The sequence below is a fragment of the Streptomyces sp. NBC_00887 genome (genome assembly GCF_045207585.1).
On record NZ_CP108788.1, the window covers coordinates 1716584 to 1774062 of the forward strand.

A 57479-nucleotide genomic window follows, 5' to 3' on the forward strand; every position below is an offset into this window, starting at 1 on the left:
GCAGTGCGGGTGCGGCGGTGGCTTCGGTCACTTCACGGCCTGCTTCTCCCCGACGAGGGTGACGACGCACTCGATGACCTGCTGAAGGGTCAGCTCGGTGGTGTCCACCTCGACCGCGTCGGCGGCCTTGGCCAGCGGCGAGGTCTTGCGGCCGGAGTCGGCTGCGTCCCGCTTGATCAGCGCCTCCTTGGTGGTGGCGAGATCGGAACCCTTGACCTCACCACTGCGACGGGCGGCGCGCGCCTCCGGGGAAGCGGTCAGGAAGATCTTGATGTCGGCGTCGGGCAGGACGGTCGTGCCGATGTCCCGGCCCTCGACGACGATGCCGCGCTCGGCCTCCGCGGCGATGGAGCGCTGCAGCCCGGTGATCAGGGTGCGCACCTCCGGGACGGCGCTGACGGCGCTGACCTTGGAGGTGACCTCCTGGGTGCGGATCGGACCGGAGGCGTCCTCGCCGTCGACGGTGATCGTCGGGGCGGCCGGGTCCGTACCGGAGACGATGACCGGCTTGGCGGCGGCGGTGGCGATCTCGGACGGGTTCTGCACGTCGATGCCGTTGTTCAGCATCCACCACGTGATCGCCCGGTACTGGGCGCCGGTGTCCAGGTAGCTCAGGCCGAGCTGGGCGGCGACGGCCTTGGAGGTGCTCGACTTGCCGGTGCCGGAGGGTCCGTCGATGGCGACGATCACTGCAGCCGGTGCGGTCCGGGCGGCGGCGCTTACGGTTTCCACGGTGGTGGACACCTTCCTGGTACACGGGGTGGGCGGAGCGGGGCCACGGGACGGCCTCCCCCAAGGTTACCGAGTGCGGGGAGGGCCCTTGCGCACCCCTGTCCCGCCGTCCCGCTACGGGCGGATCGACCAGCCCCGCTCGCTGAGCGCCGCGCTCAGTGCGGGCGCCGCGCTCGGCTCGACCATGAGCTGGACCAGACCGGCCTGCTGCCCGGTGGCGTGCTCGATGCGTACGTCCTCGACGTTGACCCCGGCCCGCCCGGCGTCGGCGAAGATCGCGGCCAGTTCACCGGGCCGGTCGCTGATGAGCACGGCCACGATCTCGTACGAGGCCGGCCCTGCGCCGTGCTTGCCCGGCACCCTCACCCGGCCGGCGTTGCCGCGACGCAGGACGTCCTCGATGCCTTCGGTGCCCGCGCGGCGCTTGTCCTCGTCGGCGGACTGGAGGCCGCGCAGCGCCCGCACCGTCTCGTTCAGGTCGGTGGCGACGCCGGCCAGGACGTCGGCGACCGGGCCGGGATTGGCGGAGAGGATCTCCACCCACATCCGGGGGTCGGAGGCGGCGATCCGGGTGACGTCCCGTATTCCCTGGCCGCACAGGCGTACGGCGGTCTCGTCGGCCTCCTCCAGGCGGGCGGCGACCATCGAGGAGATCAGCTGCGGGGTGTGGGAGACCAGGGCGACGGCGCGGTCGTGCGCGTCGGCGTCCATGACGACGGGGACGGCGCGGCAGAGCGCGACCAGTTCCAGGGCGAGGTTGAGGACCTCGGTGTCGGTGTCCCTGGTCGGGGTGAGGACCCAGGGGCGGCCCTCGAAGAGGTCGGCGGTGGCCGCGAGGGGGCCTGAGCGCTCCTTGCCGGCCATGGGGTGCGTACCGATGTACGTGGTGAGATCGATGCCGCGCGCCTCCAGTTCGCGGCGCGGGCCGCCCTTGACGCTGGCGACGTCCAGGTAGCCGCGGGCGACACCGTCACGCATGGCGGTGGCGAGTACGGACGCGGTGTGAGCGGGCGGTACGGCGATGATCGCCAGGTCGACGGGGCCCTCGGGCGCCTCTTCCGTACCGGCCCCGAGAGCCGCCGCCGTCCCGGCCGACGTGGTGTCCCGGTCGACGAGGTGGACATGGACACCCCGCCCCGCGAGAGCGAGGGCCGCGGAGGTGCCGACCAGGCCGGTTCCGATGACGACGACTGTTCTCACTGGGCGATGTCCTTGCGGAGGGCGCCGGTGGCGCCGAGGTAGACGTGGCTGATCTCTGCTTTGGAGAGATACGTCTCGACGTGCGCGAGTATGCGGACCACCCGGGGCATGGCCCCCGTGATGTCGAGCTCCTGGGCGCAGATCAGCGGTACGTCGACGATGCCGAGGCCGCGTGCGGCGGCGGCCGGGAAGTCGCTGTGCAGATCGGGGGTGGCGGTGAACCAGACGCTGATCAGGTCGTCGGGGACGATCTGGTTGCGCTCCAGGATCGCGGTGAGCAGCGCACCCACCTGCTCGTCCATGTGCCCGGCTTCGTCCCGCTCCAGCTGGACGGCGCCTCGGATCGCTCGTACCGCCACGTCGTAACCCCCTGCTTCTTCGATCTGCGTGCTCTTTCAGCCTAGAGGTGCGGCGGGACCCGCGGTCGCCGTGCTCTGTCCGTGAGACGCCGCCGCGGCGTGCACGGCGAGGAGGTTGCGCCAGATCCGCCCGGCGAGCTGTTCCGGTGTGGCGTCGGTCCGGTCGTGGACCCAGTCGGCGAGCATTCCGGTGAACAGCCCGGCCACGGCGCTCGCGGTGAGGTCGTGGCCGCTGCCGCCGGGCCTGCGCCGCCGCAGCTCGTCGATGCTGCGCTGCCGCAGCTCCCGGTGCAGCAGGTCGCCGAGAGGGCCGCCGGGGCCGAGCAGGCTCCGGAAGACCGGGGCACGGTCGCGCACGTCCGCGAGCAGGGCGACCAGCTCATCCGGTGGTGCGTCGGGTCCGGGGGGTGTCCGGTCCCAGGCGTGGAGGGCGTCGACCGCCTCCCGTACGGGCCCGGCACAGGCGTCCAGGGCCAGGGCGCGCAGATCGTCGTAGTGCAGATAGAAGGTGGCGCGCCCGACGCCCGCCCCGCGCACCACGTCCGCGACGCTGACCCGGTCCAGCGACCGCTCGGCGCAGGCCGCCAGCAGCGCCTCGCGGAGCCTGCCGCGGGTGCGCGCGGTCCGCGGGTCGCCGCTGCCGTCCGTCACCGCCGGCGTCATGGTGCTCAGCCCGCCGACAGGACGAGGGCGAGTGCGAGGGCGGCGGGCGCCGCCTGGACGTACAGGATCTTGCGGCTGACGGTGACCGCCCCGTACACCCCGGCGACGATGAGGCAGCTCAGGAAGAAGATCTGCGCCTGGTACGCGACGGGATCGCCCGCGATCAGGCTCCACACCAGCCCGGCGGCCATGAATCCGTTGTAGAGCCCCTGGTTGGCGGCGAGCGCGGCGCTCCGGCCGGAGAACTCCTCGGTCGTGCCGAAGGCCTTCCGGCCGCGCGGGGTGTCCCAGAGGAACATCTCCAGGACGAGGAAGTAGGCGTGGATCAGCGCGACGAGCGCGACCAGCACCTGGGCGGCGGTCTGCATGGGGTTCGGCCTCCTGCGAAGGGATTTCCTGGACAATCGTACAGGAAGTTCCTCCACTGCCACCCGCCCGGGCGCACCCTCCGCGCGGTTGCTTCGTCCGTCCGGCCCGCGGCGCCACGATGCCTCTCATCGACCACCACGCGAGGAGAGCCATGAACGCACGGCGAAGGACGGTCCTGACGGCGGGCGCCGCCGCACTGGCGACCGGCTGCGGCTCGTCCGGTGACGGGGACAGTGACGGAAGCACGGCCCCGGCCTCCGCCTCGGGGACCGGGAGGACCCCGGAGGCCTCGGGGACCTCGGGGACCCCCACCGGGGAGCTGACCCGGACCTCCGACGTCCCGGTCGGCGGTGGCACGATCTTCAAGGACCGCAAGGTCGTGGTGACCCAGCCGGAGGCGGGCGAGTTCAAGGCCTTCTCCGCCGTCTGCACCCACGCGGGCTGCATCGTCGCGTCGGTGAGCGACGGCACGATCAACTGCGCCTGCCACGGCAGCAAGTTCAGCATCACGGACGCCGCCGTCGAAGCCGGCCCGGCCACGCGCCCGCTGCCGCCCGAGCAGATCACCGTCGAGGGCGACGGCATCCGGCTCGGGTAGGCCGGTAGCCTCGCGCGCATGATCACCCCTGAGGCCGAGGCCCTCGTACGCGACCACACGGTCTACTCGTGTGTGATGGGCTCCCGCGCCTTCGGGCTGGCCACGGACGACAGCGACACGGACCGGCGCGGGATCTTCCTGGCGCCGACCCCGCTGTTCTGGCGCTTCACCAAACCTCCGACGCATGTCGACGGACCCGATCGGGAGCAGTTCTCCTGGGAGCTGGAGCGCTTCTGCGAGCTGGCACTCCGGGCCAACCCCAATGTGCTGGAGTGCCTGCACTCGCCTCTCGTGGAGCGGATCGACGACACAGGCCGGGAACTGCTCGGCCTGCGCGAGGCGTTCCTGTCCCGCCGGGCCCACGAGACGTTCGTCCGCTATGCGATGGGCCAGCGCAGGAAGCTGGAGGCGGACGTCCGGCAGTTCGGCGCCCCGCGCTGGAAGCACGCCATGCACCTGCTGCGGCTGCTGGCGAGCAGCCGGGACCTGTTGCGGACGGGCCGGCTGACGATCGAGGTCGGCGACGCGCGGGAGGAGCTCCTCGCGGTGAAGCGGGGTGAGGTGCCGTGGTCCGAGGTGGAGCGCCGGATGGCACGCCTGTCCGAGGACAACGACGAGGCGGTCACTCGTTCGCCCCTGCCCCCGGAGCCGGACCTGGAGCGCGTGGAGGCGTTCCTGGTCCGGGCCCGGAGGGCGTCGGCGGCCGGCGGCTAGCCGAGCCGCGCGCGGACCACCAGGTCGTGCAGCGCGTCGAACCCCGACCCGGCGTCGGCCAGCCGTGATCGGGCCTGGGCCTCGTCCAGGACCGTGTGCAGTGCCTCGACGTCCCGCGCCGCCACCGCACCGTCCACGGTGTGGGCACCCCCGTGCTCGGCCTCCGCCTTGGCCTCGATCAGGGAGGGCAGACAGGCGGGTGCCGCCACCTCCCCCAGCAGCGTCGGCAGGTGCGCCACCAGTTCACCGCTGCGCATGAGGTGGATTCCGGTGAGCAGGGCCCGGAACGTGTAGAGCAGCGGTTTCAGTTCACCGGTCCTCTCGAAGAGCCGCCACTGGGTGCCGGCGAACCCGCGGTAGTGGTGGGCGTGGTTGCGGGTCAGCACGCTCGGCGCCAGTGCGGTCAGTTCCGCGTGGAGTGCGGTGGTGTGCACGACCAGCGGGGACAGCAGCTGCTCCAGTACGTAGCCGTTGGGCTTCAGCATGAGGCGGACGAACTTGCGGAGATCGTGGGTGACGAGATCCATCTCGACACCGTCGCGGTCCCACATGCGCGAGCGCGTCTCCTCGGGGTCGCGCAGCCCCACGAGGTCCTCCGCGGGAAGGACGTGGACCCCCCGCAGGTCCACGTCCGAGTCGCGGGAGGGGAAGCCGTACAGATGCGCGCCGGAGACCGTGGCGAACAGGAGCGGGCCGGGCTCCTCGGCGAGGACCGGGGCGAAGTCGGTGACCGGCAGCCCGGCCCGTAGGAGGGACGTCGTGTCGAGGTGCATGGATCAAGAGTCCCAGAGCGCGCCCAGCGACAGCAGGTCGCTCCGGTACTCGATGCGTTCCGACCATTCCTTGGGCCAGGCCGCCGCCCCCAGATGCGCCCCGGCCAGCGCTCCCGTCAGGCAGCCGAGTGAGTCCGAGTCGCCCCGGGTGCAGGCGGCCCTGCGCAGGGCGGTGGCCGGTTCCTCCGGGAAGAGCAGGAAGCAGTGCAGGGCCGTGGCGAGGGCCTCCTCGGCGATCCAGCCGTCGCCGGTGACCTCGCAGGGGTCGGTCTCCGGGGAGGGGTGGCGAATCGCGTCCTGGACCTTGGACAGGGCGGTCAGGCACTCGTCCCAGCCCCGGCCGATGTACTCCTCCGGCGAGGCGTCGCCCGCGTACCGCCAGAGGTCGCCGAGCCAGCGCTCCAGGTAGCGGCCCCTGTTCTCGAACGCGTAGCTGCGCAACTGCCCTACCAGGCCCATGGGTTCGGCCCCCTGCGCCAGCAGGAACACCGCGCGGGCCATCAGGTCGGAGGCGGCCAGGGCGGTGGGGTGGCCGTGGGTGAGGGCGGCCTGGAGCTGGGCCGCGCCGGAGCGCTGCTCCTCGCTGAGGCCGGGTACGAGCCCGACGGGTGCGACCCTCATGTTGGCGCCGCAGCCCTTGGAGCCTGTCTGGCTGGCCTCCTGCCAGGGCCGCTCACTGTCGAGCAGACGGCAGGCCGTCATGCAGGTGCGTCCGGGGGCGCGGTTGTTGTCCGGCGAGTGGTACCAGTCGACGAACTCCTCGCGGACGGGGCGCACCAGCCGCAGCGGGGTGAGCAGTCCGCGGTCCATGGCGGTGCGTATGCCACGTCCCAGGGCGAGTGTCATCTGGGTGTCGTCGCTGACGATCGCCGGCTTCGGGAGCCGCATCTGCCGCCACGGCCCGCACTTGGCGAGGATGGACGGCACGTTGTTGAACTCTGTGGGGAAGCCGAGCGCGTCACCGAGCGCGAGCCCGGTCAGCGCGCCCGAGGCCGCCTGTTTGGTGAGAATTCTCGTCGGGATCATGATGTCCGTCCTTCCGGGCGCAGGAGTGGAGGGTGCAGGGCGGTGGCGGCACCCGCCCGGTACAGGGCGGCCGGTTTCCCCCGTCCGCCGGTGCGGCGCGGCGGTCCGTCGACGGCCTCGACGAAGCCGGGCGTGGTCAGGACCTTGCGCCGGAAGTTGGGCCGGTCGAGTTCGACGCCCCAGACGGTCTCGTAGACCTGCTGGAGGTCCCCGAGCGTGAACTCGGCGGGACAGAAGGCCGTCGCCAGGCAGGAGTACTCGAGCTTGGCGCAGATCCGGTCGTGCGCGTCGGCCAGGACGCCGTCGTGGTCGAAGGCGAGCGGCCCGGTTCCGCCGGTGTCCCACCACTGCGCGCGTGCCGCGTCCCCGCCGCCCCGCGGTTCGGGCAGGTCGGGCACGAGAGCGGCGTAGGCGACGGAGACGACCCGCATCCTGGGGTCGCGGTCCGGGTCGCTGTAGGTGCGCAGCTGTTCCAGGTGGAAGGCGCTCACGGTGTTCTGGGTGAGGCCTGTCTCCTCGGCGAGTTCTCGGCGTGCCGCCTCCTCGGCCGACTCGCGGGGCAGGACGAATCCGCCCGGCAGCGCCCAGTGGCCTTTGTAGGGGTCCTCGCCCCGTTCCACGAGCAGCACGTGGAGCCTGCTTTCCCGGACGGTGAAGACGGCGAGGTCGACGGTGACGGCGAAGGGCGCGAAGGCATGGGGGTCGTATCCCTCGGGGACGGTGCTCATCGCTTCTCCGGGAGGGGTTCGGTGAAGTACGGGCCGGAGGCGAGGAGTTCGTCGACGGCGGCGACCGCCGTGTCCAGCCGTGTCCCGTGCGGGCCCGTGATCTCGATGAAGTCCCTTCCTGTACGGGTGAGTTCGGCACGGAAGCGGTCCGTCATCCAGGGCCGCAGCTCCTCGCCGTCGCGCAGTCCGTCGTCCTCGAAGGCGACGCCCTCGTGATCGGTGAGCAGCCAGAGGTGGTGGGTGATCCGGTCGGCGGTCTTCTCCACGAGCGGGTTGCGTCCGCCGATGTACCTCTCGTGCCAGACGGTGGTGGCGAAGGAGTCCGTGTCGCAGAGGAGCACCGGGGAGCCGATCCGGGCGGCAGCCTCCTCGCGGTCGTTCTGGGTCTCGGCGATGAGGGGGAAGTCGTCGGTGGTGAAGGCGACGTCCTCCCACTGCGCTCCGGGCCACCGGCTGCGCAGGTCCGACAGCTTCCGTTCGCTGAACTCCCGTCCGTACTCGGGGACGTACTGGGTGTGCGCCCAGGTGCCGCCCCGCTGCCGGTAGTGCTCGGTCAGTGCCCGGGCCAGGGTCGTGGTGCCGGTGGACTCGGCGCCGAGGACGACGATCCGGCGGGTGAGCGCGGCCCGTACGGGCGGTTCGAGGAAGTCCCAGCTGCCGGCCGGGTCCGCGCGGACCGCGGTGCCGGAGACGGGGAAGACGGTGCGGCCGGGGTCGACGAGGACGGACCGGGCGCCGAAGCGGCGGGCAAGTTCGTCGCCGTACGACTCCGAGGTGAAGACGGCGTCGACCTGTTCGGGTACGGCCCCGGTGAACACGGCCATGTGCGCGTCCCATATCGCGGGGTCGTTCAGGTCCATGGGGGTGTCGTCGACGGCGCCCACCACCCTTACGTCCGGGTGCACTTCGCGCATCCAGGCGACCCGGTCGGCCAGGGGCACCGACTCGACGGAGGCAGCGCAGACCAGGACGGTGAGCCGCTCGCACCGGTCCCGGGCGGTGCGGACGAGGTGGTGGTGGCCGGCGTGCGGCGGGTAGAACTTGCCGAGGACCAGACCGTGCCCGTAGCTCTTCATGCGGGCACCCGCTCCCGGCCCGGGGCCACAGCGAGGTCGCGGCTCCAGTTGCGCAGCCCGATGAGGCAGAGCGTGAGGAAGCCGGCGTACAGCAGGGAGGTCAGGTAGAGCTCCTTGTACGCGTACAGCGGGATGTAGACCACGTCGGCGGCGATCCACAGCCACCAGGACTCGACCCGCTTGCGGCACTGCCCGTACGTCGCCATGAGGGACAGCGAGGTCGTCAGGGCGTCCCAGAACGGCACGGTGGAGTCCGTGGCCCGGGACAGCAGCAGGGTGAGCCCGAGGGTCCCCGCCACCCCCGCCGCGAGCAGCCAGGTCCATTCGGCGCGCGTGGTTCTGCGCACCGGCAGGACGGTCGCACCTGGTCCACCCCCGTGGGTCCAGGTCCACCAGCCGTACGCGGCGAGGGTGATGAAGACGATCTGCAGGCCGGCGTCGGCGTACAGACCGGACTGGGCGAACAGCAGGATGAAGAACAGGTTGTTGGCGATGCCGATCGGCCAGTTGGCGAGGTGCTGGCGGGCCACGAGCCACACGCACAGCGCCCCGCTGCCGAAACCGAGCACCTCGGTCCAGCTGACCGGGGTGTCCAGGACCGTCACCAGGGGCTGTTGCAGGGGGTCGAGTATCTCCGCGAGCGTCACGCCGTTCCTTCTCTCTTCTTTATGGTCACTCTGACTATAAAGAAGAAACGGCGCCAGCAAAAGGGCCCGCGGCCGGTTCCTGTTCGAAAAACGAACCAGGAACCGGCCGCGGGCCGTTCGGTGCGGGCGCGGTTACAGACCGACCTCGCGCATCAGCATGCCGACCTCGGTGTTGGTCAGGCGGCGCAGCCAGCCGGACTTCTGGTCGCCGAGCGGGATCGGCCCGAAGGACGTACGCACGAGCCGCTCGACCGGGAAGCCGGCCTCGGCCAGCATCCGGCGGACGATGTGCTTGCGGCCCTCGTGGAGGGTCACCTCGACCAGGTAGTTCTTGCCGGTGTTCTCGACGACCCGGAAGTGGTCGGCGCGGGCGTACCCGTCCTCCAGCTGGATGCCGTCCTTGAGCCGCTTGCCGAGGTCGCGCGGGAGCGGGCCCTGGATGGCGGCCAGGTAGATCTTCTTCACCCCGTACCCGGGGTGCGTGAGGCGGTGGGCCAGCTCACCGTGGTTGGTGAGCAGGATGATGCCCTCGGTCTCGGTGTCGAGCCGGCCGACGTGGAACAGCCGCGTCTCGCGGTTGTTGACGTAGTCGCCGAGGTTCTGGCGGCCGTCCGGGTCCCCCATCGTGGAGACCACACCTGCGGGCTTGTTCAGCGCGAAGAAGAGGTGCGACTGGGTGGCGACGGTCAGGCCGTCGACCTTGATCTCGTCCTTCTGCGGGTCGACACGCTTGCCCTGCTCGAGGACGATCTCGCCGTTGACCTCGACCCTGGCCTGCTCGATGAGCTCTTCGCACGCCCGGCGCGAGCCCATGCCGGCCCGGGCGAGGATCTTCTGCAGCCGCTCGCCCTCCTGCTCGGCGCCCGGGTGCGTCTTGGGCGTCTTGACGTCGGGCTTGTCCGCGTACCTGTCACGGTTGCGCTGCTCGATCTTGGCGTCGAGCTCGCGGGGGCGGGACGGAGCACCCACGCGGCGTCCGCCCTTGGTCACGTTCTGTGCGGACTTGGGGCCGCCCTTGGCCCCGCCGCGGGCCGCCGCGCCGCGGCCCTTGCGGGCGCCGCCGTCGCCGCCCGGCTTGTCGGAGCCCACGTCGTAGCGGCGCTCCTCGGGGCGGGGCCGGCGGGGGCGCTGCTCCTGCTTGTCGTCGCGCGCGCCGTCCCGCCCGCCGTCGGCCTTCGGTCCCCCGGCCTTGGGCCGGAAGGAACCGCCCGAGCCGCCCCGGGGATTCCGGTTGCCGCCGCTCTTGCCGCTGCCGCTTCCGTTGCTGCTGCCACTGCTTCGCATCAAAATTCCGTCTTGTCGTCTGCGTGAGTTTCCGGGGTGTCCGGTGCGTCCGGATCGAACGACGGCACACCCTCTAGCGTCTCAGCCTCGATCGCGTCCGCCTCCGGGAGGAAGGGCGCGAGCTCCGGGAGCTCGTCCAGGCCTCGCAGGCCCATGCGCTCCAGAAAGTAGTTCGTCGTCCTGTACAGGATCGCACCTGTTTCGGGTTCCGCGCCCGCCTCCTCGACCAGACCCCTCTGGAGGAGGGTCCGCATGACGCCGTCGCAGTTGACTCCGCGCACCGCCGAGACCCTCGACCGGCTCACCGGCTGGCGGTAGGCGACCACCGCGAGCGTCTCCAGGGCCGCCTGGGTGAGCCGGGCGTGCTGTCCGTCAAGGACGAAGCCCTCGACCGCCTCCGCGTACTCCGGGCGGGTGTAGAAGCGCCAGCCCCCGGCGACGAGCCTCAGGTCGAAGCCGCGGCGCTGGACGGTGTACTCGTCCGCCAGCTCCCGCAGGGCGTCCGCGACGGCCCGGCGGGGCCGCTGGAGCACCTTGGCGAGGTGTTCCTCGGTGGCGGGCTCGTCGACGACCATCAGGACCGCCTCCAGGGCGGGCTTGAGGTCGAGACCGGCGACCGTACCGCCGTGTCCGTCGTCTTCTGCGCTCATTCCCGTTCGCCCTCCAGTACCTCGCGCGCCTCTTGGTCGAACTCGTCCGTCACAAGGGCTTCGGCCCCTTCCACGCCCGCCCAGCGCACGATGAGATCACCGAGTGCCTCCTCCTGGTCCAGGACGACCGCCTTCTCCCGGTAGAGCTCCAGGAGCGCCAGGAACCGGGCGACCACGGTGAGGGTGTCCGGGGCGTCCTCGGTGAGCGTCCGGAAGCTGAGCTCGCCCTCCGCGCGCAGCCGCGCCACCACGATCTCTCCCTGTTCACGGACGCTGACCAGAGGTGCGTGGATGTGGTCGACGTAGACCTGTGGCTTGGGCTTCGGCTGCATCGCCTTCACCGCGAGCCTGGCGAAGCCGTCCGGGCCGATGCTGATGACGACCTCGGGCAGCAGCGCCGCGTGGTGGGGTTCGAGCCCGACGGTACGGGGGTAGCGGCGGGATTCGGACTCCAGCCGCTCGCTGAAGATCTCGGCGATCCGCTTGTACGCCCGGTACTGCAGGAGCCGCGCGAAGAGCAGGTCCCGCGCCTCCAGGAGTGCGAGGTCCGCCTCGTCCTCCACTTCGGCGGTGGGCAGCAGCCGGGCGGCCTTCAGGTCGAGCAGGGTCGCGGCGACGACGAGGAATTCGGTGGTCTGGTCGAGATCCCAGTCCGGGCCCATGGCCCGGATGTGTCCCATGAACTCGTCGGTGACCTTGGACAGCGCGACCTCGGTCACGTCGAGCTTGTGCTTGGAGATCAGCTGGAGCAGCAGGTCGAAGGGGCCCTCGAAATTGACCAGCCGCACGGTGAACCGCTTGTCGTCGGCCGCCTCGGGCGCCGGATCCCCCTCGGGCGTCCGCGGGTCCGAGGCAGGACACGGGGCGGGATCCGGAGCCGGAGAGGGCTCCGTGTCCGCCCGGGCGGCCTGCGGCACGTCTGTGGCGCCCTCAGGGGGGCCACCGGCGCCCGGACCCTCCTCCGGGGCTCCTGGGGCCTCTCCGGCCTCCTGCGGCGCGTCCACCGGCCCCACGGGTGCGGCCGGCGGGTCCGCGGGCCGGACACCCGGTCCGCGGCCGAGAGCACGGCGGGGCGGGCGGGCGGGGTCGTCGGCAGTCGGCATTGCGGTCCAGGGGTGCGGCGGAGGGACGGACGGGCGCTGGCCCGTACACACGGGCCGGGCCGCCCGTGGGGCGGCCCGCTCCCCGGCAGGCTACCGGCGCCGCACCGGTCAGCGGCCCCGCAGCCTTCGTACGAGGATGCTCGCGTCGCCCCGCGACTCCAGGTCGGCGAGCACCACCGCGACCGCCTCGCGGACGATGCGCCCGCGGTCGACCGCCAGCCCGTGCTCACCGCGCAGCACGAGGCGTGCGTGCTCGAGGTCCATCAGTTCCTCGGCGGACACGTAGACGGTGATCTTCTCGTCGTGGCGCTCACGACCGCTGGGCCGGCGGTTCGCGCCGCGACCGCCGCCGCGACCGCGCTGCGGCTGGACGACCGGAGGAGCCTCCTGCGGTGCGTTACCGCCCGGTCTGCCCGCGGCAGACCCGGTCCCGGCCCGTTCGCCCCCGTCGGCGCGGCTGCGGGAGCCGCCCCCGTCGGAGTCCGCCGCGGAGTGCTCCTCCCGGGACGGAGCGGCGGAGGTACCGCCCGCTCCCCCGGCGGATCCGCTCTGCCCGGCCGTGTCCGCGGCTGCCGAGGTGTCGCTCTCCCCGGCCGGCGCGGGCACGCGTGCCTCACCGTTCGCCTTGCGTCGCCGTTCGGCCGGGGACGAGGCCTGAAGGCCCATGCCCCCGGTGGTGCGGAACAGCTCGTCGGCCCCCGGCAGACTCACTCGGCGTGACACCGGGCGAGCACCTCCCTGGCGAGCTGGCGATAGGCGGCGGCACCGACCGAGTTGGAGGCGTACGTGGTGATGGGCTCGCCGGCGACCGTGGTCTCCGGGAAGCGCACCGTGCGCCCGATGACGGTGTGGTAGACGTGCTCGTCGAAGGCCTCGACCACGCGCGCGAGCACCTCACGGCTGTGCACCGTACGGGAGTCGTACATCGTCGCGAGGATGCCGTCGAGCTCCAGCTCCGGGTTGAGCCGCTCCTGGACCTTCTCGATGGTCTCGGTGAGCAGCGCCACCCCGCGCAGTGCGAAGAACTCGCACTCGAGCGGGACTATCACCTTGTGAGCTGCCGTCAGGGCGTTCACGGTGAGCAGGCCGAGCGAGGGCTGACAGTCGATCACGATGTAGTCGTAGTCGGCCATCAGCGGCTTGAGGGCCCGCTGCAGCGTCGACTCCCTCGCCACCTCGCTCACCAGCTGCACTTCGGCGGCCGAGAGGTCGATGTTGCTCGGGAGCAGGTCCATGTTGGGTACGGCGGTCTTCAGCAGGACCTCGTCGGCCGCCATGCCCCGCTCCATGAGCAGGTTGTAGACCGTGAGGTCGAGCTCCATCGGGTTGACCCCGAGTCCGACCGACAGGGCACCCTGCGGGTCGAAGTCGACGAGCAGGACGCGTCGTCCGTACTCCGCGAGCGCGGCACCGAGGTTGATGGTCGACGTGGTCTTGCCGACACCGCCCTTCTGGTTGCACATCGCGATGATCTTCGCGGGGCCGTGATCGGGCAGCGGACCGGGAATCGGGAAGTACGGCAGCGGCCGGCCGGTCGGGCCGATCCGCTCGCGGCGCTGGCGAGCGGCGTCGGGCGCGAGGGTGGCCGCGTACTCCGGATCGGGCTCGTACTCGGCATCGGGGTCGTAGAAGTGCCCCTCGGGCACCTCGGCGAAGTCGGCGAAGTGGGCTGTGTCTCGGCCACTTTCGTTGCCGGCCATGGCGTTCACGTGTAGGCCGTCCATCATCTGGGGGGCTGTCGTCATGTGCTGGTGGGTGGCGAAGGTGCGGACAGCGACGGAGCCGACAGCTTCGAGCCCGATCGGGCTCAGACCCCGTGCAGGCATCCCTGGTTGACCACCCCCGGGAGTAATTGTCGACTCATTCACAAGTCGTCTTACCTCCTTGGATGTGACCAGGAAACTTATCGATAGGTCAGCGTGGCACCATGCCGACGATTGGCGACTCTATGGCGTGTCACCGGTTCGCAGCAACACAATCCGCCGGACCCGGCCCGATGTGTCGGCAATCGAACACCCCTCTGTCAAGAGTGCACGGGGAGCGGAGCGCATCATTCACGGGGGTGCAGAACGGGTAGAGGGTTACGTCTACGGCGAGTTGAGCGGGGCTCCCGATGGGCCACGGCATGAGTCCGGCCGGACCTTGCTGGGCAAGGTCCGGCCGGAATCATGAGGTTGACGAACGGCGTTGACCGCTCAGCCGAGAAGCGTGCTCAGTTCGACGTGGTCGAGGCCGTGCGCCTCGGCCACCTCACGGTAAACCACCTGTCCGTCATGGGTGTTGAGACCGCGGGCGAGGGCGGCGTCACGGCGCAGCGCGTCGACCCAGCCGCGGTTCGCGAGCTCCAGGATGTAGGGCAGCGTGGCGTTCGTGAGCGCGTAGGTGGAGGTGTTCGGCACGGCGCCCGGCATGTTCGCGACGCAGTAGAAGACCGAGTTGTGAACCATGAAGGTCGGCTCGGCGTGCGTCGTCGGATGCGAGTCCTCGAAGCAGCCGCCCTGGTCGATCGCAATGTCGACAAGGACACTTCCGGGCTTCATCTTGGCGACCAGCTCGTTGGTGACGAGCTTCGGGGCCTTCGCGCCGGGGATGAGTACGGCACCCACGACGAGGTCGGCCTCGACGACGGCCTTCTCGAGCTCGAGCGCGTTGGAGACGACCGTCCGCACCTTGGTGCCGAAGATCTTGTCGGCCTCGCGGAGCTTGTTGATGTCGCGGTCGAGCAGCGTGACGTGGAAGCCGAGACCGACGGCGATCTGCGTGGCGTTCCAGCCGGACACGCCGCCGCCGATGACGACGGCCCTGGCCGAGCCCGTACCGGGGACACCGCCGGGAAGCACACCGCGACCGCCGACCGAGCGCATCAGGTGGTACGCGCCGACCTGCGGGGCGAGGCGGCCCGCGACCTCGGACATCGGAGCGAGCAGCGGCAGCGCGCGGGTCACGGTCTCGACCGTCTCGTACGCGATCGCGGTCGTGCCCGACTCCAGGAGCGCGTCCGTGCACTCGCGGGAGGCGGCGAGGTGCAGGTACGTGAAGAGGGTCTGGCCCTTGCGGAGGCGGTGGTACTCCTCGGCGACCGGCTCCTTGACCTTGAGCAGCAGGTCGGCGGCGGCCCAGACCTCGTCGGCGGTGGGCAGGATCTGCGCCCCGGCGGCGACGTACTCCTCGTCCGGGATGGAGGAGCCCTCGCCGGCGTGCTGCTCGACGATGACCTGGTGGCCGTGACGGACGAGCTCATGCACTCCGGCGGGGGTGATCGCCACCCGGAACTCGTTGTTCTTGACTTCGCGGGGGATGCCGACCTTCACGTCGATCACGGTCCTTGGCTCGGAGGATGGCTCGGACATGACGGGAGATACCCGCATGAATCAAGCATAAATGGAGACACCGCAGGGATGCGCGGCAGAGCCATCATTAATGAAGGACTTCCCGCTGTCCAGCCTTACAAAGCATTAAGTTTCCGTCGAAGTACTACGGATTTCATAGGCTGACCCCTCCTCCGCCAGTAATCTGTCGGCTGCACCCCGGTGCAGCCTGGCCGCTGCGGGGTCACCGAGCCGGTCCAGCGTGTCGGCCAGCCTGAGCTGCAGGGCCGCCTGGAGCCGCACGTCACCCGCCCGGCGCGCCAGGTCGACCGCCTCGTGGCAGGTGTGCAGCGACTCCTGCGGCCTGCCCGCGTACTCCTGGACCCGCGCGGCCTCACTGAGCGCCCGCGCCTGCGCGGGCAGGTCACCGAGCCTGCGGTGGCCCGCGGCCGCGGCCCGCCATTTGCGCAGGGCCTCGCCGTAGCGCCCGGCGTACGTGTGGACGGCCCCGAGCCGGCCGTACAACCGCGCCTCGTCGGCCCCCTCGCCCTGGGTGAGCCGCTGCGCGAGGGCCCGGCCGTACCAGTCGGAGGCACGGTTGAAGTCGCCGAGCTCCGCGTAGGCACCGCCCACGGATTCCATGGCGCGGCCGGTCGCGTACAGGTCGTTCGCCGCGCGTCCGGCGTCCAGAGCGGCCCGGTACCGGGCCAGCGCCGCCCGGGTGCGGCCGGTGCCGGCGTCGAGGTCGGCGAGATTGAGCAGGGCCGCGGCCTTCTCCCGGGGAAGATCGCGGCGCTCGGCCACGTCCAGGACCAGACCGTGCAGCCCGTACAGGTCGGGTGCGGCGTCCTCGGTGCCCCGGTGCACGGCGAGCGCCCGGACGAGTGCGGCGACCAGGCGGCGGGCGAGGGTGTCCAGCTCCCCGTCCTCGACCGCGATCCGGGCGGAGGCCAGCAGGGCGGGCCTGCGGATCCGCAGCCACTCGGCGGCGGCCTCAGGGTTGGGGAAGCGCAGCGAGCGGGGCAGCCCGGCAAGTTTGCGGCGGGCCGGGGAACCCTCCGGATCGGTGACGGCCCGGCAGGACTGGAGCTGACGTACGGTCCGCTCCAGCATCCTGGCCCGTGCCAGCTGGATCTCGGCCGGCCGGTCCCGCTCCTCCAACAGGGCGCGCAGCAGGGGTGCGAGGCAGCCGGGGACCTCGTACTGGGGCAGGACCGCGCCGTTCGTCCGCAGGAGACCGAGCCGGACGAAATCGTCCAGGGTGGTCTGCGCGGCCGAGACGGAGCACCCTGCCAGCGCGGAGGCGGTGTGGGCGTCGGCCAGTCCGGCGGGGGCGAGCGCGAGCAGTCGCAGTATCCGGGCGGCTGCCTGCGGCAGCGACTCGTGGACCAGTCGGAAGGCACGGGCCAGCGGGCGGGCGCCGGTGGGCTGTTCGGCGTCGCCCGGCAGGTCGTGCAGCTGCTTGGTGACGTCGGCGACCGAGGCGCCCGGGCGGGCCGCGAGCCAGCCCGCGACCAGCGTCAGGGCGGCGGGCTGTCCCGCGCACTCCTCCGTCAGCGTCTCGGCGGTGCGCGGATCGACGGTGATGCGGACCTGGCCGATGGTGCGGGCGAGCAGCTGTACGGCGGAGCCGGCGTCCAGGCCCCCGATGGTGCACGGCCGGACGCCCGGAATTCCGGTGAGCGGGCCGGTTGAGGTGGCGACGACCAGGCAGTCCGGGTTGTCCGGCAGCAGCGGGTCGACCTGTTCGGCGTCCACGGCGTCGTCGAGCACGATCAGGGCGCGGCGTACGGCGAACGCCTCGCGGACCATCTCGGAGAGTTCGTCCTCGTCCGCGCCGGGCGGGGCGGCAATGGCGAGCAGGTCGAGGAGTTCGCGTGCGGTGCGCTCGACGGGGACGCGTTCGCCTCCGGGATCGGTGAGCGGGAGCCGGAACACCCCATCGGGGTAGTCGCCGGGTTCCGCGAGCCTGCGGGCGAGTTCGGCGGCGAGGGCGGTGCGTCCGGATCCGGGCCGTCCGGCGATCAGCAGGACCCTGGCGCGTGCGGCCTTCCGGCCGGCGAGGGTGTCCAGCCCCGCTCGCTCGATGTCCGCCTGAAGGGCTTTCAGCTCACGTTCACGGCCGAAGAATTGAGGTGGGGTGGGATCGGACGGCTTCTCGGCCCCCGCCGTTCCCGCCGCACCGGCCGGACCGCTGGTGTCCACCGCCTGATCGGTCACGAGCCACGCTCCACTTCACTGCACGCGGTTGCCCGCCGGAACTCCGGTCGGGGCCTTTCGAGCGTAGTTCAGTGGTGCGGACGATCACGGTCGCGCGCGGCGGACACATCCCCCGATCGGATCAGCGATTCTTACGATCGAATGCCGATCGGATGCTGATGCGGACCTCGCGATGTCCGGGCAGGCACCCGCTTGGCGGGGCAGGCTCTCGAACGGCGGGACGGCCCCCGCCGGCGGGGGCGCACCCGGAACAACGGACGCGCACCCCGACGGCGGGTCGTCATGCCCCCGTACCGACCGGTTCAGGCCCCGGACCGGCGGGTTCAACCCCTTACCGGCCGGTTCAGACCTCGAACGGCCGGGCCGGCCACGGCGCCTCGGCCGGGCGCAGCGAGTCCACCCCGTCGCCCGCGAGCACCGCGGTGAGCGAGAGGACGCCCACGACGAGGCAGTTGTTGTGCAGGTCTCCCGCGAGCACTCCCTGCACGAGCTCCTGCAGCGGCACCCGGGCCTGCTCCATGTCGGCCTCCTCCTCGGAGACCTCGAAACGCTCACCCTGCGCCTCGGAGAGGTTCCGGGCGAGGAAGATGCGTACGGCTTCGTCGCATCCGCCGGGCGTGGTGTAGACGTCGGTCAGCACCCGCCAGTCCTCGGCCTTGACGTGCGCCTCCTCGTACAGCTCCCGCTGCGCGGCGTGCAGCGGGTTCTCGCCGGGGATGTCGAGGAGCCCGGCCGGGATCTCCCACAGCTTGTGGCGCACCGGGTGCCGGTACTGCCGCAGGATCAGGACACGGCCGGCCTCGTCGAGTGCGAGGACGGCGACGGATCCGGGGTGGACCTGGTAGTCGCGGCGCGCGACGGTGCCGTCGGGCATCACCACGTCGTCGGTGCGGACGCTGGTCTTGTTACCGGTGAAGGGGGTCACCGTCGCGGTGACCTGCCACTCCTCGGGCGTGTCCTGGAAACCCATGTACGTCCTCCCACGAAAACAGAAACCGGGGCACGCATCCACGAAGGATCCGTACCCCGGTCAACCGTATCGCCTCAGGCCTTGGCGCCGGTCCCCCGCGCTGCGGCCTGGCGCTCCACGGCCGCCTTCACCAGACCGGCGAAGAGCGGGTGCGGGCGGGTCGGGCGGGAACGCAGCTCCGGGTGCGCCTGGGTGGCGACCAGGTAGGGGTGCACCTCGCGCGGGTACTCGACGTACTCGACGAGCTTGTTGTCCGGGGAGGTGCCGGAGAAGACCAGGCCGGCCTTCTTCTCGAGCTCCGTGCGGTAGGCGTTGTTGACCTCGTAGCGGTGGCGGTGGCGCTCCTCCACGTACGGCTGGCCGTCGTACGCCTCGCGGACCACGGAGCCCTCGGCGAGCTTCGCCGGGTACAGGCCGAGCCGCATGGTGCCGCCGAGGTCGCCCGCGCCCTCGACATAGGCGAGCTGCTCCTCCATCGTCGAGATGACGGGGTGGCTCGTGGCGGCGTCGAACTCGGTGGAGTTGGCGTCGGGGATTCCGGCGAGGTTGCGCGCGGCCTCGATCACGATGCACTGGAGGCCGAGGCAGAGGCCCAGCAGCGGCACCTTGTTCTCGCGGGCGTACTGGATGGCGCCGACCTTGCCGACCACACCGCGCTCGCCGAAGCCGCCGGGGATGCAGATGGCGTCGACGTCACCGAGCTGCTTCTGCGCGCCGGCCGGTGTCTTGCAGTCGTCGGAGGCGACCCACTTGACCTTGACGCGGGCCTTGTTGGCGAAGCCGCCGGCCCGGATGGCCTCGGTGACCGAGAGGTAGGCGTCGGGCAGGTCGATGTACTTGCCGACCAGGGCGACGGTGACCTCGTGGTCGGGGTTGTGGACGCGGTCCAGCAGATCGCCCCACGTGGTCCAGTCGACGTCGCGGAACGGCAGGTCGAGCTTGCGCACGACGTAGGCGTCCAGGCCCTCGGAGTGCAGCACCTTGGGGATGTCGTAGATCGACTTGGCGTCCGGACAGGCCACCACGGCGGCCTCGTCGACGTCGCACATCAGCGAGATCTTGCGCTTGATGGAGAGCGGTACGTCGCGGTCGGCGCGCAGCACGATGGCGTCCGGCTGGATACCGATGTTGCGCAGGGCCGCCACCGAGTGCTGGGTCGGCTTGGTCTTGAGCTCACCGGACGGGCCGATGTAGGGGAGCAGCGAGATGTGCACGACGAAGACGTTGTCCCGGCCGACCTCGTGACGGACCTGGCGGACGGTCTCCAGGAACGGCAGCGACTCGATGTCGCCGACCGTGCCGCCGACCTCGGTGATGACGACGTCGACGTCCGCGGTGGCCATGCGGCGGATGCGGTGCTTGATCTCGTTGGTGATGTGCGGGATGACCTGGACGGTGTCGCCGAGGTACTCGCCGCGCCGCTCCTTGGCGATGACCTGCGAGTAGACCTGGCCGGTGGTGACGTTGGCCGAGCCGTCGAGGTCGACGTCGAGGAAGCGCTCGTAGTGGCCGATGTCCAGGTCGGTCTCGGCGCCGTCGTTGGTGACGAACACCTCACCGTGCTGGAAGGGGTTCATCGTGCCGGGGTCGACGTTGAGATAGGGGTCGAGCTTCTGCATGGTGACCCGCAGGCCACGTGCCTTGAGCAGGGCACCCAGGCTGGAGGCAGTCAGACCCTTGCCGAGGGAGGAGGCGACACCCCCGGTGACGAAGATGTGCTTGGTCGTCGTGGATGTGGGCTGCATAGCCAAAGGGGGCTCCCGTGGTCGCGATCGTGAGGTGCGTACCGGCGTGCCGTCCGGAGAGTTCCGGAGGCGCCGTCGCTGCGGTTCGGGGGCCTCGTCCACTGTCGGGACGACCACCGGTCCACGGGCTACCAGGGTAACAGCGACGAGAGGAGGCTGCTTCCGGCCACGCCTCTCACACCGGAGTCACAGAAACCCCGCAGGCACTTCACGTCCCACCCGTTCGCCACGGACGGGCCGCGGAGAACTTATGGACAGCACCGCGCGGATCTTCCTGGTGCGTCGTATCCTGCTCGGACCACTCGCTGCCGAGTTGGCCGGCCAGCGGCTCCACCCCAGCCCGCTCACCCGTGCAAGAGCTCGTCGGTTCTATTACAACGACCCCTTGACCAGCAATAAGCGCCCCACGGGGCGAATTGGCCGTTCGACTGGAGACGCACGTGGCCGGGCGCATCGAGGATTACGCACTCATCGGAGACATGCAGACCGCTGCCCTGGTCTGCCGGGACGGCACAGCAGACTGGCTGTGCCTCCCCCGCTTCGACTCGCACGCCGTTTTCGCCGGGCTCCTCGGTACCGAGGAGCACGGCTTCTGGCGTCTGGGACCCGCACGCGCGGAAGGGGAACAGCCCCTCGCCGCGGACCGCCGCCGATATCGCGGGGACTCGCTCGTCCTGGAATCGGAGTGGGACACCCCGCGCGGCACGGTCCGCGTGACCGATTTCATGCCGCCGCGTGACGGCGCCCCCCAGCTCATCCGCATCGTGGAAGGTGTCAGCGGCCGGGTGCAGATGCGCTCGGAACTGCGGATGCGTTTCAGCTACGGACGCGTCACCCCCTGGGTGCACAAGGTCGACGGCCGGACGGTCGCCGTGGCGGGCCCCGACTCGGTCTGGCTGGACACGCAGGCGGAGACGTACGGCCAGAATCTGACGACGTACTCCGATTTCACCGTCGCCCCCGGCGACCGGATCGCGTTCACGATCAGCTGGCAGCCCTCGCACCACGAGCCTCCCAGCCTGCCGGACCCCGAGGGTTCCCTCGAGGCGACCGAGAACTTCTGGCGCGAATGGGTCGACCAGTGCACGTACCACGGGCCCTACCGGGAAGCCGTGGTCCGCTCCCTGATCACCCTCAAAGCCCTCACGTACGCGCCCACCGGCGGCATCGTGGCGGCTCCGACCACCTCCCTGCCCGAGGAGATCGGGGGCGTACGGAACTGGGACTACCGCTACACCTGGCTGCGGGACGCGGCGATCACGCTGTCCTCGCTGCTGCGCACCGGCTACCGCGAGGAGGCCCGCGCCTGGCGCGAGTGGCTGCTGCGGGCCGTCGCGGGCGACCCGGAGAACCTGCAGATCATGTACGGCATCGCGGGTGAGCGGGAGCTCGGCGAGGCGGAGCTGGACTGGCTGCCCGGCTACGAGAACTCCGGGCCGGTCCGGGTCGGGAACGGTGCGGCGAACCAGCTCCAGCTCGATGTGTACGGCGAGGTCACCGAGGCGCTGCACCTGGCGCACATGACGGGCCTGACCCGCAACGACTACGCGATGGGGCTCCAGCTCAAGCTGATCAGCTATCTGGAGAAGCACTGGGAGGAGCCCGACGAGGGCATCTGGGAGGTGCGCGGCCCCCGCCGGCACTTCGTGCACTCCAAGGTGATGGCCTGGGTCGCGGTCGACCGCACCATCAAGCTGATCGAGTCCGGGGACACGGACGGGCCGCTGGAGCGGTGGCTCCAGTTGCGCGAGGACATCCACCGCGATGTCTGCGAACGGGGCTACGACAAGGAACGCAACACCTTCACCCAGTCCTACGGGTCGAAGGAGCTCGACGCGTCCCTGCTGCTGATTCCGCAGATGGGCTTCCTGCCGCCCGACGACAAGCGGGTCATCGGCACGATCGAGGCGATCCAGCGGGAGTTGTCCACGGAGGACGGCTTCGTCCTGCGCTACCCCACCGCCGGTGAGAACGCGGGCGTGGACGGCCTGGAGGGCGACGAGGGCGCGTTCCTGGCCTGCTCGTTCTGGCTGGCGGACGACCTCGCGATGATCGGCCGGGTCGACGAGGCCCGCCAGCTCTTCGAGAGGCTGCTGTCCCTGCGCAACGACCTGGGGCTGCTGGCCGAGGAGTGGGACGCCAGGCTGCAACGTCAGGTGGGGAACTTCCCGCAGGCGTTCAGCCATGTGCCCCTGATCGACACGGCGCTGCGGCTGACGGCCAGCGGGGCGTACGTCGGCTGAGGGGCGCGCCCGAAGGCGTACGCGGGCGGTGTGACAGGACCGGGTGGAACGGCCGATCTCCGGGGCCGGGCCTACGATGGAAAGGTCCTGTCACGCCCTGCGAAGGGGACATCATGACGCCCCGCAGCACCTTGCCGGAAGCCGCTCTGAGCGGTCTGCGCACCGATCTCACCGGCGCTGTCCATGTGCCCGGCGATCCGGGTTACGACGAGGCCCGCGCCGTCTTCAACAGCATGATCGACCGCAGGCCGTCGGTGGTGGCGCAGTGTGCCTCCGAGGTGGATGTGGCACGGGCGCTGCGTTTCGCACGGGAGCACGGGCTGGAGGTCGCCGTGCGCGGAGGCGGTCACAGCGTCGCGGGTATGGCCCTGAGCGATGGCGGCCTGGTGGTGGATCTGCGCCGTATGAACAGCGTGAGGGTCGACCGGGAGGGCCGTTCGGCCCGCGTCGGCGGCGGGGCGACCATGAGCGATCTGGACCGGGCGGCCCAGCCGTACGCCCTGGCGACCACCGGCGGACGGGTCTCCACCACCGGGGTCGGCGGCTTCACCCTGGGCGGCGGATCCGGCTGGCTGGAACGCAAGTTCGGGCTGGCCTGCGACAATCTGCTGGCCGCCGATCTGGTCACCGCGGACGGTGGCAGCGTCCGCGCCACGCCCGAGGAGAACCCGGAGCTCTTCTGGGCGCTGCACGGCGGCGGCGGGAACTTCGGCGTGGTCACCTCGCTCACCCTGCGGCTGCACGACCTGCCCGCGATGAGTATGGCCCTGATTCTCTTCCGGCCCGAGGACGGCCCCGGGGCCGTCCGTGTGTACCGGGATCTGATGGGGTCCGCACCGGACGAGGCGGGTGGCGGCTGCCTGTATCTCACCGCCCCGCCCGAGGAGTTCGTGCCCGAGCAGCTGGTGGGCACGCTCGTCTGCGCGATCGTGTTCACCTATGCCGGGACGGAGGCCGAGCTCCGCGAGGCGGCGGCCCCGCTGCTCGCGCTCGGGCATGAGTCGGAGCTCGTGGCCGAACTCCCCTACGCGGAGCTCCAGTGCATGCTGGACGATCCGCCCGGCATGCGGAACTACTGGTCCGCCGAGTACCTGGACAGCTTCCCCGACGAGGCCGTGTCCGTCTTCTGCTCCACCGCGGAGGCGATGCCCGTTCCCTCCGGCTCTCAGCATGTGCTGTTCCCGATGGGCGGCGCGACGGCGCGCGGCCCCGCCGACTATCCGGTCCCCTGGCGCTCGTCCCCGTGGGGTGTGCACCCGTTCGGGATCTGGGAGAGCGCCGCGGACGACGAACGGGGCAAGCAGTGGGTGCGTGAGGTGCGCGCGGGCGTCCGTCCCTGGGCGAACGGTGCGGTCTACCTCAACTTCATCGGACGCGAGGGGCAGGACCGCGTCGTCGCCGGAGTGGGCGAGGAGAACTACGCCCGGCTGGCCGCCGTCAAGGCGCAGTACGACCCCGGCAACGTCTTCCACCTGAACCACAACATCCGTCCCGCCGCAGCCGCGGTGTGACGTACCCCGCCGGGCCCGGTAACTTCCTGACCGGGGCGATTGCCCCGTCGCACGCGAGCAGGAAGCACGAAGGTCGGAGTCAGTGGAGACACAGGGCGGAATCACCGTGCGGCGGGCGCTGGAACTGCCGGGGCTGCGCGGCGGAGTCCCGGAGGTGCTGGCGGGGGCGGACCGGCTGGACCGTACGGTGCGCTGGGTGCACACGGGTGAGGTGCCGAACATCGCCTCCCTCCTCAAGGGCGGTGAGCTGCTGCTCACCACGGGTCTCGTGCTGGGCTCCCGGCCCGCCGAACAGCGCGCCTTCGTGCGGCGGCTCGCCGACCGGGGCATCGCCGCCCTGGTGGTGGAGCTCGGCCCCCGTTTCAGCCGGCTGCCCGCGGCGATCGTGGACACGGCACGGACGGCGGGGCTGCCGCTCGTACAGCTGCACCGTGAGGTCCCGTTCGTGTCGGTGACCGAGGAGATCCACACGGAGATCGTCAACGGGCACTACGCGCTGCTCCAGCGGGCCGAGGAGGTGCACCGGCGCTGCACGCAGGCGGTGCTCGGCGGCGGTGGGGTGCCGCAGGTGCTGGGCATCCTGGCGGACTTCACCGCGAACCCCGTCTTCCTCGAAACCCCGGACGGCCGGCTGCTGTACGCGGCGGGGACGGGGACCGGGCCGGTGGGAGCCGATCCGCTACAGGTCTGGGAGGGGCTGCGCGGTGGCCGTGCGGCCCGCGAGGCACCGCCCGCCGGGGCGCTTTTGGTGGAGGTGCCCGGCGGAGGTTCCGGGACCGGTTCCGTGCGGGCCCGGTTGGTGCTGCTCGCGGTGTCGGGGCCGTTGGTGGTGGTGCACCGGATGGCGGCCGAGCGGGCTGCGGGCATCCTCGCCGTCGTCCTGATGCAGGCGCGTCAGGACGAGGAGCTGGCGGCTCGGGGGCGCGGTGACTTCCTCACGGATCTCGCCGAGGGCAGGATCGCCCCCGAGGACGCGCCCGCGCAGGCCAAGGTCCTGGGGTTCAAGCCGGGCGGGGACCCCCTGCTGCCGGTGGTGATGCGTATCGCACCCGAGCTGTCGCCGTCGGGCAACTGGGCTCTGCTGGCACGGGCGGTGCTGGAGGAGCTGTCGGCCGTGGGCGTACCCGTGCTGCTCGGGGTGCGGCCCGTGGAGGGCAGGATCCCGCTGCTGCTGGCATTGCGTCCGGAGACGGGGCGCGCGGCGGTCGCGGACCGGGTGGCGGCGGCGCTGCGGGCGGGCGTCGAGCGGGCGGGTCTCGAACGGGCCGGTGACCGTGCGCCGGTCGTGGTGGTCGGGGCGGCCGGCAGCTGGGCGGCGGCCGGTGCCGGACTGCGGCACGCGGCGGAAGCGGCGACGGCCGCCCAGGGGCTCGACGAGCTTCCCTGGTACGACGCCCAGCGCCTCGACATCGATCTGCTGCTGTGGCGGCTGCGGGAGCACCCGGATCTGGCGTCCTTCGTGGACCGGACGATCGGGCCGCTGCGGGAGCACGACCGGACCTCCCGCCCCCCGCTGCTGCCCACGCTCGAGGCGTACATCGACCATGCGGGCCGCAAGGCGGAGGCCGCACGCGAGCTGCATCTGAACCGCCAGACGCTCTACAACCGGCTGGCCCGCATCGGGGAGCTGCTCGGCGCCGATCTGGACGACCCGCAGACGGTCCTGGCCCTGAGCCTGGCCCTGCGTGCCCGGCGCCACACGCCGTGAGACCCACGCCCCCGGTGCCCCGTACTCCCGGGGCTCGCGCCCCCGGGGCCTCATGTGCGGACCGTGGCCAGTGGCTGCGCCAACTCGTCGTAGACGGACAGCACATGGGCGATCGTGTCGTCCTCGGTCGGCCACCCCGCGGCCTGCACGAGCCCCGCCGCTGCGAGCCGCTCGCGCCGTTCCCGGTCGCCGAGGAGCCTTACGACGGCGCGCGCGAGCGCCTCCGCGTCCCCGGGGGGAACCAGTTCCGCCGCGTCGCCCGCCAGTTCGGCCGGCCCGCCGGTCGTGGCCGCCACGAGGGGCACCCCCAGCCGCAGCGCCTCGTGCGCCGCCGTCGGCGGCGGCGACTCCCCGCCGCAGGTCAGCACGGCAAGGTCCGCCGCGGCGAGGATCTCGACGGTGTCGTCCCGGCTGCCGGCAAGGAGGACGGGCAGTTGCTCGTCGGTGATCCTGCGCTGCAGGGCGGCCCGCTCCTGCCCCTCCCCCACGATCACCAGCAGGGGTACGGGGTCCAGTTCACGCCAGACGCGGGCGGCGTCCAGCAGCGCGCCGAAGCCGTGGTGCGGCAGGAGACTTCCGACCGATACGAGCAACGGCCTTCCCACCGCTCCCAGTTCGACGCGCGCCTTGCCGTCGTGACCGGTGGCGGCAGAGGGGCCCGCCGGGATCGCGGCCAGTGCGAGGCGCGCGTCCCTGGCGCCCCGGCGGCGGGCCCGGTCGACCAGATCCGAGGACGTACCCAGCACGACGGCCGCCGCCCGGGCGGCCCTTCGCTCCAGCAGGTGCAGCAGCCGGCGGCGGGCGCCTTCGGTGTGGGCACGGGCACGCCAGGTCACGACCAGCGGCGTACGGCGGCCGCTGAGCGCGAGCCCGGTCCGGACGGCGGCGTGCAGACCGTGCGCGTGGACCACGTCTGCGCCGGCGCAGGCGGCGCGCAGGGCGGCGACGGCTGCGGGGTCGCTGCGCCGGGGTACCGCGACGAAGCGGGCTCCCGTCGCGGGGAAGTCATGGCCGCGGTCGGCTCCGGCGGGGGCGCAGACCGTGACCTGCACCCCTCTGGCGACCAGACCTGCGGCGAGCGAGACGACATGAGCGCTGCTTCCGGCACCACCGCCCAGGACTTGGACCGTACGCAGCTGTGACACGTCGAATGGCTCCCGGAGCTCCGGAGTCGGCGGTATGTACAGACCAAGGATGCCAGTCCGTACGCACGTTCCGGGACTGACGAAACGTTGTTCCCGTCCTTGCGGCGACAGGCGACCGGGCCACCCCACCCGTTGGAGTGAGATCGGCGGCCCGGTATTGACACCAGAATCCGCTATCCGTCCGCCCGTGCCGTCGCCAGCAGCTCCTCGGCGTGGGCCCGTGCCGTCTCCGAGTCCTCCTGTCCGGCCAGCATCCGGGAGAGTTCGCGCACCCGGTCCTCGCCCTCCAGGATTGTGACGCCACTGCTCGTCACCGAGCCGTCCACCGTCTTCTCGACCAGCAGCTGCCGGTCGGCGAAGGCCGCCACCTGGGGCAGGTGCGTCACCACCACGACCTGCGCGGACCTGGCCAGCTTGGCCAGCCGACGGCCCACCTCGACGGCGGCCTTGCCGCCGACACCCGCGTCGACCTCGTCGAAGAGGTACGTCGGTACGGGGTCGGAACCCGCGAAGACCACCTCGACGGCGAGCATCACCCGCGACAGCTCACCGCCCGACGCCCCCTTGGCGATCGGCCGGGGCTGGGCCCCGGGGTGCGGTGCCAGCAGGAGTTCGACCTCGTCGGCGCCGGACGGCCCGTAGAGCACGCTCCGCCCGCCGATGTCGATGCCGGACGCCTCGTCCGCCGCCTCCGTCTGCCGGATGGCGAAGGACACACGGGCGTGCGGCATCGCGAGCGACGCCAGTTCCTCCGTCACCGCCCCGGCGAAACGTGCCGCCGCTTCCGTACGCGCGTCGGTCAGCGCCTGCCCGAGCCCGGAGAGCTCGCTGCGCAGCGCGTCGCGCTCCGCCGTCAGCTCACCGATGCGGTCGTCGTCGCCCTCGAGCTCCGTCAGCCGGGCAGCACCCTCCTCGGCCCAGGCGAGCACGGCGGAGACGTCCTGACCGTACTTGCGGGTCAGCGCTGTCAGCGCCGAGCGCCGCTCCTCGACGGCGGCGAGCCGCCGCGGGTCGGCGTCCAGCTGGTCGGCGTACCCGGCGAGTTCCCCGGACACGTCGGCGAGCAGGATGGAGATCTCGCCGATGCGGTCGGCGAGCGCGGCCAGCGCCGGGTCGTGGGCCCGCACGGCGTCCAGGGACCGGCCTGCCGCCGCGACGACGGTCGTGGCGTCCACGCCCTCCTGGTCCTCCGGGTCGCCCGCGAGCGCCGCGTGCGCGAGGGCCGCCGCGGAGGCGAGCGCCTCGGCGTGGCCGAGCCGCTCGGCCTCCGCGGCCAGTTCGGTGTCCTCACCGGGCAGTGGCTCGACCGCGGCGACCTCGTTGAGGCCGAAGCGCAGCAGATCCGCTTCCTGGGCCCGCTCCCTGGTACGCGTGGTGATCTCGTCGAGCTCCACGACGACCGCGCGCAGCCGCCGGTAGGCCGCCGCGTACTTGGTGTGCGGACCCTCGACGCCGTCGCCGGCGTACCGGTCGAGGGCCTGCCGCTGCCGCGCGGGCTTGAGCAGTCCCTGCTGGTCGGTCTGGCCGTGTACCGCCACGAGTTCGTCGGCGAGCTCGGCGAGGACCCCCACGGGCACCGATCTGCCCCCGAGGTGGGCGCGGGAGCGCCCCTCCGCCGAAACGGTACGGCTGATGAGCAGCGCACCGTCCTCGATCTCGGCCCCCGCCTCCTGGGCGCGCAGCGCCGCCGCGTCGCCCTCGGACACCGTGATCCGCCCCTCGACGACCGCGGCCTTGGCCCCGATCCGTACCAGGGCAGGGTCTGCACGCCCCCCGAGCAGTAGCCCCAGGCTGGTGACGACCATGGTCTTGCCCGCGCCGGTCTCGCCCGTCACCGCGGTGAAACCGGGTGACAGCTCGACCACCGCGTCGTCGATGACTCCGAGCGACCGTATCCGCATCTCCTCCAACACGGACATGACCTTACGAGGTCCGGACCCCGGTGCGCCAAGGGCCCCGGGTACCGGTTCACTCTCCCGGGCCCCGGGACCGCTTTCCGCTCAGTGCGGAGCGCCGCGCCAGCCCTGCACCGGAAGCGCGAACTTGGCGACCAGACGGTCCGTGAACGAGGCCTGGTGCAGCCGTGCCAGCCGTACGGGAACCGCACCGCGCCGCACTTCGACGCGTGCCCCCGCAGGCAGCTCGACGGTCCTGCGGCCGTCGCACCACAGCACCCCGTGCGGGGTGTGCGGCTGTACCTCGACCGCGAGTACCGAGTCGGGTGAGGTCACCAGCGGCTTGGCGAACAGCGCGTGGGCGCTGATCGGCACCATCAGCAGGGCCTCGACCTCGGGCCAGACGACGGGGCCGCCCGCCGAGAAGGCGTAGGCGGTCGAGCCGGTCGGCGTGGCGCAGACGATTCCGTCACAGCCGAAGCCGGTCACCGGCCGGCCGTCGATCTCGAGCACGACCTCCAGCATCCGCTCGGGCGAGACCTTCTGCACGGCCGCCTCGTTGAGCGCCCAGTCGGTGTGCACGATGTCGCCGTTGCTGTGGACGATGACGTCGAGCGTCATGCGCTCCTCGACCTGGTACGCGCGGGTGACGACCCGGTCGACGACCTTGTCGAGGTCGTCCCGCTCGGCCTCGGCGAGGAATCCGACGCGCCCGAGGTTGACGCCCAGCATGGGTACGCCGGATGCCCGGGAGATCTCGGCGCCGCGCAGCAGCGTCCCGTCCCCGCCGAGCACGATCAGCAGTTCGCAGCCGTCCACGGCCGCGGGCGTGGCATCGGTGACCGTCACCACGGACGGCGGAAGCGGCAGGTCGGCCGCCTCGACCGCCAGGACCCGGACGCCGAGGCCGTTGCGCAGCAGGCCCTGGACGACGAGCTCGGCGCTGCGGATCGCTGCCGAGCGGCCGGTGTGCGCCAGCAGGAAGACAGTTCGTACCGCGTTCTCGGGTTGTGCCGCATGCGTCGTCAACGAGGCCCCTCCGCCACTGCACGGTCGACATCCGCGGGATCCAGTTCAGGAGCTCCGGCCCGCAGCCACAGAAAGTACTCGACATTTCCCGACGGCCCGGGCAGCGGGCTCGCCGTGACACCCCGGACGCCGAGGCCCAGGAGGCCGGCCCGGCGCGCCACTTCCCGTACCGCTTCGGCCCGCAGCTCGGGGCTGCGGACCACACCACCGCTTCCGAGGCGCTCCTTGCCCACCTCGAACTGCGGCTTGACCATGAGGACCAGGTCCGCGTCGGGTGCTGCGCAGCGCGCCAGGGCGGGCAGTACGAGACCGAGCGGGATGAACGACAGATCGCCCACCACCAGGTCCACCGCCTCTCCGTCGAGCTGCTCCAGCGTCAGCTCCCGCACATTGGTACGGTCCTTGACGATGACGCGTTCATCCGACTGCAGGGACCAGGCCAGCTGCCCGTAGCCGACGTCGACGGCGACGACGTGCCTGGCTCCGGCCCGCAGCAGCACATCGGTGAATCCGCCCGTGGACGCGCCGGCGTCCAGGGCCCGTCGTCCTTCGACCTTCAGCCCGAGGGGGACGAAGGCGTCGAGCGCGCCCGCGAGTTTGTGCCCGCCGCGCGAGACGTACTCGGGGTCGCTGTCGTCCTTCACGACGACGACGGCGGCGCTCGTCTCGACCTGGGTGGCGGGCTTGGTCGCGGTGCTGCCGCCGACGGTCACCCGCCCCGCCGCGATCAGCTGGCTCGCGTGCTCGCGCGAGCGCGCGAGCTTGCGGCGCACCAGCTCGGCGTCGAGGCGGCGACGTGCCACTCCTGCCACTTCTCGTTCAGCTCCTGTTGTTGTACGGGGGTGCGGGTGCGGGTCCGGCGTCCAGCTCGGTCAGCGCGTCGCGCAGCCCGCGGTGTACATCCTCGTACACCGCGGTGTGCCCGTCCGCCGGGAGGTGGTCCGCGTCGGCCAGTCGCTCCAGCTGCGCATCGACCCCGGGATGCCCGGTGGCGGTGCGTGCGACACCGAGGGGGGCGGGCGGGGCCGGGTCGAAGGAGGGCGCGGGCGGCACGTCGGGCTGTGCCGCGGCCCCGGGTTCCGCGTCGCCCTCCTGTGCCGTCCCCGGCTCCGGCATCCAGTCGCTCATGCCCGAAACGCTACCCCGAACGGCTGGGGTACCGTCGGTGGCGATGGCGACCATGGCGGAGTGCCGCAGCGCACTCGACACACTTTCCGGCAACCTGGCAGGTGCCGACGGCGACGTACGCAGCGCTGCTGCTCTCGACCGCTCGCTGAGCTGCCACATCAAGGATCTCGACGTCACGTTCATCGGGCGGCTGTCGGGTGGCCGGATCCGGGTACTCGACACGGTCGAGGGTCCCCCCCGCGAGAAGGCCGAGATCCGGCTCGCGATGACCGGGGACGATCTGGTGGCCATGGTGAACGGCGAGCTCAATTTCGCGAAGGCCTGGGGCTCGGGCCGGGTCCGGCTGGAGGCGGGCTTCCGCGATCTGCTGAAGCTCAGGTCCCTGTTGTAGGCCGTGCCCCTCAGGCCCCGGCGGTGGCCCTGGCGCCGGCCCGCTTCCGGCGGGCGGCCGGGACCACGAGCGGTGTTCCCGTCTCCGGGTCGTCGATGACCTGGCACGGCAGCCCGAAGACCTCCTCCACCAGCTCCGCCGTGACCACATCGCCGGGGACGCCCTCGGCGACGATCTCGCCCCGGCGCATGGCGATGAGGTGGGTGGCGTACCGGGCGGCGTGGTTGAGGTCGTGCAGCACGGCGACCAGCGTGCGTCCCTGTGTCTCGTGGAGTTCGGCACACAGGTCGAGCACGTCGATCTGGTGCTGGATGTCGAGGTACGTCGTCGGCTCGTCGAGCAGGAGCAGCGGGGTCTGCTGGGCGAGCGCCATGGCGATCCAGACGCGCTGGCGCTGACCGCCGGACAGTTCGTCGACGTAGCGGTCGGCGAGGTCGCCGACTCCGGTGGACGCCATGGACTCCACGACGATCCGTTCGTCCTCGGGAGACCACTGGCGCAGCAGCCCCTGGTGCGGGTACCGGCCGCGCGAGACGAGGTCGGCGACCGTGATGCCGTCGGGGGCTATGGAGGTCTGGGGCAGCAGGCCCAGGGTCCTGGCGACCTTCTTCGCGGGCATCCGGTGGATGGCCTGTCCGTCCAGCAGGACCTCGCCCCGGCTCGGCCTCAGCATCCGGGACAGCGCGCGCAGCAGGGTCGACTTGCCGCAGGCGTTGGGACCGACGATCACCGTGAAGGAGTTGTCGGGGATCTCGACCGAGAGGTCCTCGGCGATGACGCGCTGGTCGTAGCCGAGGGTCACCGAGTCTGCGGTGAGGCGCTGCATGGTCGTACTCCCGGAGTTGATGGGGTTCGTCTGCGAGGTGTCCGGTGCCGCCACCGGTGTACCGGGCTTCATATGCGTCCCGCCTTGCGCTCGGACACCAGCAGCCACAGCAGGTAGCAGCCACCCAGCACACCGGTGACCACACCCACCGGAAGCCGGCGGTCCCCGAAGGCGTTCGTCGCGGTCCAGTCGGCGACGAGCAGCAGGGCCGCGCCCGTGCACGCCGCGGCGGCCAGGTTGGGGCCGGGCGAGCGGGTGAGCCTGCGGGCGACCTGCGGGGCGCTCAGCGAGACGAAGACGATGGGGCCGGCGGCAGCCGTGGCGACGGCGACGAGGATCACGGCGCAGCCCAGCAGGACGAGCCGGGTGCGTTCCACCCGTACGCCCAGGGCGTGTGCGGCGTCGTCGCCCATCTCCAGCATGCGCAGGGCGCGTCCGTGGCCCAGGACCAGGGGGACGAGAACGCCGCAGACCGCGAGGAGCGGCCAGACCTGGGCCCAGTCCCGGCCGTCGAGTGAGCCTGTCATCCAGACGACGGCGCGGGTGGCGTCGACGAGGTTGGCCTTGGTGATCAGGTAGTGGATGGCCGCGGTGAGCATCGCGGCCGCGCCGATGCCGACGAGGACGAGCCGGTAGCCGTGCACCCCCCGCTTCCAGGCCAGCAGGTAGACGGCGACACCGGTGAGCACGCCTCCGGCCACGGCCCCCGCGGCGACCTCGGTCGGCCCTCCGTGGAAGAGCACGATCACGGTGAGGGCGCCGACCGCGGAGCCCTGGCCGAAGCCGAGCACGTCGGGGCTGCCCAGCGGGTTGCGGGAGACGCTCTGGAAGACGGCTCCGCCCACGCCGAGCGCGGCACCGACCAGGAGTCCGACCAGGACCCTCGGCAGGCGCAGGTCCGTGACGATGAACTCCTGCTGGAAGGTCCCGTTGCCGAACAGCGTGGTGAGGACCTCGCCCGGCGTCATGGAGTAGTCGCCGCTGCCGGTGAGCACCACGGCCGCCGCTGCCGCCACCAGGGCGAGCAGCACGATCACGACGAGCGCCCGGACGTCCACCCGGAAGGAGAAGCCGCCGGCGGTCCGTACGGCGCGGACGGACTTCGCTGTGTCCTGCGGGGCCTTCACAGCTGGGCCATCCTCTTGCGTCGTACGAGATGGATGAAGACGGGTCCGCCGAGCAGTGCGGTGACGATGCCGACCTGCAGTTCGGAGGGGCGAGCCATGACCCGGCCGACCACATCCGCGCCGAGCAGCAGCACGGGCGACAGCACGGCCGCGTACGGCAGGATCCACCGCATGTCCGGCCCCGTGATGGTGCGGACGAGGTGCGGGATCATCAGCCCGATGAAGACGATCGGCCCGCAGGCGGCGGTGGCCGCCCCGCAGAGCAGGGTGACGGCCGCCATCGCGAGGACGCGGGTCCGGGTCAGATGGGCACCGAGCGCCCTGGCCGTGTCGTCGCCCATCTCCAGGGCGTTCAGCGGCCGGGCGATGAGGAGCGCGAGCAGCACGCCGAGCGCGATGAACGGCCACACCTTGCCGACGGTCTCCATGGTGGCGGAGGCCAGCGAACCGACGGTCCAGAACCGGAGCCGGTCCAGCGCCGCCGCGTCCAGCAGCTGTACGGCGTTGACGTAGCCGAACAGCGCCGCGGTGACCGCCGTACCGGCGAGCGCGAGCCGCACCGGGTTCGCGGACCGGCTGCCGCCCAGCAGATACACGGCCACGGACACCACCGCGGCACCGGCGAACGCGAACCAGACGTACCCCGTCAGCGAGGTGACGCCGAAGAAGCTGATCGCGGAGACGACCGCCGCGGCAGCGCCCGCGTTGACACCCAGCAGGCCGGGCTCGGCGAGCGGGTTACGGGTCAGGGCCTGCATCACCGCGCCGGAGAGGCCGAGTGCCGCCCCGACGATCAGCCCGAGCACGGTCCGCGGGACGCGCACGTCCCGTACGAGGACGTCACCGTTGGTTCCCGAGTAGTGAAACAGGCCGTGCCAGACCTCGGACAGGGGCAGCGCCTTGGCCCCGATCGCGACACTCGCGAGGCAGACCAGGACCAGGACGCCCACGGCTGCCAGCAGACCTGCGGCACGCACCGCATGACGCGCGGGGCGCGTGGGCTTTTCCGGCGTGGCCGCGGGGCCGGCGCTCGATTCGGGGGGACTCTCAACCAACACCGGGTTAGGTTAGCCTACCCTCCAGTTGTCTCACCTGGCCGGTTCGGCGTGCGCCTCCGCCCCGGCGCCTACAGCCCGAGCCTGGCCACCGCCTTCGCCGAGTCGAGCCCGCAGGCACCTTCACCGGCGTACGTCCATGCCGCACCGCACAGGGCCCTCAGCCCGTCCAACGGATCGCCGTCGCCCTCCAGCACCAGGGCGTCCCCCTGTGCCTCGGCCGTCCAGCCACCACAGCTGACCCGGCCGCCCTCCTCCGCCACCTCCGGCTGACCGGTGAGCAGCCCCCGAAGGTCCCGGTCCACATACGTCGGCCGGTACTTCGGCTCGGCGGCCAGCAACTGTGCCGCGTCGGTCACGCCGGTGAGCACCAGCAGCGAGTCGACTCCTCCGTTGAACGCGCCCTCGATGTCCGTGTCCAGCCGGTCCCCGACGACCAGCGGCCTCTCGGCACCGGTCCGCAGGACCGTCTCCCGGTGCATCGGGGGCAACGGCTTGCCGGCGACCTGCGGCTCGGCACCGGTGGCGATGCGTACGACCTCCACCGCCGCACCGTTGCCCGGCGCTATGCCGCGGGCGCCGGGAATCGTCAGGTCCGTATTGGACGCGAACCACACTGCCCCGCGCGCGATCGCGTACGCCGCCTCGGCGAACCGCCCCCACGCCAGGTCCGGTCCGCCGTACCCCTGCGCCACCGCCACCGGCTCGTCGTCCACCGACTCCACCGGCACCAGCCCCCGCTCGCGCAGGGCGACGCGCAGCCCTTCCCCGCCGACCACGAGCACCCTGGCCCCGGAGGGCAGTTGATCGGCCATCAGCCGGGCCACCGCCTGCGCCGACGTGATCACATCGGCGGGCTCCGCCGGCACCCCGAGCTCCGTCAGGTGCTCCGCCACCGCGTCGGGGGTGCGCAGGGCGTTGTTCGTGACGTACGCCAGCCGCATCCCGCCCTCACGTGCGCTGCCCAGCGATTCGACGGCGTGGACGATGGCGTGCCCGCCCGCGTACACCACCCCGTCGAGATCGAGCAGAGCCGTGTCGTACGCCTCGCTCAGCGCCGTGGTGCTCCCGAGCGGCCGTGACCTGTACTGCTGACTCATATGCCTGTGCTCCTCTTTCCATGCCTCTGCCCCGATCATCGCGCATATAGGGACCGCACATACGATGCACAAATGAACACATCAGGGCCCGCCGAGCAGGGACTGCGGCTGATCCCCTTCCGCGGGCTGCGGTACGTCCCCGAGCGGGTCGGCAGCCTTGCCGCGGTGACCTCACCGCCGTACGACGTCGTGGTCAGGCCCGACGGGCTGCACCACCTGGAGTCCGCGGACCCGCACAACATCGTGCGGCTGATCCTTCCGCAGGCCGGCACCGCCGCGGCGCGCCACCAGCAGGCAGCCGAGACCCTGAAGCGCTGGCTCGCCGAGGGCGTTCTCGCTCCGGACCCCGTCCCGGCGCTCTACGTCTACGAACAGCGACGCGGCGGAATCCTGCAGCGTGGTGTGATCGGGGCCCTGGCGCTCTCCCCCGCCGGCGAGGGCATCGTGCTCCCGCACGAAGACGTCATGGCCGATGTCGTGGAGGACCGCGCCGACCTGATGCGCACCGCGGCGGCCCACCTCGAACCTCTGCTGCTCAGCTACGTCAGCGACGGCGCGCGAGCGGGAGCGAACGCCGTCATCGAACGCGTGCTGGAACGCCTCCCGCTGCTCACCACCACGACGGAGGACGGCTTCAGCCACCGCCTCTGGGCCGTCACCGATCCCGGCGAGCACGCGGAGATCCAGGCGGATCTCTCCCGCCGCCAGGCGCTGATCGCCGACGGCCACCATCGTTGGGCCACCTATCTCCGGCTCCAGAAGGAACAGCCGGCGCCGGGCCCCTGGGACTTCGGGCTGGTCCTCCTCGTCGATACGGCCCGCTATCCCCTGCAGGTCCGTGCCATCCACCGGCTGCTGCACCGCCTTCCGGTCGCCGAGGCGATCGAGGCCCTGGGCAGCAGCTTCCGGGTCAGGGAGATCGAGGGGCCGCTCCCCCGGGCCCTCGACGCGCTCACGGAGGCCGCCGCGGAGGGCAACGCCTTTCTGTTCGCCGGCGACGGCAGTTTCCACCTCGTCGACCGGCCGGACGGAGACCTCCTCGCCCGCACGGTTCGTGCCGACCGGCCGGCGGCCTGGCGGGCACTGGACGCGACCGTGCTGCACTCCACACTCCTGGACCATGTCTGGAGGATTCCCGACGCGCCGGAGCACATCGCGTACATCCACGACACCGCGGCGGCCGTCGAGCAGGCCGAGCGGCACAATGCCACGGCGGTGCTGATGCATCCGGTCCGCGAGGACGTCGTCCGGGACCTGGCCAGACAGGGCGTCACCATGCCCCGCAAGTCGACCTCGTTCGGCCCCAAGCCGGCCACGGGTCTCGTTCTGCGCAGTCTCGACACGGACTGAGGACGGGCGACAAACAGAAGAGGGCGGCACCCGTCACGGGTGCCGCCCTCCTTCTTTCAGCCGTTCAGCGCTTACGCCTTCGCGGAACCCTCCGCGTCGTCGTCGTCGACTTCCTCGATCTCCAGGTCGTCCTCGTCGTAGTACTCCTCGACGCCGTCGTCCTCGTCCTGCTCCGCGGCGCCCGGCGCCTCGGCCTCGGCCTCGGCCTCGGCCACAGCCGGGTGCTCGTCGTCCTCACCCATGGCGTCGACGAACTCCACACCGTCGAGCTGGGCGAGCCGGTCCGACGCGTCGGTCGCCCCGTCCTTGTCCGCCTCGAGGGCCTTGCCGAACCACTCACGTGCCTCGTCCTCGCGCCCGGCTTCCAGGAGTGCGTCCGCGTACGCGTACCGCAGGCGCGGCGTCCACGAGTGCACGGAGCTGGAGGCGAGCTCGGGGCCCTGCAGGGTGACGATTGCCGCGTCGATCTGCCCCATGTCCCTGCGGGCTCCGGCGGCTACCAGGCGCATCTCGACCTGGCCTGCCTTGTCCAGCTTCTGGACCTCGGGCCCACCGGCCATGTCCATCGCCCGCTCGGGCCTGCCGAGTCCGCGCTCGCAGTCGGCCATGACGGGCCACAGGTCCACGGAGCCGGTCATGCGACGGGACGCCCTGAACTCGGCCAGTGCCTCCGCGTACTTCTGCGTCGCGTACGCCGCGAAGCCGGCCGCCTCACGCACCGCTGCGACGCGCGAGGCAAGACGCAGTGCGATACGCGAGTACGCGTATGCCTGCTCGGGGTCCTCATCGAGGAGGCGGGCCACCATCACGAGGTTACGAGCGACGTCATCGGCCAGGGTCTTGGGCAGGCTGTACAGCTCCTGCCGGACATCCTTGTCGATCTCTTGGCCCGTGACGTCGTCCGGGATGGGAAGCCGCTTGATCGGCTCACGGTCGCGGTCGTCGCGACCCTGGTAACCACCGCGGTCGTCGCGACCCTGGTAGCCACCGCGGTCGTTGTCGCGACGGGGCGCACGGTCCCGGTCACGGCTCCTGTCGTCACGACCACCACGGTCGTCGCGGCGGAAGCCACCACCGGTGCTGCCGCCACGGTTGTCGTCACGGCGGAAGCCACCACCGGTGCTGCCGCCACGGTTGTCGTCACGACGGAAGCCACCGCCGGTGCTGCCGCCACGGTTGTCGTCGCGGCGGGGGCCGCTGCTGGGACGGTCGTCACGGCGCTCAAACCCACCGGTGGGGCGACCGCCACGGTCGTCACGCTGACCACCGCGGTACCCACCACGCTCGTCATCACGACGCGGCGCACGATCATCACGACGGAAGCCAAAGCCGGCGGTGCCACCACGGCTGTCGTCCCGGCGGGGGCCGCTGCTGGGACGGTCGTCACGGCGCTCGAAGCCGCCGCTGGGGCGACCACCGCGGTCCTCACGGCGCTCAAACCCACCGGTGGGGCGACCGCCACGGTCGTCACGCTGACCACCGCGGTACCCACCACGCTCGTCATCACGACGCGGCGCACGATCATCACGACGGAAACCGCCGCCGGCGGTGCCACCACGGCTGTCATCACGGCGGAAGCCACCACCGGTGCTGCCACCACGGCTGTCATCGCGACGGGGGCCGCTGCTGGGACGGTCATCACGCCGCGGAGCACGGTCATCACGACGGAAGCCGCCGCCGGTGCTGCCGCCACGGCTGTCGTCCCGGCGGGGGCCGCTGCTGGGACGGTCGTCACGGCGCTCAAACCCACCGGTGGGGCGACCGCCACGGTCGTCACGCTGACCACCGCGGTACCCACCACGCTCGTCATCACGACGCGGCGCACGATCATCACGACGGAAACCGCCGCCGGCGGTGCCACCACGGCTGTCATCACGGCGGAAGCCACCACCGGTGCTGCCACCACGGCTGTCATCGCGACGGGGGCCGCTGCTGGGACGGTCATCACGCCGCGGAGCACGGTCATCACGACGGAAGCCGCCGCCGGTGCTGCCGCCACGGCTGTCGTCCCGGCGGGGGCCGCTGCTGGGACGGTCGTCACGGCGCTCGAAGCCACCGGTGGGGCGACCGCCACGGTCGTCACGCTGACCACCGCGGTACCCACCACGCTCGTCATCACGACGCGGCGCACGATCATCACGACGGAAGCCACCGCCGGTGCTGCCACCACGGCTGTCATCGCGACGGAAGCCACCGCCGGTGCTGCCACCACGGCTGTCGTCCCGGCGGGGGCCGCCGCCGGTGCTGCCACCACGGCTGTCGTCCCGGCGGGGGCCGCTGGCACGGTCGTTGGTGTCACGTCGAGGCGCGCCGGACCGGTCGTCACGACCGCCACGGAAACCGCCCCTGTCACCGCCGTCACGGCGACGCGGCTCGCGCTCCGGACGGTCGTCGGAAGAGTTGGTGGACATGGGGGTGACTCCTGTCATCGGGTACCACAGACATTCTCGCGCAGCCGACCATCCGACGCGCTTCGACAAAAACAAAAGGACCCTTGGTCCCAGCATGAACGCTGGGACCAAGGGTCCTTGAAAGATTGTTCGGCGGCGTCCTACTCTCCCACAGGGTCCCCCCTGCAGTACCATCGGCGCTGAAAGGCTTAGCTTCCGGGTTCGGAATGTAACCGGGCGTTTCCCTAACGCAATGACCACCGAAACACTATCGGCCAGCTCCGCAATGAAAAGCAGAGCATCGGCACTTAGCGAACAAGCACACTTTTCAATTAAGTAGTGAAACTGTTCAACCAGCACGACTATTCGTGGCCTGGGAACAACACAGTGGACGCGAGCAACTGAGGACAAGCCCTCGGCCTATTAGTACCAGTCAGCTCCACCCGTTACCGGGCTTCCACATCTGGCCTATCAACCCAGTCGTCTACTGGGAGCCTTAACCACTCAAGGTGGTGGGAATACTCATCTCGAAGCAGGCTTCCCGCTTAGATGCTTTCAGCGGTTATCCTTTCCGAACGTAGCCAACCAGCCATGCCCTTGGCAGGACAACTGGCACACCAGAGGTTCGTCCGTCCCGGTCCTCTCGTACTAGGGACAGCCCTTCTCAATATTCCTACGCGCACAGCGGATAGGGACCGAACTGTCTCACGACGTTCTAAACCCAGCTCGCGTACCGCTTTAATGGGCGAACAGCCCAACCCTTGGGACCGACTCCAGCCCCAGGATGCGACGAGCCGACATCGAGGTGCCAAACCATCCCGTCGATATGGACTCTTGGGGAAGATCAGCCTGTTATCCCCGGGGTACCTTTTATCCGTTGAGCGACAGCGCTTCCACAAGCCACTGCCGGATCACTAGTCCCGACTTTCGTCCCTGCTCGACCCGTCGGTCTCACAGTCAAGCTCCCTTGTGCACTTACACTCAACACCTGATTGCCAACCAGGCTGAGGGAACCTTTGGGCGCCTCCGTTACTCTTTAGGAGGCAACCGCCCCAGTTAAACTACCCATCAGACACTGTCCCTGATCCGGATCACGGACCTAGGTTAGACATCCAGCACGACCAGAGTGGTATTTCAACGACGACTCCACAACCACTGGCGTGGCCGCTTCAAAGTCTCCCACCTATCCTACACAAGCCGAACCGAACACCAATATCAAACTATAGTAAAGGTCCCGGGGTCTTTCCGTCCTGCTGCGCGAAACGAGCATCTTTACTCGTAGTGCAATTTCACCGGGCCTATGGTTGAGACAGTCGAGAAGTCGTTACGCCATTCGTGCAGGTCGGAACTTACCCGACAAGGAATTTCGCTACCTTAGGATGGTTATAGTTACCACCGCCGTTTACTGGCGCTTAAGTTCTCAGCTTCGCACACCCGAAAGTGCACTAACCGGTCCCCTTAACGTTCCAGCACCGGGCAGGCGTCAGTCCGTATACATCGCCTTACGGCTTCGCACGGACCTGTGTTTTTAGTAAACAGTCGCTTCTCGCTGGTCTCTGCGGCCACCCCCAGCTCAGGAAGCAAGTTCCCTCACCAGTGATGGCCCCCCTTCTCCCGAAGTTACGGGGGCATTTTGCCGAGTTCCTTAACCATAGTTCACCCGAACGCCTCGGTATTCTCTACCTGACTACCTGAGTCGGTTTAGGGTACGGGCCGCCATGAAACTCGCTAGAGGCTTTTCTCGACAGCATAGGATCATCCACTTCACCACAATCGGCTCGGCATCAGGTCTCAGCCTTAATGTGTGACGGATTTACCTGCCACACGGCCTACACCCTTACCCCGGGACTACCACCGCCCGGGCTGGACTACCTTCCTGCGTCACCCCATCGCTTACCTAATACAAGTCTGGTTCATCGGCTCCACCACTACCCTCAACTCCGAAGAGATCGGGCCGGCTTCACGGACTTAGCATCGCCTGATTCAGTATTGGGCGTTTCAAAGCGGGTACCGGAATATCAACCGGTTGTCCATCGACTACGCCTGTCGGCCTCGCCTTAGGTCCCGACTTACCCTGGGCAGATCAGCTTGACCCAGGAACCCTTAGTCAATCGGCGCACACGTTTCTCACGTGTGTATCGCTACTCATGCCTGCATTCTCACTCGTGAACCGTCCACAACTCGCTTCCGCGGCTGCTTCACCCGGCACACGACGCTCCCCTACCCATCCCAGCCCCCGTTGGGGGTATGTGCTGGAATGACACGACTTCGGCGGTACGCTTGAGCCCCGCTACATTGTCGGCGCGGAATCACTTGACCAGTGAGCTATTACGCACTCTTTCAAGGGTGGCTGCTTCTAAGCCAACCTCCTGGTTGTCTCTGCGACTCCACATCCTTTCCCACTTAGCGTACGCTTAGGGGCCTTAGTCGATGCTCTGGGCTGTTTCCCTCTCGACCATGGAGCTTATCCCCCACAGTCTCACTGCCGTGCTCTCACTTACCGGCATTCGGAGTTTGGCTAAGGTCAGTAACCCGGTAGGGCCCATCGCCTATCCAGTGCTCTACCTCCGGCAAGAAACACACGACGCTGCACCTAAATGCATTTCGGGGAGAACCAGCTATCACGGAGTTTGATTGGCCTTTCACCCCTAACCACAGGTCATCCCCCAGGTTTTCAACCCTGGTGGGTTCGGTCCTCCACGAAGTCTTACCTCCGCTTCAACCTGCCCATGGCTAGATCACTCCGCTTCGGGTCTTGAGCGCGCTACTAAATCGCCCTATTCGGACTCGCTTTCGCTACGGCTTCCCCACACGGGTTAACCTCGCAACACACCGCAAACTCGCAGGCTCATTCTTCAAAAGGCACGCAGTCACGACTGCTGTTCCGAAGAACAACAGCGACGCTCCCACGGCTTGTAGGCACACGGTTTCAGGTACTATTTCACTCCGCTCCCGCGGTACTTTTCACCATTCCCTCACGGTACTATCCGCTATCGGTCACCAGGGAATATTTAGGCTTAGCGGGTGGTCCCGCCAGATTCACACGGGATTTCTCGGGCCCCGTGCTACTTGGGTGTCTCTTAAACGAGCCGTTGATGTTTCAGCTACGGGGGTCTTACCCTCTACGCCGGACCTTTCGCATGTCCTTCGCCTACACCAACGGTTTCTGACTCGTCTCACAGTCGGCAGACCATGAAAAAGAGATCCCACAACCCCGCATGCGCAACCCCTGCCGGGTATCACACGCATACGGTTTGGCCTCATCCAGTTTCGCTCGCCACTACTCCCGGAATCACGGTTGTTTTCTCTTCCTGCGGGTACTGAGATGTTTCACTTCCCCGCGTTCCCTCCACACTGCCTATGTGTTCAGCAGTGGGTGACAGCCCATGACGACTGCCGGGTTTCCCCATTCGGAAACCCCCGGATCAAAGCTTGGTTGACAGCTCCCCGGGGACTATCGTGGCCTCCCACGTCCTTCATCGGTTCCTGGTGCCAAGGCATCCACCGTGCGCCCTTAAAAACTTGGCCACAGATGCTCGCGTCCACTGTGCAGTTCTCAAACAACGACCAGCCACCCATCACCCCGTTCCGAAGAACGAGTGCACTGGGGCCGGCAACCGAAGATCCAGACTCAACGAGCCCGTACCTTCAGATACCCAACAGCGTGCCCGACCCGACCGATCCCTCTCACTTTCCACGCCGAAGCAGTACTCGCAAAAACAACCTGTCGTGCCGAATAGTCAACGTTCCACCCATGAGCAACCACCGTCGAACATTTGCCGACGAAATGGTCTCTGGATTCCCCGAAGAGAACCTAGATGCTCCTTAGAAAGGAGGTGATCCAGCCGCACCTTCCGGTACGGCTACCTTGTTACGACTTCGTCCCAATCGCCAGTCCCACCTTCGACAGCTCCCTCCCACAAGGGGTTGGGCCACCGGCTTCGGGTGTTACCGACTTTCGTGACGTGACGGGCGGTGTGTACAAGGCCCGGGAACGTATTCACCGCAGCAATGCTGATCTGCGATTACTAGCAACTCCGACTTCATGGGGTCGAGTTGCAGACCCCAATCCGAACTGAGACCGGCTTTTTGAGATTCGCTCCGCCTCGCGGCATCGCAGCTCATTGTACCGGCCATTGTAGCACGTGTGCAGCCCAAGACATAAGGGGCATGATGACTTGACGTCGTCCCCACCTTCCTCCGAGTTGACCCCGGCAGTCTCCTGTGAGTCCCCATCACCCCGAAGGGCATGCTGGCAACACAGAACAAGGGTTGCGCTCGTTGCGGGACTTAACCCAACATCTCACGACACGAGCTGACGACAGCCATGCACCACCTGTATACCGACCACAAGGGGGGCACCATCTCTGATGCTTTCCGGTATATGTCAAGCCTTGGTAAGGTTCTTCGCGTTGCGTCGAATTAAGCCACATGCTCCGCTGCTTGTGCGGGCCCCCGTCAATTCCTTTGAGTTTTAGCCTTGCGGCCGTACTCCCCAGGCGGGGAACTTAATGCGTTAGCTGCGGCACCGACGACGTGGAATGTCGCCAACACCTAGTTCCCAACGTTTACGGCGTGGACTACCAGGGTATCTAATCCTGTTCGCTCCCCACGCTTTCGCTCCTCAGCGTCAGTAATGGCCCAGAGATCCGCCTTCGCCACCGGTGTTCCTCCTGATATCTGCGCATTTCACCGCTACACCAGGAATTCCGATCTCCCCTACCACACTCTAGCTAGCCCGTATCGAATGCAGACTCGGGGTTAAGCCCCGAGCTTTCACATCCGACGTGACAAGCCGCCTACGAGCTCTTTACGCCCAATAATTCCGGACAACGCTCGCACCCTACGTATTACCGCGGCTGCTGGCACGTAGTTAGCCGGTGCTTCTTCTGCAGGTACCGTCACTTGCGCTTCTTCCCTGCTGAAAGAGGTTTACAACCCGAAGGCCGTCATCCCTCACGCGGCGTCGCTGCATCAGGCTTTCGCCCATTGTGCAATATTCCCCACTGCTGCCTCCCGTAGGAGTCTGGGCCGTGTCTCAGTCCCAGTGTGGCCGGTCGCCCTCTCAGGCCGGCTACCCGTCGTCGCCTTGGTAGGCCATTACCCCACCAACAAGCTGATAGGCCGCGGGCTCATCCTTCACCGCCGGAGCTTTTAACCCCGTCCCATGCAGGACAGAGTATTATCCGGTATTAGACCCCGTTTCCAGGGCTTGTCCCAGAGTGAAGGGCAGATTGCCCACGTGTTACTCACCCGTTCGCCACTAATCCACCCCGAAGGGCTTCATCGTTCGACTTGCATGTGTTAAGCACGCCGCCAGCGTTCGTCCTGAGCCAGGATCAAACTCTCCATGAATGTTTTCCCGTAATCGGGAGAGCACCATAAAAGAGCGGGACAACCAACCGGAATAGGGCTGGTCATCCACAGCGTCCTCGCTGATGTTGCCTACCCGCCACATGGGCCAGTAGGACTTCAAAGGAACCACCAACCCACCGAAGTGGGCCGGGGTATCAACAAATTTGGCGTTGACTTTTGGCACGCTGTTGAGTTCTCAAGGAACGGACGCTTCCTTCGGTCCCGTTTCACCGGGGCCCTCCGGGCGCTTCCCTTCGTTCTTGCGTTTCCGACTCTATCAGACTCTTTCGTGTCCGATTCCCGGCCGAAGCGGGCCCCCTGCGAAGCAGGAGAATTCTTACTGCGCTTTCCAGTTCTTCGCTTTCGCGCTTTCCCTTTCCAGCGATTCCAACTTTACCAGACTCTTTTCCGTTCCGTTTCCGGTCCGAATGTGATTCCGGTGGCCTGTGGACTGGCCTTTGCCTTTCGGCATGTTCACTACGCTAGCCGATTTCCGTGGCGACTCATAATCGAGCCGCGGGACAATTTCGGCATGCCGAAATTGCACCCGTCAGGGCGAATCGAAGGTAGTGGTTGGCCCTCTCCCGATGCTCCGACCCGGTCCGATGGACCGTGCCAACAACAACTGCATCCGTTCAAGCGGCTCGGACTACATTAGGCAACGGGCAGGGGCGAGTCAAGTTGCGCGGCGGCGTGGCGCATGGGCCTGTAAGGGCTCACCGTGGGGTCGCCGTCGATCCAGAAGCGCCACGGCTGATGGGAACCGTCACCGCCCACCCCGGTGCGCGGGCCGCTTCGCACCTGGTCACGAAGTGGCGGGGTGCCACGCAGCAAGGACAGGGGGCGGCACGGTCCTTCTACGACATCGCTGCCGTTGAGCGTTCGGTCGACTCCGAGGGCCATGGCCAGGCGGGCCGGCCCTTTGGCCAGTTCTCTGTCATTGCGGGCCGAGAACCGACGTTTGCGGGCCGTCTCGGCACCCTCGCCGATCTCGCCGGCCCGGAGCAGGACACCGCTCGCCGTCGGGCCACACGCGAGGTTCAGACAGTGCCACATCCATAGGTACGTCAGGCATGTACGTCGTTGGGCAGCATCGGCAAAGCGACGACAAGCAGGAGACGGGCAGTGCGAGCGATCATCTACGCCAGGCTCAGCCCCACCCCGAGGGGCGAGGAATCCAAGGGTGGGAACCTGACACAACAGGTCGAGCTGAGTCAGGCGCTGTGCGACCGGAAGGGCTGGTCAGTCGTAGTCACGATCGTTGAGAAGGACACGTCGGCTTCGACGAAGCGGGGAACCAAGCGGAGCGCGGAGTGGGAACGCGTCAAAGCTCTGGTGGAGGACGGTAAGGCGGACGCCATCGTGTCCCGCCACTACGACCGCATATGTACCGCACCCCCGGGGATCTTGAAGACCTGGTGGACCTGGCCGAGGCGACCGGCGTCACGCTGGCAGCGGCACAGGCGCAGGGAGTGCTCGACCTGTCCACCCCGTCCGGCCGTCTCGCTGCTCGCATCGGCGCTGTGGTGGCTCGCAACGAGACCGAGATGCGAGTCGAGCGTCAGGTGCTCGGACACCAGCGGCGCAGGGAGTCGGGGAGGCCCTTCTGGAGTACTCGCCCCTTCGGCTTCGAGCGGGACGGCAGGCACCGGGAAGCGGAGGCGGAGGCCCTGCGGCAGGCGTACCGGGATGTCCTGGCCGGCGTCACCCTCTGGTCCATCGCGAAGGACTGGAACACGCGTGGCCTGCTCTCGCCGCACGGCAAGGAGTGGCGCAGCTCGAACCTCCGGGTGGTCCTCTTGAAGCCGAGGAACGCGGGAATCCAGACGTACTCGCAGTGGGTCGAGAAGCGGGACGGGACGCGCGTGCGGCGGACCGAGGAGACCGGCGCGGGCAACTGGGAGGCGATCGTCTCCGAGGGCATGTTCCGGGCCCTGGTCCGCTACCTGAGCGACCCGGAGCGCAACACGGGCGGCGGCGGCAAGCGCAAGGCCCTGCTGTCCGGCGTGGTCCGCTGCTCGAAGTGCCAGGCCATCGTCACTCAGGGGTGGAGCAAGAAGAACGCGGCAGGCGAGCGGTACCGCATCTAGACCTGTTCGGGTGGCCGGTGCATCACCTGCCCGGCTGACCCGCTGGACTCCTTCGTAGTCAGGAAGGTCATCGACAGGGCCGAGGAGTGGAACGCTGCACCGGCCACAGATGCCGCAGACGAGGAGCGGGAGGCCGAGCTGCTGGCCAAGGAGACGGCCGCATCCGAGAGGCGGACCGCCCTGGCGGAGATGTTCGCCGTAGGGGACATCGACGCGTCGGCCCTGCGAACGGGCATCGGCAGGTGTGACGCCGACCTGACCGAGATCCGGGCCGAGCTGGCAGACCTGGCATCGCAGCGGGTGCGTGTCGACCTCGGCGACATCGAGTACCTGTGGGAGGAGCTGGACTACGAGGACCCCGACCGCATCGACTACGTGCGGACCGTCGTCATGCGGGTCTGCGAGCGCGTCGAGTCGATGCCGCGCGGTCGCGGGGTCCGATCCTTCAAGGGCGAGCACTGCCGGATCACGTTCCGGAACCCTTGAGATCCGACCGCGGAGAGCCGAGTCGGCCGTCGGCGCTCGGTGAGCACTGGCCCTGTCTGACGAGTGTCGGGCAGGGCCCTTCGCCATGCCCGTCGAGGAAGCGCGCCTTTCGCTTCCCAGTTCATGCAACAACGTGCATGAGTCACGTCCGTGCATGGACGGCCGCAAGCGGCCCCTTTACGGTCGTCTCAGGCGGCCTGACCGGGCCGCCAAGTCAAGGCCTTCGCTCCCCCGCAAAGGGAAGGACTCGTGGAGGTCCCCGAGAGCGTTCTTCGGGAGGCCGTTCGTGCTCTTGGATGGTGAGGAGTGGCGGGCGACGCTCCGAGGCTTCCAGTCGGAGGCGTGGCGACTGGAAACCCTGCCCCAGTACCTCGTGCCGCAGGGGGCGGAAGAGCTCGAAGCCTTCCGGGCAGGCAAGCGCGTCGACCCGCACGCCTACTCCTCCGCGTACACGGAAGACCTGAAGCGGTTGCGCGGCGAGGGTAAGAGCAAGGGGCGAGTACACGTCCTGACTCGACCGCTCTCCGAGTACCTGCGCTTCGAGTTCTCCCGGTACTACGCCCCACACGGGGTCGCCGGGGAGGACATCCGCATCCTTGACGTGACCGAGCGAGAGAACCCGTTGCCGGAAGTCCGGGGACTTCTGGATGTTCGACCGCTCGACGGTCGTCCTGATGCACTACGAGGGCGACGGCACGCAGATCAGCCGGGAGCTGTACGAGGGCGACCCTGCGCCGTTCATCGAGCGGCAGCGCATCGCCGTTGCCGAGTCGGTTCCCTTCCTGGAGTACGCGGAGCGCGTGACGGAGTGACGTTCGAAGCTGAGCAGCTTGGCGAGTCTGGTACTGAACTGTGGCTCGGGAGATTCCGAGGGCCTTGGCGATGGCACTGACGCTCTCTCCCAGATCGCCTGGACAGCTGGTGCGAGCTGCTCGTCGATCTGGCCTGGAGGTTGCCGACCCGGACGAGAACGGTGGGATGCGTTCCTTCGTAAGACGTCATCGCAGGAGGACAGAAGCGGAGTACGACATCAGACCCGGCGGGCCCCCGCCAGCAGGCACTCGACCGGCCAGGGATGCGCCACAGGGCGCGCTCGCGGACGATCACGCACCGACTGACCCAACTCTCCGCACCGACTCACCGGCGGGCCGTCAGCAAGGCGCACAGCGAGTCAGGCTCCTGTGGTCGGTTTGGCTCTCGGGCTCAGTCGGTACGCCGAGACCGTTGGATCGTCGGCAAGGTAGAACCGGTGTTGCCAGTCGTGGGCCTTGCTCACGCCTACCCGAGGACCAACCCGGATGAGCGCGGCAGGCACCGGCTCCCCCTCGGACAGCGTGACCGAGGGACCCGTTAGGAGGTCTGCGCCGTTGTGCTCTGCCGTGATGCCGAGTGCCTGGCCGACGTTCCCCGGACCGCGAGCGAGACGTGGACTCTCGACCTTCGCCCCTCGCCGCTTGCGTGCCAGGTCTTCACCCTCGATGACCCTGCCTGCCCGGATGAGGACACCCGAGGCGATGCCATCCGTACCGGTGACCACGTTGGCGCACCAGTGGAGACCGTGGGACCGGTAGACGTAGAGGTGTCCTGCGGGCCCGAACATGGTGGCATTGCGGGCAGTCCGGCCCCCGTAGGCGTGGGAAGCTGGATCAGTCATACCGGAATACGCCTCGGTCTCCGTGATGGCGATGCTCACGGTTCCCTCGGGGGTCTTGCAGGTGAGGACGGTCCCGAGCAGCTTGGGGGCGACCTCTTCGGCAGGATGGGCGAGGAAGTCGATGTTCATGCTGACCGCCTTGACATCCCGTACGTGAAGTAGACGTACGAATGACCGGGCGGGCCGAACATCACGCTGTTGCGTGGTGTGGAACCGCGGAAGGCGTGGGAGCCGGGATCGATCTCGCCTGCGTACGCCTCCACCTCGGTCAGCCGCAGCTCGATGGGGCCGTCCTCACCGGCGCGGACGAGCACGCGGCCCAGGAGGTCGGGGGCCACGTCCAGGACCGGCCGGTCGAAGAAGTCCCGCGTCAGCGGCGTACGGTCCATGCCCTCGTTCATGGCGTCCGAGGGTACTGGGCTCGCGGCTCCGGGAACCGGCTACGGTCGTGACGCGTATGTAGGGGTCAGGACCAAGGAGGAAAATCATGGGCTTCAAGCGGTTGCTCGCGAGCATGGGTGCCGGCGGTGCTTCGGTGGAAACCGAGCTGACCGAACTCAACGTCGTCCCCGGTGGGGTCGTTCAGGGCGAGGTGCGGATCCAGGGCGGTTCCGTCGACCAGCAGATCGAGGGACTTTCGGTCGGTCTGCAGGCCCGGGTCGAGATCGAGGGCGCGGACCAGGAGACCAAGCAGGACATCGAGTTCACCAAGCTGCGTCTCGGCGGTGCCTTCGAGGTCAAGGCGGGCGCCGTCCACGTCGTGCCGTTCGGGCTCGAGATTCCGTGGGAGACCCCGATCACGACGTTCGCCGGGCAGCACCTGCACGGCATGAACATCGGAGTGACCACGGAGCTGGAGATCGCCCGTGCCGTGGACTCGGGTGACCTGGACCCGATCAACGTGCACCCCCTGCCTGCGCAGCAGGCCATCCTGGACGCCTTCGCGCAGCTCGGCTTCGGGTTCCGCAGCGCGGACATGGAGCGCGGCCACATCCGTGGCACGCGCCAGCGTCTGCCCTTCTACCAGGAGATCGAGTTCGTCCCGCCGCAGCAGTACCGCGGGCTCAACCAGGTCGAGCTGACGTTCGTCGCCGACGACCGCGAGATGGACGTCGTGCTGGAAATGGACAAGAAGCCGGGTCTCTTCAGCGAAGGCAGCGACTCCTACCGCGCGTTCAAGGTCGGCCACAACGACTTCCAGGGCACGGACTGGGCCGCGTACCTCAACCAGTGGCTCGCCCAGGTCGGCGGACAGCGCAACTGGCTCTGACGGGCTCTAGGGTCGGTGGGGAGACTTCACAGCCGACCAGGAGAGGTTCTGACGTGACCGAGCCGAAGAGGGCGCCGTTGCCGCACGACTTCCATCCCGAGGTACCCCCGTTCACCGTGGTGAGCAAGGACCTCGCGCCGGGAGCCGTGCTGGCGGACGCGCAGGTGTTCGCGGCGGGTAACACTTCGCCGCAGTTGCGGTGGGAGGGCTTCCCCACGGATACGAAGAGCTTCGCCGTGACGTGTTTCGACCCGGACGCCCCGACGGGCAGCGGGTTCTGGCACTGGGTGGTCTTCGACATCCCGGCTTCGGTCACGGAACTCCCGGCCGGCGCGGGGAGCGGCACGTTCGAGGGGCTGCCCGCGGGCGCCGTTCAGGCCCGTAACGACTACGGGTCGAAGGACTTCGGAGGTGCCGCGCCACCGGCGGGGGAGAACCACCGCTATGTCTTCACCGTGTACGCGGTGGACACCGAGAAGCTCGGGCCGGACAGCGACGCCTCGCCTGCCGCGGTGGGATTCAATCTGCGGTTCCACACCCTGGGACGGGCCCAGCTGATCGGTGAGTACGCGTCTCCCGAAAGCTGAGGGTTCGCCTCCTGTTTGCCCTGCCCTGGTCTTGGAGAGATCAGGGCAGGGCAATTTTTATTGCGTTGTCCATCACGGCTCGCCCGGCCAGAGTTGATCCGGGCCAGCCAGGAGGCGGCCGGCACACGGGAGGTGGGCAGGATGCGGGACACACTGGTGCTCAACGCGAGCTTCGAGCCGCTGTCGACGGTGACACTCAACCGCGCGGTGGTTCTGATCCTGCAGGACAAGGCTGTCGTCGAGCAGTCGCACCCGGGACTCCGTATGCGTGGTGCGGCCGTCGACATCCCGGTGCCCGTGGTGATCAGGCTCTGCCGGTACGTACGGGTGCCGTTCCGAAGACACGCCCCGTGGTCCAGAAGGGGTGTACTCATACGGGACCAGCACCGGTGCGCGTACTGCGGACGGCGGGCCAGCACCGTCGACCACGTGGTGCCGCGTGCACAGGGGGGTCAGGACACCTGGCTGAACACCGTGGCCTCGTGCGCCGAGGACAACCACCGCAAGGCGGCGCGGACGCCGGAGCAGGCGGACATGCCGCTGCTCCGTAAGCCGTTCGTGCCCTCGCCCGCGGACGCGATGCTGCTCGCGCTCGGGGCCGGTGACCGGTCGGTGCTGCCGGAGTGGCTGGCGCGGTCCGCCGCGTAGCCCGCGAGGTTCACGGAGAAGCCCGTCTCCCCCGGGAGGCGGGCTTCTCCGTCAGCGGAGCAGCAGCTGGACGATGGCCGCGGTGCCGACGACGACGATGAGGGCGCGCAGGAAGCCCGGGCTGAGCTTGCGGCCGACCTTGGCGCCTATCTGGCCGCCGATCGCCGACCCCACGGCGATGAGGACGACGGCCGTCCAGTCGAAGTCCGCGACGAAGAGGAAGAAGAGTGCCGCGACGCTGTTGACGACGGCGGCGAGTACGTTCTTGACGGCGTTGAGGCGCTGCATCGTGTCGTCGAGCAGCATGCCCATCAGGGAGAGGTAGATGATTCCCTGGGCCGCCGTGAAGTAGCCGCCGTAGACGCTGGCGAGTGTCAGTCCCGTGAACAGGAGCGGCCCGCCGTCGGGGTGGGCCGGAGCCCCACTGTGTGCGCGGCGGCGCTGGACGGCCTTGCTGATGCGGGGCTGCAGAATGACCAGTACGAGGGCGAGTGCCACCAGGACGGGGACGATCGTCTCGAACGCCGTGGAGGGCAGGGCCAGCAGGAGTGTGGCGCCGGTGAGGCCGCCGATGAGTGCGCCGATGCTCAGCTTGATGATGCGGCGGCGCTGGCCTGCGAGTTCGGCCCGGTACCCGATGGCGCCGCTGATCGAGCCGGGGATCAGGCCGAGGGCGTTGGAGACGGTGGCGGTGACCGGCGGCAGTCCGGTGGCGAGCAGGACGGGGAAGGTGATCAACGTGCCTGAGCCGACGATCGTGTTGATCGTGCCCGCGCCGACTCCGGCCGCGAAGACCGCGAGAATTTCCCAGATGGACAAGGCCATCCCCTTCGATGGTCAGTGACGCCTCCCCGCCATCAAGGTCGAGGGGCCTCACTGATCATGCACGAAGGTCATTCGCGGTCAGTCGACCGGGGGCTGCTCGCGGCGCTCGGGTCCCGTGCTGAAGCCGGGGGCGCCGCTGCCGAGGTTGCCGAAGGCACCGCTGAGGCCCTTGAGCGCGTCGCCGATCTCGCTGGGCACGATCCAGAGCTTGTTGGCGTCACCCTCGGCGATCTTCGGAAGCATCTGGAGGTACTGGTAGGAGAGCAGCTTCTGGTCGGGGTCTCCGGCGTGGATGGCCTCGAAGACCGTACGAATGGCCTGGGACTCGCCTTCGGCGCGCAGGGCGGATGCCTTGGCCTCACCTTCGGCGCGCAGGATCGCGGACTGCTTCTCGCCCTCGGCGGTGAGGATGGCGGACTGCCTGATGCCTTCCGCGGTCAGGATCGCGGCGCGCTTGTCGCGGTCGGCGCGCATCTGCTTCTCCATCGAGTCCTGGATGGAGGTGGGCGGTTCGATGGCCTTGAGCTCGACGCGGTTGACGCGGATGCCCCACTTGCCGGTGGCTTCGTCGAGGACTCCGCGCAGGGCCGCGTTGATCTCCTCGCGGGAGGTCAGGGTCCGTTCGAGGTCCATGCCGCCGATGATGTTGCGGAGGGTGGTGACGGTGAGCTGCTCGATCGCCTGGATGTAGCTGGCGACCTCGTAGGTCGCGGCCCGGGCGTCGGTCACCTGGTAGTAGATGACGGTGTCGATGTTGACCACCAGGTTGTCCTGGGTGATCACCGGCTGGGGCGGGAAGGGAACGACCTGTTCGCGGAGGTCGATCCGGTTGCGGATCGAGTCGATGAACGGGACGACGATGTTCAGCCCGGCGTTGAGGGTGCGGGTGTAGCGGCCGAAGCGCTCCACGATGGCGGCACTGGCCTGTGGGATGACCTGGATCGTCTTGATCAGGGCGATGAAGACGAGCACCACCAGAATGATCAGGACGATGATGATCGGTTGCATCGTGTGCCTCGTGCCCTTCGGTTGCCGACGGATCGCGATGATCGAGGTCGAGTGCTCATGACGGTTGCATTCTCATGATGATCGACTTCGAGTTTGGCAGACTGCGGGCTGCCGCGTGACCGGTTCGCTCACATGACGACGGCCGTTGCACCGTCGATCTCGACGACATCGACCTGTTGTCCGGGTTCGAAGCTCTGATCGCTGTCGAGCGTGCGCGCGGACCAGACCTCACCGGCCAGCTTGATGCGGCCGCCGCTGCCGTCCACCCGTTCCAGCACGACGGCTTGACGGCCTTTCAGCGCGTCGATGCCGGAGGCGTGGTGGGTCTGGCCGGCGCGGTGCCTGGCGGCGATCGGGCGTACGACCGCGACCAGCGCCACGGACACCAGGACGAAGACCAGTACTTGGGCGACGATGCCACCGCCGAGTGCGGCGACGACCGCCGCGGCCACGGCTCCCACGGCGAACATTCCGAACTCGGGCATCGCGGTCAGGACGAGGGGGATACCCAGTCCCACGGCGCCGATCAACCACCATACCCACGCGTCGATTTCCACGTGTTCATCGTAGGACCGCAGGTGCCCTCGCGGACAGGGCGCCGGGGGACGGCTGTTGTGCGGATCCTCAGGAGAGCGGAAGCCCCTTGGCGGTGTAGCGGTCGCCGGTGTGCTCGACGACGAGCGGCAGGCCGAAGCAGAGGGAGAGGTTGCGGGAGCTGAGCTCCGTCTCCATCGGGCCTGCGGCGAGCACCTTTCCCTGACGGATCATCAGGACGTGGGTGAAGCCGGGCGCGATCTCCTCGACGTGGTGGGTGACCATGATCATGGAGGGGGCGTACTGGTCACGGGCGAGCCGGCCCAGGCGGCGGACCAGGTCCTCGCGGCCGCCGAGGTCGAGGCCTGCGGCGGGCTCGTCGAGCAGGAGCAGCTCGGGGTCGGTCATCATGGCGCGGGCGATCAGGGTCCGCTTGCGCTCACCCTCGGAAAGGGTGCCGAACTTGCGGTCGAGGTAGTCGGTCATGCCCAGCCGGTCGAGGAAGGCGCGGGCGCGCTCCTCGTCGACGGCCTCGTAGTTCTCGTGCCAGGTCGCGGTCATGCCGTACGCGGCGGTGAGCACCGTCTGCAGCACGGTCTGGCGCTTGGGGAGCTTCTCGGCCATGGCGATACCGGCGATCCCGATGCGGGGCCGGAGCTCGAAGACGTCGGTGCCGACGCCGCCGAGCTCCTCACCGAGGATCCTGGCCTTGCCGGTGCTCGGGAAGAGGTAGCTGGACGCAATGTTGAGCAGCGTGGTCTTGCCGGCGCCGTTCGGTCCGAGGATGACCCAGCGCTCCCCCTCCTTGACCGACCAGGAGACGTCGTCCACCAGAGCGCGTCCGTCGCGGACCACGGATACGTCCACCAGCTCCAGTACATCGCTCATGAGCGCGTTGTCTCCCCATGCAGTCTCGAGATCGTCGCGTGCCTGTGGGCACAGCTCCCAGGGAAAACCTACGCCACCCGAAGAGTGCTCCAGCCCTTAGGGCGGTTGCCTAGGCTGTCCCCATGCTTTCGGAACCACGCTCAGGGCGGCTGACCGCATGGGGAAACGCACTTTTGGCCGGACTTGTGTCACCGGACGACGCTGCGCTCGCGATTGTCGGGGAGGACGCGGTGCACCGCGTCGAGGGCCTGCCGGGTGAGGCGGGGCCGGTCGGGCTCACGCTGGCGCTCGGCCGGCTGAGGGGCTCGGCGCGACCGGTTTCCGGGTCGCGCTGCCGGTGCCCGGGCATCCGCTGGGGCTCAGCGGGCCGCCGGACTTCAACGCGCGGGCACTGGACGCCGAGGAGGCGGTGGTCACGTCCGGAGCGCCGTACGGACTCGTCCCGGAGGTGAGCGAGGCAGGGCCGGCCGGGGACGTGCACGTCGAGGTGGTGTGGCGCTGCCTGCCGGTGCGGGAGGCGCCGCCGGCGGATGTGCCGTCGCTGAGCGAGGCGGAGCGGGAGCTGGCGGAGGCCCTGCGGGATGCGACGGCGGTGCTGTCCCGGCTGGATGTGGCAGGTTCCGGGCCGGTTGCCGAGGCCGCGGTGGATGCGTACCGGGCACGGGCGGAGCGGGGCCGTGAGGTGCTGGCTCCGGGGTATCCGGCGCGGGCGGTACGGGTGCTCGAACTGGCCCAGCGGGTGGGGCTGCTGATCTCGGTGGCCCATGAGAACGGGCACGGCGGCGCGGTGAGCTCCTCGGAGATCGCGGCTCGGGGCGAGGCGCTGCGGCCGGTGGAACGGGTTGCCCGGCGGGCGCAGGTCGCGGCGTACAACGCGTATGTGGAGGAGCGGGGGCGCTAGGTCCCCTCGTCGGATCATGGCCCCCTCGTTCGGATCGTGCCGGGCTCGCGGGCCCTGATCCGTACGGAAGACCCTGGCGGCCCCGCACGCGAACCGCCGGACGGGCTCGATCGGCCCGTCCGGCGGTTGGGTGCGGCAGCGCGGGTCAGCCGTTCAGGCCGAAGTTGCCGAAGGCCGGGTTGAGCAGGCCGATCACGTTGACCGTGTTGCCGACCACGTTCACGGGGACGTGCACGGGGACCTGGACGAGGTTGCCCGAGGCGACGCCCGGGGAGCCCACGGCCGCGCCGTGAGCACCGGCGCCGTTGTGGCCCGTGGCGGAGGCAGCCCCGGCACCGGCGGCGATGAGTCCACCGGCGATCATGGTGACGGCAGCGGCCTTCTTCAGGTTCTTCACTTCAGGATCCTCCTCGCGTCGCTGCGACCGACCGCCGCAGCACGCCATGGAGAACGCCTCGACGCCGCACAGGTTGCGCTGTTCGAGTGACATACACCCGACAGTATGAATCTCGGACTGGAGTGGAACCATCCGCTCCCCTCCCTCGGACCTCGGGCCCGTCAGCCTGCCGCCCCGTGCCGGACCGCCCAGAGTGCGGCCTGCGTCCTGTCCGACAGATCGAGCTTCATCAGGATGTTCGACACGTGCGTCTTGACGGTCTTCTCCGACAGGACCAGCGCCCGGGCGATCTCCCGGTTGGAGCGGCCGTCGGCGATCAGCCCGAGCACTTCCCGTTCCCGTTCGGTCAGGGTGCTCCCCCGGCCCGTACCGCTACCGGCGTCCTCCTGGGCCAGGAGCGCGCCTGCGACCTCCGGCTGGAGCAGGACGTGCCCAGCGTGGACCGAGCGGATGGCGCCGGCCAGCGCGTCCGGGTCGACGTCCTTGTACACGTAGCCGGACGCGCCCGCGCGCAGGGCGGGAACGACCGTGCGCTGTTCGGTGAAGCTGGTGACGATCAGTACCTTCGCGGGGTTCCCCAGCTCCCTGAGTTTGCGCAGGGCCTCGATCCCGTCCGTACCGGGCATCTTGATGTCCATCAGGACGACATCGGGCCGGAGCTCCTCGGTCCTGGCGACTCCCTCGGCTCCGTCGGAGGCTTCCCCGACGACCTCTATGTCGTCCTGGATCTCGAGGAACGTGCGCAGCCCCCGGCGGACGACCTGGTGGTCGTCGACCAGCAGCACCCTGATGATCTTGTCAGGCACAGGGGACCTCCATCTCGATCGTGGTGCCCTTGCCGGGCTCCGATGCAACGGTGAGCCTTCCCCCGACGCTGCCCGCCCGGTGGCGCATCGAGACGAGGCCCAGATGGCGGCCCGCGTGCCGGACGGCATGGGCGTCGAAGCCGCGGCCGTCGTCGGTGATCCGCAGCACCGTGGCGGAGGTGTGCCGACTGAGCGTGACGGCGACCTGTTCGGCGCCGGAGTGGCGGAGGGCGTTGTGCAGGGCCTCCTGGGCGACCCGGAGCAGGGCCTCCTCCTGCACGGAGGGCATCGCCCGGACTCCGGCGCTCTCGAAGGTGACCCGGGCACTGTGCGCGCGGTCCAGTACCTGGATCTGGGTACGCAGCGTGGCGACGAGACCGTCCTCGTCCAGGGCGGCCGGGCGCAGCTCCACGACGGCCGCGCGCAGCTCGTCCACGGCTTCCGCGGCCAGGGCCGCGACCTGCTGGAGCTCGCCCTTGGCGCGGGCGGGGTCGCGGTCGACGAGCGCGGCGGCGGCCTGGGCGGTCAGCCGGAGCGAGAAGAGCTTCTGGCTGACCGCGTCGTGCAGCTCATGCGCGAGCCGCGAGCGCTCCTCGGCGATCGTGAGCTCGCGGCTGCGTTCGTACAGTCTGGCGTTGACGAGCGCGATCGCCGCGTGCTGGGCGAGGATCGCGAGGAGTTCCTCGTCCTCCTCCGTGAAGCCGCAGCTGCCCTCGGGCTTGGGGCAGCGCTTGTTGGCGAGGAAGAGTGCGCCGATGATCTCGTCGCCGTCCTGGATGGGCAGGCCCAGGAAGTCGGACATGTCCGGGTGGGCGACGGGCCAGCCTTCGAAGCGGGGGTCCTTGCGGACGTCGGCGAGCCGCTCGGGCTTCGCCTCGTGGAGCATCGCGGCGAGGATGCCGTGCTGCCTGGGCAGCGGCCCGATGGCCTTCCACTGCTCGTCGCTGACCCCGTCCACGACGAACTG

At 69.5% G+C, this 57479-nt stretch carries 51 protein-coding genes, 3 rRNA genes and 5 pseudogenes (2 of these 59 running past the window's edge); 15 read left to right on the top strand and 44 right to left on the bottom strand.

All coding sequences use genetic code 11. The features are described 5' to 3' along the window. From OG844_RS07800 to OG844_RS07825, 6 genes are all read right to left on the bottom strand, one after another. Nucleotides 1–31 carry the beginning of a lysophospholipid acyltransferase family protein gene (locus OG844_RS07800; RefSeq protein ID WP_406389084.1) on the bottom strand. It extends 647 nt beyond the left edge of the window, so 31 of the gene's 678 nt are visible here — the first part of the coding sequence; the start codon lies at nt 29–31; its stop codon lies off the left edge, out of view. Further along, on the bottom strand, nt 28–744 hold the full coding sequence (gene cmk / locus OG844_RS07805) for a (d)CMP kinase (RefSeq protein ID WP_406389086.1): 717 nt from the start codon (nt 742–744) through the stop codon (nt 28–30). The genes OG844_RS07800 and cmk overlap by 4 nt, the downstream gene beginning before the upstream one ends. 102 nt (nt 745–846) lie before the next feature. Then, the gene (locus OG844_RS07810; protein WP_406389088.1) at nt 847–1932 is read right to left on the bottom strand and encodes a prephenate dehydrogenase; all 1086 of its coding nucleotides are present in this window, start codon (nt 1930–1932) and stop codon (nt 847–849) included. After that, nucleotides 1929–2291, bottom strand: coding sequence for a chorismate mutase (gene aroH / locus OG844_RS07815; protein WP_406389090.1), 363 nt, complete (start codon nt 2289–2291; stop codon nt 1929–1931). The genes OG844_RS07810 and aroH overlap by 4 nt, the downstream gene beginning before the upstream one ends. A gap of 36 nt (nt 2292–2327) precedes the next feature. Further along, entirely contained in the window at nt 2328–2954 is a 627-nt protein-coding gene (locus OG844_RS07820; RefSeq protein WP_406389091.1) for a TetR/AcrR family transcriptional regulator, read from the bottom strand. Between the two features lie 5 nt (nt 2955–2959). Further along, nucleotides 2960–3322, bottom strand: a complete 363-nt coding sequence (locus OG844_RS07825) for a DUF1304 domain-containing protein (RefSeq protein WP_351179172.1) — start codon at nt 3320–3322, stop codon at nt 2960–2962. Nucleotides 3323–3474: 152 nt separating this feature from the next. Here OG844_RS07825 and OG844_RS07830 point away from each other — a divergent pair, with 152 nt between their 5' ends. After that, complete coding sequence (locus OG844_RS07830; RefSeq protein WP_406389093.1) at nt 3475–3921, top strand: Rieske (2Fe-2S) protein; 447 nt, start codon at nt 3475–3477, stop codon at nt 3919–3921. Between the two features lie 18 nt (nt 3922–3939). Continuing rightward, on the top strand, nt 3940–4635 hold the full coding sequence (locus OG844_RS07835; RefSeq protein ID WP_406389095.1) for a DNA polymerase beta superfamily protein: 696 nt from the start codon (nt 3940–3942) through the stop codon (nt 4633–4635). On the opposite strand, the gene OG844_RS07840 is transcribed toward OG844_RS07835, so the two are convergent. The 14 genes from OG844_RS07840 to OG844_RS07905 form a co-directional block, all read right to left on the bottom strand. Then, complete coding sequence (locus OG844_RS07840) at nt 4632–5408, bottom strand: DNA polymerase beta superfamily protein (protein ID WP_406389097.1); 777 nt, start codon at nt 5406–5408, stop codon at nt 4632–4634. The genes OG844_RS07835 and OG844_RS07840 overlap by 4 nt on opposite strands. A 3-nt stretch (nt 5409–5411) precedes the next feature. Next, entirely contained in the window at nt 5412–6434 is a 1023-nt protein-coding gene (locus tag OG844_RS07845) for an ADP-ribosylglycohydrolase family protein (protein ID WP_406389099.1), read from the bottom strand. Beyond that, entirely contained in the window at nt 6431–7162 is a 732-nt protein-coding gene (locus OG844_RS07850; protein WP_406389100.1) for an NUDIX hydrolase, read from the bottom strand. Before OG844_RS07850 ends, OG844_RS07845 begins: the two co-directional genes overlap by 4 nt. Beyond that, nucleotides 7159–8238: an AAA family ATPase gene (locus OG844_RS07855; RefSeq protein ID WP_406389101.1), complete on the bottom strand. Its 1080-nt coding sequence runs from the start codon at nt 8236–8238 to the stop codon at nt 7159–7161. The genes OG844_RS07850 and OG844_RS07855 overlap by 4 nt, the downstream gene beginning before the upstream one ends. Beyond that, a complete protein-coding gene (gene pnuC / locus OG844_RS07860) occupies nt 8235–8885 on the bottom strand; it encodes a nicotinamide riboside transporter PnuC (RefSeq protein ID WP_406389103.1) in 651 nt (216 codons plus the stop codon). Before pnuC ends, OG844_RS07855 begins: the two co-directional genes overlap by 4 nt. A gap of 132 nt (nt 8886–9017) precedes the next feature. Next, on the bottom strand, nt 9018–10169 hold the full coding sequence (locus tag OG844_RS07865; RefSeq protein ID WP_406389104.1) for a pseudouridine synthase: 1152 nt from the start codon (nt 10167–10169) through the stop codon (nt 9018–9020). Continuing rightward, complete coding sequence (gene scpB, locus OG844_RS07870) at nt 10169–10819, bottom strand: SMC-Scp complex subunit ScpB (protein ID WP_406389106.1); 651 nt, start codon at nt 10817–10819, stop codon at nt 10169–10171. The genes OG844_RS07865 and scpB overlap by 1 nt, the downstream gene beginning before the upstream one ends. Continuing rightward, a complete protein-coding gene (locus OG844_RS07875; RefSeq protein WP_406389107.1) occupies nt 10816–11922 on the bottom strand; it encodes a segregation and condensation protein A in 1107 nt (368 codons plus the stop codon). Before OG844_RS07875 ends, scpB begins: the two co-directional genes overlap by 4 nt. A 108-nt stretch (nt 11923–12030) precedes the next feature. Next, nucleotides 12031–12633, bottom strand: coding sequence for a hypothetical protein (locus OG844_RS07880; protein WP_406396041.1), 603 nt, complete (start codon nt 12631–12633; stop codon nt 12031–12033). Further along, nucleotides 12630–13748 carry a ParA family protein gene (locus OG844_RS07885; RefSeq protein WP_406389108.1) on the bottom strand — a complete coding sequence of 373 codons (1119 nt, stop codon included), beginning with the start codon at nt 13746–13748 and terminating at the stop codon, nt 12630–12632. The genes OG844_RS07880 and OG844_RS07885 overlap by 4 nt, the downstream gene beginning before the upstream one ends. 369 nt (nt 13749–14117) lie before the next feature. Further along, the gene (ald, locus tag OG844_RS07890; RefSeq protein ID WP_406396042.1) at nt 14118–15233 is read right to left on the bottom strand and encodes an alanine dehydrogenase; all 1116 of its coding nucleotides are present in this window, start codon (nt 15231–15233) and stop codon (nt 14118–14120) included. Between the two features lie 144 nt (nt 15234–15377). Further along, complete coding sequence (locus tag OG844_RS07895; RefSeq protein ID WP_406389110.1) at nt 15378–17450, bottom strand: NB-ARC domain-containing protein; 2073 nt, start codon at nt 17448–17450, stop codon at nt 15378–15380. Nucleotides 17451–17793: 343 nt separating this feature from the next. After that, entirely contained in the window at nt 17794–18420 is a 627-nt protein-coding gene (locus tag OG844_RS07900) for an NUDIX domain-containing protein (RefSeq protein WP_406389112.1), read from the bottom strand. A gap of 74 nt (nt 18421–18494) precedes the next feature. Next, a complete protein-coding gene (locus OG844_RS07905) occupies nt 18495–20165 on the bottom strand; it encodes a CTP synthase (RefSeq protein ID WP_406389113.1) in 1671 nt (556 codons plus the stop codon). A gap of 440 nt (nt 20166–20605) precedes the next feature. On the opposite strand from OG844_RS07905, the gene OG844_RS07910 reads away from it, so the two are divergent. The 3 genes from OG844_RS07910 to OG844_RS07920 all read left to right on the top strand — a co-directional run bounded on the left by OG844_RS07910 (nt 20606) and on the right by OG844_RS07920 (nt 25627). Next, on the top strand, nt 20606–22408 hold the full coding sequence (locus OG844_RS07910; protein ID WP_406389115.1) for a glycoside hydrolase family 15 protein: 1803 nt from the start codon (nt 20606–20608) through the stop codon (nt 22406–22408). A 113-nt stretch (nt 22409–22521) separates the two neighbouring features. After that, nucleotides 22522–23919, top strand: coding sequence for an FAD-binding oxidoreductase (locus tag OG844_RS07915; RefSeq protein WP_406389117.1), 1398 nt, complete (start codon nt 22522–22524; stop codon nt 23917–23919). A gap of 82 nt (nt 23920–24001) precedes the next feature. Further along, complete coding sequence (locus OG844_RS07920) at nt 24002–25627, top strand: PucR family transcriptional regulator (protein ID WP_406389118.1); 1626 nt, start codon at nt 24002–24004, stop codon at nt 25625–25627. A 50-nt stretch (nt 25628–25677) separates the two neighbouring features. Here OG844_RS07920 and OG844_RS07925 read toward each other — a convergent pair whose 3' ends face one another. From OG844_RS07925 to OG844_RS07945, 5 genes are all read right to left on the bottom strand, one after another. Continuing rightward, entirely contained in the window at nt 25678–26772 is a 1095-nt protein-coding gene (locus OG844_RS07925; protein ID WP_406389119.1) for a glycosyltransferase family 4 protein, read from the bottom strand. 173 nt (nt 26773–26945) lie between these two features. Beyond that, nucleotides 26946–28691 carry a DNA repair protein RecN gene (gene recN / locus OG844_RS07930; protein ID WP_406389120.1) on the bottom strand — a complete coding sequence of 582 codons (1746 nt, stop codon included), beginning with the start codon at nt 28689–28691 and terminating at the stop codon, nt 26946–26948. 81 nt (nt 28692–28772) lie between these two features. Continuing rightward, nucleotides 28773–29696, bottom strand: coding sequence for an NAD kinase (locus tag OG844_RS07935; RefSeq protein WP_406389122.1), 924 nt, complete (start codon nt 29694–29696; stop codon nt 28773–28775). Then, nucleotides 29693–30508, bottom strand: a complete 816-nt coding sequence (locus OG844_RS07940; protein ID WP_406389123.1) for a TlyA family RNA methyltransferase — start codon at nt 30506–30508, stop codon at nt 29693–29695. The genes OG844_RS07935 and OG844_RS07940 overlap by 4 nt, the downstream gene beginning before the upstream one ends. A 7-nt stretch (nt 30509–30515) precedes the next feature. Continuing rightward, the gene (locus tag OG844_RS07945; RefSeq protein ID WP_406389124.1) at nt 30516–30824 is read right to left on the bottom strand and encodes a hypothetical protein; all 309 of its coding nucleotides are present in this window, start codon (nt 30822–30824) and stop codon (nt 30516–30518) included. Nucleotides 30825–30867: 43 nt separating this feature from the next. On the opposite strand from OG844_RS07945, the gene OG844_RS07950 reads away from it, so the two are divergent. Beyond that, nucleotides 30868–31215 (top strand): SCP2 sterol-binding domain-containing protein, encoded by a 348-nt coding sequence (locus OG844_RS07950; protein ID WP_406389126.1) that lies wholly within the window; start codon nt 30868–30870, stop codon nt 31213–31215. 10 nt (nt 31216–31225) lie between these two features. Here the strand turns inward: OG844_RS07950 and OG844_RS07955 are convergent, their stop codons facing one another. The 4 genes from OG844_RS07955 to OG844_RS07970 form a co-directional block, all read right to left on the bottom strand. Next, nucleotides 31226–32041, bottom strand: a complete 816-nt coding sequence (locus OG844_RS07955) for an ABC transporter ATP-binding protein (protein WP_406396043.1) — start codon at nt 32039–32041, stop codon at nt 31226–31228. Nucleotides 32042–32109: 68 nt separating this feature from the next. Further along, the gene (locus tag OG844_RS07960) at nt 32110–33168 is read right to left on the bottom strand and encodes a FecCD family ABC transporter permease (protein WP_406389127.1); all 1059 of its coding nucleotides are present in this window, start codon (nt 33166–33168) and stop codon (nt 32110–32112) included. Further along, complete coding sequence (locus OG844_RS07965; RefSeq protein WP_406396045.1) at nt 33165–34145, bottom strand: FecCD family ABC transporter permease; 981 nt, start codon at nt 34143–34145, stop codon at nt 33165–33167. The genes OG844_RS07960 and OG844_RS07965 overlap by 4 nt, the downstream gene beginning before the upstream one ends. Nucleotides 34146–34294: 149 nt before the next feature. Then, on the bottom strand, nt 34295–35323 hold the full coding sequence (locus OG844_RS07970; protein WP_406389128.1) for an HAD hydrolase-like protein: 1029 nt from the start codon (nt 35321–35323) through the stop codon (nt 34295–34297). A 72-nt stretch (nt 35324–35395) separates the two neighbouring features. Here OG844_RS07970 and OG844_RS07975 point away from each other — a divergent pair, with 72 nt between their 5' ends. Then, complete coding sequence (locus OG844_RS07975) at nt 35396–36673, top strand: DUF1015 domain-containing protein (RefSeq protein ID WP_406389130.1); 1278 nt, start codon at nt 35396–35398, stop codon at nt 36671–36673. Between the two features lie 71 nt (nt 36674–36744). On the opposite strand, the gene OG844_RS07980 is transcribed toward OG844_RS07975, so the two are convergent. The 6 genes and pseudogenes from OG844_RS07980 to OG844_RS08005 all read right to left on the bottom strand — a co-directional run. Beyond that, nucleotides 36745–37479, bottom strand: coding sequence for a hypothetical protein (locus OG844_RS07980; RefSeq protein ID WP_406389131.1), 735 nt, complete (start codon nt 37477–37479; stop codon nt 36745–36747). Continuing rightward, complete coding sequence (locus tag OG844_RS07985) at nt 37479–38927, bottom strand: hypothetical protein (RefSeq protein ID WP_406389133.1); 1449 nt, start codon at nt 38925–38927, stop codon at nt 37479–37481. The genes OG844_RS07980 and OG844_RS07985 overlap by 1 nt, the downstream gene beginning before the upstream one ends. A 284-nt stretch (nt 38928–39211) precedes the next feature. Beyond that, nucleotides 39212–39328 (bottom strand): 5S ribosomal RNA (gene rrf, locus OG844_RS07990). A gap of 138 nt (nt 39329–39466) precedes the next feature. Next, nucleotides 39467–42591, bottom strand: a 23S ribosomal RNA gene (locus tag OG844_RS07995). Between the two features lie 301 nt (nt 42592–42892). Next, nucleotides 42893–44418 (bottom strand): 16S ribosomal RNA (locus tag OG844_RS08000). The 16S, 23S and 5S rRNA genes sit together here, the layout of an rRNA operon. Before the next feature lie 676 nt (nt 44419–45094). Then, nucleotides 45095–45474: pseudogene (locus tag OG844_RS08005) on the bottom strand (DNA-3-methyladenine glycosylase); the annotation flags it as partial. A gap of 69 nt (nt 45475–45543) precedes the next feature. On the opposite strand from OG844_RS08005, the pseudogene OG844_RS08010 reads away from it, so the two are divergent. From OG844_RS08010 to OG844_RS08025, 4 genes and pseudogenes are all read left to right on the top strand, one after another. Beyond that, a pseudogene (locus OG844_RS08010) lies at nt 45544–45744 on the top strand (recombinase family protein); the annotation flags it as partial. A gap of 59 nt (nt 45745–45803) precedes the next feature. Beyond that, a complete protein-coding gene (locus tag OG844_RS08015; RefSeq protein ID WP_406389134.1) occupies nt 45804–46508 on the top strand; it encodes a recombinase family protein in 705 nt (234 codons plus the stop codon). Between the two features lie 189 nt (nt 46509–46697). Then, the gene (locus OG844_RS08020) at nt 46698–46994 is read left to right on the top strand and encodes a hypothetical protein (RefSeq protein WP_406389135.1); all 297 of its coding nucleotides are present in this window, start codon (nt 46698–46700) and stop codon (nt 46992–46994) included. Between the two features lie 286 nt (nt 46995–47280). Then, a pseudogene (locus tag OG844_RS08025) lies at nt 47281–47806 on the top strand (DUF6879 family protein). A 359-nt stretch (nt 47807–48165) separates the two neighbouring features. Here the strand turns inward: OG844_RS08025 and OG844_RS08030 are convergent. Both OG844_RS08030 and OG844_RS08035 read right to left on the bottom strand, forming a co-directional pair. Then, nucleotides 48166–48777 (bottom strand): DNA-3-methyladenine glycosylase, encoded by a 612-nt coding sequence (locus OG844_RS08030; protein WP_406389136.1) that lies wholly within the window; start codon nt 48775–48777, stop codon nt 48166–48168. A gap of 14 nt (nt 48778–48791) precedes the next feature. After that, nucleotides 48792–49049: pseudogene (locus OG844_RS08035) on the bottom strand (DNA-3-methyladenine glycosylase); the annotation flags it as partial. 86 nt (nt 49050–49135) lie between these two features. Between OG844_RS08035 and OG844_RS08040 the strand changes: the two are divergent. The 3 genes from OG844_RS08040 to OG844_RS08050 all read left to right on the top strand — a co-directional run bounded on the left by OG844_RS08040 (nt 49136) and on the right by OG844_RS08050 (nt 51153). Continuing rightward, entirely contained in the window at nt 49136–49918 is a 783-nt protein-coding gene (locus OG844_RS08040; protein WP_406389138.1) for a sporulation protein, read from the top strand. A gap of 53 nt (nt 49919–49971) precedes the next feature. After that, nucleotides 49972–50505, top strand: a complete 534-nt coding sequence (locus OG844_RS08045) for a YbhB/YbcL family Raf kinase inhibitor-like protein (RefSeq protein ID WP_406389140.1) — start codon at nt 49972–49974, stop codon at nt 50503–50505. Nucleotides 50506–50646: 141 nt separating this feature from the next. Then, a complete protein-coding gene (locus OG844_RS08050; protein ID WP_329212538.1) occupies nt 50647–51153 on the top strand; it encodes an HNH endonuclease in 507 nt (168 codons plus the stop codon). Nucleotides 51154–51204: 51 nt separating this feature from the next. On the opposite strand, the gene OG844_RS08055 is transcribed toward OG844_RS08050, so the two are convergent. The 4 genes from OG844_RS08055 to OG844_RS08070 form a co-directional block, all read right to left on the bottom strand. Continuing rightward, nucleotides 51205–51972 (bottom strand): sulfite exporter TauE/SafE family protein, encoded by a 768-nt coding sequence (locus tag OG844_RS08055; RefSeq protein WP_351177476.1) that lies wholly within the window; start codon nt 51970–51972, stop codon nt 51205–51207. Between the two features lie 84 nt (nt 51973–52056). Next, a complete protein-coding gene (locus OG844_RS08060) occupies nt 52057–52986 on the bottom strand; it encodes an SPFH domain-containing protein (protein WP_329212534.1) in 930 nt (309 codons plus the stop codon). Between the two features lie 128 nt (nt 52987–53114). Next, nucleotides 53115–53543: an NfeD family protein gene (locus OG844_RS08065; protein WP_406389142.1), complete on the bottom strand. Its 429-nt coding sequence runs from the start codon at nt 53541–53543 to the stop codon at nt 53115–53117. A gap of 67 nt (nt 53544–53610) precedes the next feature. After that, nucleotides 53611–54408 carry an ABC transporter ATP-binding protein gene (locus tag OG844_RS08070; RefSeq protein WP_406389143.1) on the bottom strand — a complete coding sequence of 266 codons (798 nt, stop codon included), beginning with the start codon at nt 54406–54408 and terminating at the stop codon, nt 53611–53613. Between the two features lie 122 nt (nt 54409–54530). On the opposite strand from OG844_RS08070, the pseudogene OG844_RS08075 reads away from it, so the two are divergent. After that, nucleotides 54531–55309, top strand: a pseudogene (locus tag OG844_RS08075) (hypothetical protein). Nucleotides 55310–55454: 145 nt separating this feature from the next. Here the strand turns inward: OG844_RS08075 and OG844_RS08080 are convergent. The 3 genes from OG844_RS08080 to OG844_RS08090 all read right to left on the bottom strand — a co-directional run. Next, nucleotides 55455–55706, bottom strand: a complete 252-nt coding sequence (locus OG844_RS08080; RefSeq protein ID WP_406396047.1) for a chaplin family protein — start codon at nt 55704–55706, stop codon at nt 55455–55457. Nucleotides 55707–55867: 161 nt separating this feature from the next. Then, complete coding sequence (locus tag OG844_RS08085; protein WP_329212524.1) at nt 55868–56512, bottom strand: response regulator transcription factor; 645 nt, start codon at nt 56510–56512, stop codon at nt 55868–55870. After that, nucleotides 56505–57479, bottom strand: partial view of a GAF domain-containing sensor histidine kinase gene (locus OG844_RS08090; RefSeq protein WP_406389145.1) — the 3' portion only. It continues 171 nt past the right edge of the window; the window shows 975 of its 1146 coding nt (coding positions 172–1146); its start codon lies beyond the right edge, outside the window; its stop codon occupies nt 56505–56507. The genes OG844_RS08085 and OG844_RS08090 overlap by 8 nt, the downstream gene beginning before the upstream one ends.

Excerpts from the sequence above, each read along its gene's own strand:
- OG844_RS07835 (WP_406389095.1), top strand. The coding sequence starts at position 3,940 with ATGATCACCCCTGAGGCCGAGGCCCTCGTACGCGACCACACGGTCTAC.
- OG844_RS07955 (WP_406396043.1), bottom strand. The coding sequence starts at position 32,041 with ATGCAGCGCCTCACCGCAGACTCGGTGACCCTCGGCTACGACCAGCGC.
- recN (WP_406389120.1), bottom strand. The coding sequence starts at position 28,691 with ATGTCCGTGTTGGAGGAGATGCGGATACGGTCGCTCGGAGTCATCGAC.
- OG844_RS07825 (WP_351179172.1), bottom strand. The coding sequence starts at position 3,322 with ATGCAGACCGCCGCCCAGGTGCTGGTCGCGCTCGTCGCGCTGATCCAC.
- OG844_RS07875 (WP_406389107.1), bottom strand. The coding sequence starts at position 11,922 with ATGCCGACTGCCGACGACCCCGCCCGCCCGCCCCGCCGTGCTCTCGGC.
- OG844_RS08020 (WP_406389135.1), top strand. The coding sequence starts at position 46,698 with ATGTTCGCCGTAGGGGACATCGACGCGTCGGCCCTGCGAACGGGCATC.
- OG844_RS07820 (WP_406389091.1), bottom strand. The coding sequence starts at position 2,954 with ATGACGCCGGCGGTGACGGACGGCAGCGGCGACCCGCGGACCGCGCGC.
- OG844_RS08050 (WP_329212538.1), top strand. The coding sequence starts at position 50,647 with ATGCGGGACACACTGGTGCTCAACGCGAGCTTCGAGCCGCTGTCGACG.
- OG844_RS07850 (WP_406389100.1), bottom strand. The coding sequence starts at position 7,162 with ATGAGCACCGTCCCCGAGGGATACGACCCCCATGCCTTCGCGCCCTTC.
- OG844_RS07845 (WP_406389099.1), bottom strand. The coding sequence starts at position 6,434 with ATGATCCCGACGAGAATTCTCACCAAACAGGCGGCCTCGGGCGCGCTG.
- OG844_RS07900 (WP_406389112.1), bottom strand. The coding sequence starts at position 18,420 with ATGGGTTTCCAGGACACGCCCGAGGAGTGGCAGGTCACCGCGACGGTG.
- OG844_RS07905 (WP_406389113.1), bottom strand. The coding sequence starts at position 20,165 with ATGCAGCCCACATCCACGACGACCAAGCACATCTTCGTCACCGGGGGT.
- OG844_RS07970 (WP_406389128.1), bottom strand. The coding sequence starts at position 35,323 with ATGAGTCAGCAGTACAGGTCACGGCCGCTCGGGAGCACCACGGCGCTG.
- OG844_RS07885 (WP_406389108.1), bottom strand. The coding sequence starts at position 13,748 with ATGCCTGCACGGGGTCTGAGCCCGATCGGGCTCGAAGCTGTCGGCTCC.
- OG844_RS07840 (WP_406389097.1), bottom strand. The coding sequence starts at position 5,408 with ATGCACCTCGACACGACGTCCCTCCTACGGGCCGGGCTGCCGGTCACC.
- OG844_RS08070 (WP_406389143.1), bottom strand. The coding sequence starts at position 54,408 with ATGAGCGATGTACTGGAGCTGGTGGACGTATCCGTGGTCCGCGACGGA.
- OG844_RS07980 (WP_406389131.1), bottom strand. The coding sequence starts at position 37,479 with ATGGTGGCCCGCCTCCTCGATGAGGACCCCGAGCAGGCATACGCGTAC.
- OG844_RS07855 (WP_406389101.1), bottom strand. The coding sequence starts at position 8,238 with ATGAAGAGCTACGGGCACGGTCTGGTCCTCGGCAAGTTCTACCCGCCG.
- scpB (WP_406389106.1), bottom strand. The coding sequence starts at position 10,819 with ATGAGCGCAGAAGACGACGGACACGGCGGTACGGTCGCCGGTCTCGAC.
- OG844_RS07865 (WP_406389104.1), bottom strand. The coding sequence starts at position 10,169 with ATGCGAAGCAGTGGCAGCAGCAACGGAAGCGGCAGCGGCAAGAGCGGC.
- OG844_RS07945 (WP_406389124.1), bottom strand. The coding sequence starts at position 30,824 with ATGAGCGACTGGATGCCGGAGCCGGGGACGGCACAGGAGGGCGACGCG.
- OG844_RS08060 (WP_329212534.1), bottom strand. The coding sequence starts at position 52,986 with ATGCAACCGATCATCATCGTCCTGATCATTCTGGTGGTGCTCGTCTTC.
- OG844_RS08040 (WP_406389138.1), top strand. The coding sequence starts at position 49,136 with ATGGGCTTCAAGCGGTTGCTCGCGAGCATGGGTGCCGGCGGTGCTTCG.
- OG844_RS07830 (WP_406389093.1), top strand. The coding sequence starts at position 3,475 with ATGAACGCACGGCGAAGGACGGTCCTGACGGCGGGCGCCGCCGCACTG.
- OG844_RS07975 (WP_406389130.1), top strand. The coding sequence starts at position 35,396 with ATGAACACATCAGGGCCCGCCGAGCAGGGACTGCGGCTGATCCCCTTC.
- OG844_RS08030 (WP_406389136.1), bottom strand. The coding sequence starts at position 48,777 with ATGAACATCGACTTCCTCGCCCATCCTGCCGAAGAGGTCGCCCCCAAG.
- OG844_RS07950 (WP_406389126.1), top strand. The coding sequence starts at position 30,868 with ATGGCGACCATGGCGGAGTGCCGCAGCGCACTCGACACACTTTCCGGC.
- OG844_RS08015 (WP_406389134.1), top strand. The coding sequence starts at position 45,804 with ATGTACCGCACCCCCGGGGATCTTGAAGACCTGGTGGACCTGGCCGAG.
- OG844_RS07915 (WP_406389117.1), top strand. The coding sequence starts at position 22,522 with ATGACGCCCCGCAGCACCTTGCCGGAAGCCGCTCTGAGCGGTCTGCGC.